The sequence below is a fragment of the Nonomuraea antimicrobica genome, assembly GCF_039536965.1.
In the GTDB taxonomy this organism is placed as follows: domain Bacteria; phylum Actinomycetota; class Actinomycetes; order Streptosporangiales; family Streptosporangiaceae; genus Nonomuraea; species Nonomuraea antimicrobica.
In genome coordinates, this window is record NZ_BAAAZP010000109.1 from 1 (window position 1) to 45,699 (window position 45,699).

34 protein-coding genes, 1 pseudogene and 1 riboswitch are annotated in these 45,699 nt (G+C 71.1%); of the genes and pseudogenes, 18 read left to right on the forward strand and 17 right to left on the reverse strand.

The features are described 5' to 3' along the window. The 6 genes from ABD844_RS31285 to ABD844_RS31310 form a co-directional block, all read right to left on the reverse strand. The coding region (locus ABD844_RS31285) for an RHS repeat domain-containing protein (RefSeq protein WP_344886247.1) at nucleotides 1-5,600 on the reverse strand (5,600 nt) is incomplete at its 3' end. 199 nt (nucleotides 5,601-5,799) lie between these two features. After that, a complete protein-coding gene (locus tag ABD844_RS31290) occupies nucleotides 5,800-7,050 on the reverse strand; it encodes an RNA polymerase sigma factor (protein ID WP_344886249.1) in 1,251 nt (416 codons plus the stop codon). Between the two features lie 178 nt (nucleotides 7,051-7,228). Beyond that, the gene (locus ABD844_RS31295) at nucleotides 7,229-7,669 is read right to left on the reverse strand and encodes a YciI family protein (protein ID WP_344886251.1); all 441 of its coding nucleotides are present in this window, start codon (nucleotides 7,667-7,669) and stop codon (nucleotides 7,229-7,231) included. 198 nt (nucleotides 7,670-7,867) lie between these two features. Continuing rightward, entirely contained in the window at nucleotides 7,868-8,581 is a 714-nt protein-coding gene (locus ABD844_RS31300) for a CHAP domain-containing protein (RefSeq protein WP_344886253.1), read from the reverse strand. A gap of 12 nt (nucleotides 8,582-8,593) precedes the next feature. Then, nucleotides 8,594-8,731, reverse strand: a riboswitch (cyclic di-AMP (ydaO/yuaA leader). 116 nt (nucleotides 8,732-8,847) lie between these two features. Continuing rightward, on the reverse strand, nucleotides 8,848-9,801 hold the full coding sequence (locus ABD844_RS31305; RefSeq protein ID WP_344886255.1) for a Gfo/Idh/MocA family protein: 954 nt from the start codon (nucleotides 9,799-9,801) through the stop codon (nucleotides 8,848-8,850). A gap of 94 nt (nucleotides 9,802-9,895) precedes the next feature. Further along, on the reverse strand, nucleotides 9,896-10,717 hold the full coding sequence (locus ABD844_RS31310) for an aldo/keto reductase (protein WP_344886257.1): 822 nt from the start codon (nucleotides 10,715-10,717) through the stop codon (nucleotides 9,896-9,898). Between the two features lie 97 nt (nucleotides 10,718-10,814). Between ABD844_RS31310 and ABD844_RS31315 the strand changes: the two genes are divergently transcribed. Together ABD844_RS31315 and ABD844_RS31320 are read left to right on the forward strand one after the other, a co-directional pair. Beyond that, nucleotides 10,815-11,759: a hypothetical protein gene (locus ABD844_RS31315; RefSeq protein WP_344886259.1), complete on the forward strand. Its 945-nt coding sequence runs from the start codon at nucleotides 10,815-10,817 to the stop codon at nucleotides 11,757-11,759. After that, nucleotides 11,756-12,934, forward strand: a complete 1,179-nt coding sequence (locus tag ABD844_RS31320) for a DUF6716 putative glycosyltransferase (protein ID WP_344886261.1) — start codon at nucleotides 11,756-11,758, stop codon at nucleotides 12,932-12,934. Before ABD844_RS31315 ends, ABD844_RS31320 begins: the two co-directional genes overlap by 4 nt. On the opposite strand, the gene ABD844_RS31325 is transcribed toward ABD844_RS31320, so the two are convergent. The 5 genes from ABD844_RS31325 to ABD844_RS31345 all read right to left on the reverse strand — a co-directional run bounded on the left by ABD844_RS31325 (nucleotide 12,918) and on the right by ABD844_RS31345 (nucleotide 19,449). Then, entirely contained in the window at nucleotides 12,918-14,159 is a 1,242-nt protein-coding gene (locus tag ABD844_RS31325; protein WP_344886263.1) for an alpha-2,8-polysialyltransferase family protein, read from the reverse strand. The genes ABD844_RS31320 and ABD844_RS31325 overlap by 17 nt on opposite strands. Next, the gene (locus ABD844_RS31330; protein WP_344886265.1) at nucleotides 14,159-15,139 is read right to left on the reverse strand and encodes a glycosyltransferase family 2 protein; all 981 of its coding nucleotides are present in this window, start codon (nucleotides 15,137-15,139) and stop codon (nucleotides 14,159-14,161) included. Before ABD844_RS31330 ends, ABD844_RS31325 begins: the two co-directional genes overlap by 1 nt. Nucleotides 15,140-15,174: 35 nt before the next feature. After that, nucleotides 15,175-17,211, reverse strand: coding sequence for an N-acetylneuraminate synthase family protein (locus ABD844_RS31335; protein ID WP_344886267.1), 2,037 nt, complete (start codon nucleotides 17,209-17,211; stop codon nucleotides 15,175-15,177). A gap of 73 nt (nucleotides 17,212-17,284) precedes the next feature. After that, nucleotides 17,285-17,959, reverse strand: a complete 675-nt coding sequence (locus ABD844_RS31340) for a response regulator (RefSeq protein WP_344886268.1) — start codon at nucleotides 17,957-17,959, stop codon at nucleotides 17,285-17,287. Next, nucleotides 17,956-19,449 (reverse strand): sensor histidine kinase, encoded by a 1,494-nt coding sequence (locus ABD844_RS31345; RefSeq protein WP_344886270.1) that lies wholly within the window; start codon nucleotides 19,447-19,449, stop codon nucleotides 17,956-17,958. The genes ABD844_RS31340 and ABD844_RS31345 overlap by 4 nt, the downstream gene beginning before the upstream one ends. Nucleotides 19,450-19,556: 107 nt before the next feature. On the opposite strand from ABD844_RS31345, the gene ABD844_RS31350 reads away from it, so the two are divergent. Further along, a complete protein-coding gene (locus ABD844_RS31350; protein ID WP_344886272.1) occupies nucleotides 19,557-20,900 on the forward strand; it encodes a cation:dicarboxylate symporter family transporter in 1,344 nt (447 codons plus the stop codon). Between the two features lie 204 nt (nucleotides 20,901-21,104). Here ABD844_RS31350 and ABD844_RS31355 read toward each other — a convergent pair whose 3' ends face one another. Next, nucleotides 21,105-22,523 (reverse strand): sensor histidine kinase, encoded by a 1,419-nt coding sequence (locus ABD844_RS31355; RefSeq protein ID WP_344886274.1) that lies wholly within the window; start codon nucleotides 22,521-22,523, stop codon nucleotides 21,105-21,107. Between the two features lie 98 nt (nucleotides 22,524-22,621). After that, a complete protein-coding gene (locus tag ABD844_RS31360) occupies nucleotides 22,622-24,115 on the reverse strand; it encodes a glycoside hydrolase family 13 protein (RefSeq protein WP_344886277.1) in 1,494 nt (497 codons plus the stop codon). 360 nt (nucleotides 24,116-24,475) lie between these two features. On the opposite strand from ABD844_RS31360, the gene ABD844_RS31365 reads away from it, so the two are divergent. From ABD844_RS31365 to ABD844_RS31375, 3 genes are all read left to right on the forward strand, one after another. Beyond that, nucleotides 24,476-25,726 (forward strand): right-handed parallel beta-helix repeat-containing protein, encoded by a 1,251-nt coding sequence (locus tag ABD844_RS31365; RefSeq protein ID WP_344886279.1) that lies wholly within the window; start codon nucleotides 24,476-24,478, stop codon nucleotides 25,724-25,726. Between the two features lie 68 nt (nucleotides 25,727-25,794). Then, complete coding sequence (locus ABD844_RS31370; protein WP_344886281.1) at nucleotides 25,795-26,091, forward strand: hypothetical protein; 297 nt, start codon at nucleotides 25,795-25,797, stop codon at nucleotides 26,089-26,091. Nucleotides 26,092-26,227: 136 nt separating this feature from the next. After that, nucleotides 26,228-26,623: a VOC family protein gene (locus ABD844_RS31375; RefSeq protein WP_344886283.1), complete on the forward strand. Its 396-nt coding sequence runs from the start codon at nucleotides 26,228-26,230 to the stop codon at nucleotides 26,621-26,623. Between the two features lie 78 nt (nucleotides 26,624-26,701). Here ABD844_RS31375 and ABD844_RS31380 read toward each other — a convergent pair whose 3' ends face one another. Further along, the gene (locus tag ABD844_RS31380; protein WP_344886284.1) at nucleotides 26,702-27,265 is read right to left on the reverse strand and encodes a TetR/AcrR family transcriptional regulator; all 564 of its coding nucleotides are present in this window, start codon (nucleotides 27,263-27,265) and stop codon (nucleotides 26,702-26,704) included. A 56-nt stretch (nucleotides 27,266-27,321) separates the two neighbouring features. Here ABD844_RS31380 and ABD844_RS31385 point away from each other — a divergent pair, with 56 nt between their 5' ends. The 3 genes from ABD844_RS31385 (at nucleotide 27,322) to ABD844_RS31395 (ending at nucleotide 32,656) form a co-directional block, all read left to right on the forward strand. Then, on the forward strand, nucleotides 27,322-30,432 hold the full coding sequence (locus ABD844_RS31385) for a bifunctional cytochrome P450/NADPH--P450 reductase (protein ID WP_344886286.1): 3,111 nt from the start codon (nucleotides 27,322-27,324) through the stop codon (nucleotides 30,430-30,432). Nucleotides 30,433-30,643: 211 nt separating this feature from the next. Beyond that, entirely contained in the window at nucleotides 30,644-31,303 is a 660-nt protein-coding gene (locus tag ABD844_RS31390) for an ACT domain-containing protein (protein ID WP_344886289.1), read from the forward strand. A 189-nt stretch (nucleotides 31,304-31,492) separates the two neighbouring features. After that, nucleotides 31,493-32,656 (forward strand): acyl-CoA dehydrogenase family protein, encoded by a 1,164-nt coding sequence (locus ABD844_RS31395; RefSeq protein ID WP_344886291.1) that lies wholly within the window; start codon nucleotides 31,493-31,495, stop codon nucleotides 32,654-32,656. Between the two features lie 4 nt (nucleotides 32,657-32,660). On the opposite strand, the gene ABD844_RS31400 is transcribed toward ABD844_RS31395, so the two are convergent. Further along, on the reverse strand, nucleotides 32,661-33,017 hold the full coding sequence (locus ABD844_RS31400) for an ArsR/SmtB family transcription factor (protein ID WP_344886293.1): 357 nt from the start codon (nucleotides 33,015-33,017) through the stop codon (nucleotides 32,661-32,663). 307 nt (nucleotides 33,018-33,324) lie between these two features. Between ABD844_RS31400 and ABD844_RS31405 the strand changes: the two genes are divergently transcribed. The 6 genes and pseudogenes from ABD844_RS31405 (at nucleotide 33,325) to ABD844_RS31430 (ending at nucleotide 40,353) form a co-directional block, all read left to right on the forward strand. Further along, entirely contained in the window at nucleotides 33,325-34,326 is a 1,002-nt protein-coding gene (locus ABD844_RS31405) for a cation diffusion facilitator family transporter (RefSeq protein WP_344886296.1), read from the forward strand. Nucleotides 34,327-34,542: 216 nt separating this feature from the next. Then, nucleotides 34,543-34,773, forward strand: a pseudogene (locus ABD844_RS31410) (IS5/IS1182 family transposase); the annotation flags it as partial. Between the two features lie 103 nt (nucleotides 34,774-34,876). Next, nucleotides 34,877-35,944, forward strand: coding sequence for a Gfo/Idh/MocA family protein (locus tag ABD844_RS31415; protein ID WP_344886298.1), 1,068 nt, complete (start codon nucleotides 34,877-34,879; stop codon nucleotides 35,942-35,944). 300 nt (nucleotides 35,945-36,244) lie between these two features. Further along, nucleotides 36,245-37,087, forward strand: a complete 843-nt coding sequence (locus tag ABD844_RS31420; protein ID WP_344886300.1) for an IS5 family transposase — start codon at nucleotides 36,245-36,247, stop codon at nucleotides 37,085-37,087. 330 nt (nucleotides 37,088-37,417) lie between these two features. Continuing rightward, nucleotides 37,418-38,731: an acyltransferase family protein gene (locus ABD844_RS31425; protein WP_344886302.1), complete on the forward strand. Its 1,314-nt coding sequence runs from the start codon at nucleotides 37,418-37,420 to the stop codon at nucleotides 38,729-38,731. Nucleotides 38,732-39,156: 425 nt separating this feature from the next. Next, nucleotides 39,157-40,353 (forward strand): CysS/YqeB C-terminal domain-containing protein, encoded by a 1,197-nt coding sequence (locus tag ABD844_RS31430; RefSeq protein WP_344886303.1) that lies wholly within the window; start codon nucleotides 39,157-39,159, stop codon nucleotides 40,351-40,353. 84 nt (nucleotides 40,354-40,437) lie between these two features. On the opposite strand, the gene ABD844_RS31435 is transcribed toward ABD844_RS31430, so the two are convergent. Next, nucleotides 40,438-41,727 (reverse strand): ABC transporter ATP-binding protein, encoded by a 1,290-nt coding sequence (locus tag ABD844_RS31435; RefSeq protein WP_344886304.1) that lies wholly within the window; start codon nucleotides 41,725-41,727, stop codon nucleotides 40,438-40,440. Nucleotides 41,728-42,138: 411 nt separating this feature from the next. Here ABD844_RS31435 and ABD844_RS31440 point away from each other — a divergent pair, with 411 nt between their 5' ends. After that, nucleotides 42,139-43,164, forward strand: a complete 1,026-nt coding sequence (locus ABD844_RS31440; protein WP_344886307.1) for a LacI family DNA-binding transcriptional regulator — start codon at nucleotides 42,139-42,141, stop codon at nucleotides 43,162-43,164. Then, nucleotides 43,161-44,060: a PfkB family carbohydrate kinase gene (locus tag ABD844_RS31445; protein ID WP_344886309.1), complete on the forward strand. Its 900-nt coding sequence runs from the start codon at nucleotides 43,161-43,163 to the stop codon at nucleotides 44,058-44,060. Before ABD844_RS31440 ends, ABD844_RS31445 begins: the two co-directional genes overlap by 4 nt. A 24-nt stretch (nucleotides 44,061-44,084) precedes the next feature. Here the strand turns inward: ABD844_RS31445 and ABD844_RS31450 are convergent, their stop codons facing one another. Then, nucleotides 44,085-45,296 carry an MFS transporter gene (locus ABD844_RS31450; RefSeq protein WP_344886311.1) on the reverse strand — a complete coding sequence of 404 codons (1,212 nt, stop codon included), beginning with the start codon at nucleotides 45,294-45,296 and terminating at the stop codon, nucleotides 44,085-44,087. Nucleotides 45,297-45,469: 173 nt separating this feature from the next. Between ABD844_RS31450 and ABD844_RS31455 the strand changes: the two genes are divergently transcribed. Next, a complete protein-coding gene (locus tag ABD844_RS31455; protein ID WP_344886313.1) occupies nucleotides 45,470-45,670 on the forward strand; it encodes a hypothetical protein in 201 nt (66 codons plus the stop codon). The last annotated feature ends 29 nt before the right edge of the window (nucleotides 45,671-45,699 follow it).

The following is a 45,699-nucleotide window of genomic DNA, read 5'->3' on the forward strand; positions in this document are numbered from 1 at the left end:
CACGTGGCCGCGTCGGCCGCCCGCCGGGCGGCGGCGTGGAAGGCACGCCTGGCGGCGATTTGCGCCGCCCGCCTGGCCGCGAGGCTGACCCCGACCCTGACCACGACCGCGGCCGCGAACCAGAAGAGTTGCCCGTCGGGGTCGCTCATGGTGACGGGGCTGTTGTTGGCGTAGGCGTAGGCGTTGAGCTGCTGCGGGTTCTCCGCGTCGATGATCGGGTCCACCGACAGGAAGCGGCCGAGCTTGGGGTCGTACTCGCGGGCGCCGAGGTGGACGAGCCCGGTGGTCGGATCCTCGGTGCCGCCGACGAACCCGCGTTGCCCCGGCCACCAGGGCGGTGGTGTCCCGCGATCCTCTCCGAACGGGGTCTGCCTGCGGATGGCCAGGTCCCCGGTGGCGGCGTTCACCGCGGCCTGCGCGGTGCCCTGGTGGTCGTTGGCCAGGAAGGAGACCTGGTTGTCGGGGGTGCGTACGGCGATGGCCTCGCCGCCGATGGTGTAGTAGCGGGTCTGCTCGACGACGTCCTTGGCGTGGTCGAGGCGCAGCTCCAGGTCGTCGATGTAGAGGGTGGTGTCGGCCGTGGTCTTGCGGATGAGGCGGTCGCCGTCGGCGTCGTAGACGAACGACGTGGTCTTGCCCGCTTCCGTCACCGACTCCAGGTTGCCTTCCGCGTCCCAGACGAGGCTCTGGTCGGAGGTGCCGACCTTGCGCCTGGTGGTGTTGCCGGCGGCGTCGTACTCGAAGAGGTCGGCCCCTACGGCCTGCAGCGCGTGGGGCTGCTTGCCGCCGGGGGCGGGGTAGGCGTAGTCGCGGACCTGCCCGCCCGCGCTGCCGAAGGCGTGCTTGGTCTCCTTGGTCCGGTTGCCGGTGGAGTCGTAGGCGTAGCTGACCGCGTACGGGGCCACGCCGCCGACCTTGCCCCCGGCCGGGCCGGAGGCGCAGTCGTCCGTGGCCGTCCAGGCCGAGGTCAGTCGGCGCAGGTGGTCATAGGTGAAGCACTGCGTGTCCTGGTTCGCCCGGTCGGTGATCTTGGTGATGTTGCCGACGGCGTCGTAGCCGTAGTTGAGGTCGAGGTCGGTCCTGGTCGTGCCCTCGCGGTCCAGCCGCATGCCGGTCAGCCTGCGGGTGGACTCGTCGTGGGTGTAGGTGAGCCAGGTCTTCCTGCCGCCTTCGCCCAGCTCGTACTGCAGGGTCTCGCCGAGCTTGGAGTAACGGGTGGCCGTCACGTAGGCGGACAGGCCGGTGACCTTGGTCGGCTGGCTCAGCTCGTCGTAGGTGTAGACGACCTGTTCCTCGGCCAGGCCGCCGGCGGCGGGGAAGCTGACCGACTGGACCTGGTCGTCGAGCGTGTAGCGGGTGTTGAGCTGGTAGGAGCCGGCCAGCTTGCCCTCCCGCTCGGGGACGGTGACCGTCTGGCGCAGGGCGCGGTAGTCGGCGTCGATCGCGTTGACCTCGGCCCGGTACGCCTGCCCGTCCACGTACCGGACGGTGGCGTTCATGTGGCCCCTGGCCAGGGCGTCGTACTTCCACTCGGCCAGCAGCGGCCCGGTCGCCGACCCCTCGCGCAACTCGGTCTTGCGGCCGAGCTGGTCGTAACCGTAGTACAACGTCTTACCGCGCGAGTCGGTCGTGGAGACCAGCTCGTCGGCGTCGTTGTACGTCATCGTGGTGACGCCCTTGTCCGGGTCCTCCGTCTTGATCTCCCGGCCGCGCAGGTCGTAGTGGTGCCGCCATACGTTCCCGACGTGGTCGGTCACCGTGGACAGGCGCCCGGCATGGTCGTAGGTGTACCTCGTGGACTCGTACGCGCCGGTCGGGGTGGCCCCCTTGTACTGGCGCAGCTCGATCAGCCGGTCCTCGGCGTCCCCGATCCGGGTGGTCGCGGTGCCGCCGGGCGGCGGCGTCACGTGCACCCGGTCACCCTCCTCCTTGACGGTGACCCGGTACTTCTCCACCCCCTTGGCCTTGAGGATCTCCGCGTTGACCTCGCCCGCGCCGTCGAACGCCGACACGACCTGAGCGGGCACGTCGGCGTCGGCCACCGCGAGCAACTGGGTGGCGGGCGCCCCGGTGGCGAAGTAGCCGGTGTTCTCCTTGTGCTTCTCACCCTGGGAGTTGTAGAAGGTGTCGGTGATCGTGCGGCCGTCACGCAGCGCGGGATCGGTCGTCTGATCGTCCTTGGGCGCGGGCTCCTGGGTCTGGCGCTCGCGCATCAGGCCGTCGTACAGCTCGTGGCTGCTGGTGTAGGTGCCGTCGGCGTTGAGCGTCTTGGTGGTGACGACGCTGGGGCCGTTCGTGCGCACCGTGTAGGAGTACTCCGTGTTCGGCGACTGGCCCGCCGCCTTGCTGCGGTCGGGCTGCCAGACCTTGGTCAGCCGCCCGAGCGCGTCGTACTCCAGGTCGACGCGCCGGTTGCCGGCGTCGATCTCGGCGATCGGCTCGCCCCAGGCCGGGTTGATCAGGGTGCGCTCGACGTGGCCGAGCTGGTTGGTCTCCGTGGTCTCCGTCGCGGGAGCGCCCGAGGACGGGCTGTAGACGGTGACGGACTTGGTACCGACCGGATCCGTCTCGCTCGTCTCCCGGCCGTACACGTCGTAGGTGTGGGCGCGATCGGTGATCGTGGTCCCGTCCGCCGAGACCAGCTCCTGCACCGAGGTCACGTCACCCTTGGTCGGGGCCTGTCCGAACGCCTTGCCGTCGTAGTGGACCTTCTCGTCCGAGATGATCTCGCCGGCGGCCAGCGTGGACAGGGCCGTGCCGCAGCCGGCCGCGACCTTCTGGACCCTGCTGGGGTAGTCGAGCATCCACGACGTGTCGTTGCGGGCGTAGGTGAACCGGGTGCACTGGTCGTCGTCCCCGTCGGCCAGGTCGCCCTGCTCGTCCACCTGGAGGAGGAGGCCCTTGGTGTCGTACGAGCGCTCCTCACCGGTACGCCGCCACCCGCCGCCCGCCACGGCGGTACGGGTGACCATGGACTTCGCCTCCACGATGTGCGCGGCCTTGGTGACGCCGCCCTGGGTGGACTCGGCCGTCTTCACCGACCACGGTTCCTCCAATGACGCGGTCAGCACCGACCCGCCGTCGCCGTCGAAGAGGATCTCCTCGCGCTCCAACCCGGCGTACTGGTCGAGGTCGTCGAGCTTGACGCCCTCGGAGTCCTCGACCTGCGCGCTGCGCTTGGAGCCGTCGGCCAGCTTGTCGCCGTGCAGGCCCCGGAAGTAGCGGAACTCCGTGAGGGTGCGCCTGGTGTCCTGCCCGTCGCCCTCGCGCACGCGTACCCTGCCGAATCCCCGGTAGTCCGACCACGTGCGGTGCTCGGGCTTGACCAGGATGTTCTCGGCGTAGCGCCAGCCGGCACCGTCGAGGTACTCGTAGTCGGTGACCATGTTGGGGGAGCCCGCGACCCGGTCGACCTCGACGGTCTGCGTGACCACGTACTTGTGGAACCAGTCGGTGACCTCGGCCTCGTCCGGCGGGGCCCAGCGCTGCGGGAAGCAGCGCCTGCTGTTCTTGTCCACCGCGGGAACGTCGCCCGGCTTGCAGTCGGCCGCCGAGTAGTTGATCCGCAGCTCGCCGCCCGACTCGTTGCCGATCGCCTGCACCCGCCACTTGACCAGCGGAGCGCGGCCCTCGTTGGCGTCCACCCGATTGGGAAGCTGGACGCCGATGAACGTGACCGGAGGCAGGGAGAGCGTGCCCCCGACGTGGCCGGTCTGCTGGATCGAGGCCAGCCACAGGGCCGGGCTCATGCCGTCACCCGAGGCGGGGAACTGGTGGGCCAGGGTCCAGGAGTCGACGGGGGTGTACTGGCCGGCTCCGTTGCCGATCTGGGTGGTGACCTTGGTCAGCCGCTTGCGGCTGAAGAACGTCGGCGCCAGCCTGTCCGTGCACTTCACCCCGGCGTCGCAGATCTGGTCGAACGGCACGTCCGGCCAGCGGCTCGCGGTCTCCTTCTTCAGCTCTCCTGGCGCGCACGTCACCGTGCCGCCCGGCAGGCACCGCTCGGCCACGTCGAACGCCACCCGGGCCGCGGGGGCCTTGGTGAACAGCTCGCCGTTCAGGTAGCCGTAGTCGATGCGCGTCAGGTAGGCGGCGCGCACGTACGAGGTGCCCAGCTCGGGCTTCATGTTGCGGCCGTAGTGGTTGGTCTCGCGCTCGTACCAGTAGGTGGTGGCGTTGCCGTGGGTGTCCACGGCCAGGTCCAGGTTCCACCGGTACGCCTGCTGGCACCAGGCGTTGGCCGGGGTGCTGTTGTAGCAGGGCTCCCCGCTGTTGTTGCCGAACACCGGCACCGTCTGCACCGACTTGGTCTCCGCCTTGCCGGTCGCCCAGCCGGGCAGCCGGTTCTGGCCGAAGGTGTACTGGCTGCCGTCGGGGGTGGTGACCCGCCAGTACTCGCCGTTGTTGTCGCCGTTCGTCGCGCCGGTCAGCGCCTCGATCCTGGTGCCGTCGTCGCGCTTGGGCCGCCACTGCTTGGTGGTGGCGTCCTTGACCAGCTCGACCGACGAACTGCCCAGCGACAGAACCGCGTTGTCCTGGTCCCAGCACAGATCGCCGGTCTTCTTCCCGTCGATCATGCACGACTTGTAGCGACGCTCGACGAAGCCGCCGGGACTGAGCTCGAAGCCCTCACCCGCCCAGGACGCCTGGTTGTTGGTGGAGGCGGTGCGCCCGTCCACGCTCTGCGCGGAGTAGCCGAGCGAGATCTGCGGCTCGTCCCCGCCCAGCGACGGCGGGGTACGCAGGTCGTAACCCCAGGTGAAGTCACCCGACTGGGTGCCCACGCTCCAGTCGGCGGAGGCGGCCAGCGAGGTGGCCGAGTGGTCGCCGGACTGGCCGGAGGCGGCGGCCGTCACGGCGTAGACCGCGCCGGTCTCGAACTCCGCGGTCAGCGTACCGGCCTGGGGATCGTTCCTGCCGGTGACCGGCTCGGGCTGCGGACAGGCCGCGGTGGCGGTGGCCGCCTTCAGGCCGCACTCGGCCAGCTTGACCAGCCGCAGCCGAGCCCCGTAGTCGCCGCCGAAGGCGTACCGGAAGCCGGAGTAATCGATCTCCAGCCGGGTCTGCCTGACGGCCTTGGCCGCGGCCACGCCCTGGCCGGGAGAGACGCGCAGCGCCAGGCCGAGCCGGTCGGTGTCGAGCAACTCCACCGTGACCGGCTCCACCTCGGCCGCAGCCGCGGTCTTGGCCTGTTGCGGGGCCAGCCGGACCGGGAAACCGGCCGTGAGGGTCTTGGCGGCGCTCCCGCCGAGTTCCGCCTTCTGCGGCTTCGGCCAGGTGACGCCCGGCGGTGTGCTCCATGCCTGCTTGGCAATCGGATTCTCGAGCGGCGCCTTGACGGGCACCTGCCCACCCGTGACCGGCGTCTCCTTCTGCACAGACGGGGCCGGACGGGGAGCCGCATAGGCGGGCACGGCGTACGCCATCTCCGCCAGCAGGACGACGGCGAGAATCGGAGCCAGCCTGCGCGGCCAGCGCGATTCACGCTTGACGCCTTCGAAACGATTCCAGGAGGCGTCCGGGTGAACGGGATCGGGAGGTGTCGGTTGAAGGCCGTTCCATCGGGATTCGGGCAGGTCTAACTCACTGGGCAGATCCATGAACCTTCTCCAGAGGGCTGCCGGTCGGGAGGAATGGAGGGCGGGGCCTCACCCGTTTCGAACAGGAGCTTGCGCGTGAGGCGATGAGCTCTCGAGTGTGTCCGCGATCACAGATTGGTGATCGGATCGTCGCGCTCGTCCGGCCGTCGGTCCAGACTTCTGCGCATTCTGCTTCCGCGCTTCTTGGCGGAGACGGCGCCTACGCGGTCGAGGGACGGCAGGCGGCGGCGCGGTCCTCGAGGAGGACGCGTTCGCGGGAGTTGCGGGTCAGGCCTGCCGCCCGCTCGAACTCCGCCCGCGCCTCCTCCGTACGGCCCAGCTTGACCAGCAGGTCCCCGCGTACGCTCGGCAGCAGGTGGTAGCCCTTGAGCGACGGCTCGTCCACGATCTGGTCGAGCAGCTCCAGCCCGGCCGCCGGCCCGTAGGCCATCGACAGCGCCACGGCCCGGTTGAGCTCCACCACGGGCGAGCGCGACAGGCGGGCCAGCGACTCGTACAGGCTCGCGATGCGCTCCCAGTCGGTGTCGTCCGGGTTGACGGCGCGGGCGTGGCAGGCGGCGATGGCGGCCTGCAGCGCGTACGGGCCGGGCGCGCCCGACAGCGACTCGGCGAGGTCGAGCGCGGCCAGGCCGCGGCCGATGAGGAGCCGGTCCCAGCGGGCGCGGTTCTGCTCCAGCAGCAGGATCGGCTCGCCCGACGGCCCCACGCGGGCGGCCGACCTGGACGCCTGGATCTCCATGAGCGCGACCAGGCCGTGCACCTCGGGCTCCTTGGGCATGAGACCGGCCAGCACGCGGCCGAGCCGCAGCGCGTCGTCACACAGCGCGGGACGCATCCAGTCGTCGCCGGCCGTGGCCGAGTAGCCCTCGTTGAAGATGAGGTAGATGACCTCCAGCACGGACGACAGGCGGCCCGCCAGCTCCGCCCCCTGGGGCACCTCGAACGGGATCCCCTTGTCGGCCAGCGTGCGCTTGGCGCGGACGACGCGCTGCGCCACGGTGGGCTCCGAGACCAGGAACGCCCGCGCGATCTCGTCGGTGGTCAGGCCGCCGAGCACGCGCAGGGTCAGCGCCACCCGCGCCTCCATCGACAGGGCGGGGTGGCAGGCCGTGAACACCAGCCGCAGCAGGTCGTCCTCGATCTCGTCGATCTCGGGAAGCTCGTCCTCCAGGTCGATGCGGTGGCCGAGCTCGACGAGGTTGCGCTGGAGGCGTTCGTTCCTGCGGATGAGGTCGATGGCGCGGCGCTTGGAGACCGTCATCAGCCAGGCGCCGGGGTTGCGCGGCACGCCGGACTCCGGCCACTGCTCCAGCGCGGCGACCAGGGCGTCCTGTGCCAGCTCCTCGGCGAGGCCGACGTCGCGCACCAGCCCGGCGAGCCCGGCGATGAGCCGGGCCGCCTCGATCCGCCAGACCGCCTCGATGGTGCGATGGGTGTCGGAAGCCGTCACCGGCCCATGAGACCAGCCCCGCCCCTCCCGCCGCAACCCGCTGCCGCGCGCCAGAGCCGGAGCGCCCGAGCCGGAGGCCGGTGCCGGAGGGACGGCGCCGAAGGGGTGGTGCCGGTGGGACGGCACTGAAGGGTGGTGCCGATGGGACGGCGCTGAAGGGCGGCGTCGGTGGGACGGGTCACGCGTCGGGGGTGTCCACGCGCAGGCGCTCGCGCAGCGCCTCCTCGCGCTCGCGCTCGTCCACGGGCATCGAGTCGTCCGGTACGTCCGAGGCGTCGAACACCTGCCACACGTCCAGCCCCACCCCCTCGTGCCCCGGCGGCACCGGCACGCGCAGGGCCCACTCGACGGCCTCCTCCCGCGACTTGACCTGGATCAGCCAGAACCCGGCGATCAGCTCCTTGGCCTCCGTGAACGGCCCGTCGATCACGCTGGCCCGGCCCTCGCTGTAGGCAATCTGGGCGCCGTGCGAGCTGGGGTAGAGGCCCTCGGCCGCGAGCAGCACCCCGGCCTTGGCCAGGGACTCGTTGTAGGCGTGCATGTTGTCCACGAGCTCCTGGCTGGGCAGCGTCCCGGCCTCCGTCTCGGCGTTGGCCTTGCCCACGATCATGAACTTCATCGGTGTCGTCTCCTTCGGGGCGAGTGGCGGCCCCGGTGGCCGTCCTCGTCGACGCGTCGAACGGCCGGGCCGCGGATCGACACTACGCCGTCAAGTCGTCGTGGGGTCGTGCGCGGGAACGCGACGAGCGCGCGGCCCGGGACGGGGCCGCGCGCTCGGCGGAGGGGGTAGCGGGGAGTGGAAGGCGCAGATGGTGCGTCAGGCGGCGTAGTCGGGGTAGCCGTAGCCGACGACCTGCGACTTCGGACGGACGCGCTCCTCCACCTTGCCGTTGCCGGTGTTGCCCTCGACGGTGGAGATGGTGCCGTCCTGGTTGTCCTTCAGCACGAAGCCGACGTGCTGGATGTCGTTCAGCGCCTTGCTGCCCCCCCAGGAGAAGAACACCACAGCGCCGGGCTTCGGGACGGTGCCGAAGCGGTTGTTGGCCGCGAACCACTTGGCGTGGGTCACGGTGTAGGCGTCCCAGCCGATCTGCCGGCGGGCGCCGGTCTGGTCGCCGACCCAGGAGACGAACATCGCGCACCAGGCGGCGTTCAGGTACGCGGTGCGGTTGCCGCCGTCACGGGCGATGGTCTCGGCGGCTCGCTGCGAGTCGGCGTACCACTGCTGGTACTTGGTGCCGCCGCCGTAGACGTTCTCGGAGGTGCCGATCTGGGACTTGGCCAGGGCCAGGACCTGCTCGGCGGTGACGTTGACCTTGTTCTCGCTCTCCGCGCCGTCCTTGTGGGCGGCGACGGCGGCGTCCGGGTGCCTGGCTCCGGTGGCCGTGGCGACGCCTATCGCGGAGTCGGCGCTGGCCGTGACGGCGTGGGAGCCGAGGGCCGTGGCGATGACGGTCGCGCCGACGAACGTGCTGACGAGGGCGCGGACCAGAGGGCTCTTCGAGGTATCGGTAATACGGTGCTTGGCCATCGAGGGGGTTACTCCTTGCTTCCATGCCGCTTACCGGGTTAGCTGACGGGTTCGGACGTGGAAGCTGCCCTACGGCACCGAAGTGCCGATTCACCCCAAGGAACGTGGGTCCCCGGTTCCGCCCGCAGGCGGATTCAGCGGTCACAGGACGATCCTGTGATCTGTCGTGCGATGGTCGACACAGCCGGACAAACCGGTCATATGCCTCAAGTAGTCATATAAGGTAATGCATGAGGCAAGGGGATGACAAACCCCTAAACGCGATGTCAGTCCAGTTGTCTCCGCGCGGCGGCCAGAAGCCCCATCATGGCAAGGGATTCGTCGAGGGGCATGATCGAGGATTCGGTCTTTCCCTCGGCCACCGCGGCGCGGACCTCGCGCAGCTCACCGGCGTATCCGTTGTCGGCGGGATCGAGCACCAGCTCCTCCGGCTCCATGCCGGGCCCGGTGAGCAGGATCCGCTGGGGCGCCCAGAACGGCGCCGCGATGTCCGCCCGCATCGATGTTCCGACAACGCCGGCCTGGTTCGGGTAATTCCCCAGCAGCGACGACGCCACGAGCGCGTGCCGTCCCCCGGGGTAGAGCAGGAGCCCGGCCACCTCCGCGTCCACCCCGGACGGGGCCAGCGAGCCGGTGACGCGCAGCTCGGAGGGCGCGCCCAGGAGCAACTGGGCCAGGCCGAACGGGTAGATCCCCAGGTCGAGCAGGGCGCCGCCGCCCAGCTCCGGCGCCCACAGCCGGTGCGCGGGGTCGTACGGCGCGGCGAAGCCGAACGTGGCCTGCACCGAACGGATCTCGCCGAAGCGCGGGTCGGCCGCGATCTGCTGGATGAGGGGGTTGAACCTCATCCACATCGCCTCCATCAGGAACACGCCCGCCTCGCGCGCCAGGCGTACCATCTTCGCCGCGTCGTCCACGGTCGCGGCCAGCGGCTTCTCGCACAGCACGGCCTTGCCCGCGGCGATGGCCGCCTCGGCCACCTCCAGGTGCTGCGCGTGCGGCGTGGCCACGTAGACGGCGTCCACGGCCGGGTCGGCGCACAGCTCTGCGTAGGAGCCGTAGGCCGACTCCGCGCCCAGCGTCGAGGCCAGGTCCTGCGCCCTGGTCAGGTCTCTGGATCCGACGGCGGCCACCCGCATACCGGGCTCCGCCACGATCGCCGCGCCCACCCTGCGGGCGATGGCTCCGGTCGCGGCTATTCCCCATGTGAAATCTCGCACGCGGGAGATCGTATATGGAAGGTAAAAAATCAGGTAAAAGAGGTGCTCGTTACTAAAAAATGCCCTCAAATGACACGTCAGTCACAGGGGTCACTCACATCATGTTGAACGTCTCGGGATCCGGCCCAAGTCGCAGCCCCTTGTTCAGCGCGCCGATGGCCACAATGTCCTCGGCGTCGAGAATGAAGTCGAAGACGTCGATGTTCTCGGCGATCCGCGTGGGCGTCACCGACTTCGGGATCACCACGTTGCCGAGCTGAAGGTGCCAGCGGAGCACGATCTGGGCCGGTGTCTTGCCGTACTTGTCCGACAGCACCCGCAGCGCCGGGTCGTCCAGCAGCCCTCTGCCCTGGCCCAGCGGGCTCCACGCCTCGGTGAGGATGCCGTTGGCCTCGTGGAAGGCCCGCAGCTCCCGCTGCTGCAGGTACGGGTGCAGCTCGATCTGGTTGATGGCCGGGGTGATGTCGGTCTCGTCCATGAGGCGGGTGAGCGTGGCGACCGTGAAGTTCGAGGTGCCGATGGCCCTGACCCGGCCGTCGCGGTAGAGCTGCTCCAGCGCCCGCCACGCCTGCACGTACTTGCCGTGCTGCGGCATCGGCCAGTGGATGAGGAACAGGTCCACGTAGTCGAGACCCAGCCGGGCCAGGCAGTCGTCGAAGGCCGCCGCCGCGCGGATGTGGTCGGCGTTGCCCAGCTTCGTGGTCACGAAGATCTTCGCGCGCGGCAGCCCGCTCCCGCGTACGGCCCGGCCCACGCCCTCCTCGTTGCCGTAGGCGGCGGCGGTGTCGACGTGCCGGTAACCGGTCTTGAACGCGGTGGCGACCGCCTGCTCGGCCTCTTCGGCCGGAACCTGCCAGACGCCGTATCCGAGCTGCGGAATTTGCACGCCGTCCGTGTTGAGCATGAGCGAGTTCATACCCTCCATTGTTCACGTCACGTTTCTGAGCGCTTAAGCCGGTGGGGCTACCTTGAAGCGGTCGTGACGGGCCAATACCCCGCTGGGAGGGCAACGAGTGGTCGAACAGGCGTCGGCCTGGGTGGAGTCCCCGCTCCAGATGCTGTGCGCCGTCGAGGCTCACCACGCCGGGCTCCTCGGCCCGGTGACCGCCGTCGTGCCGCGTGCCGGTCTGCGCCCGCTGAAGGCCACCCGGCGCGAGCTGCGCTCCCTCGGGCTGCCCGAAGGGCTTGAGCTGGCCGAGCCGCGCGAACGCATGCCCAGGCGCGTCCAGGCCGTCGGAGACGCCTTCTCCGGCCGGGTGCAACTGCGCTGGCTCATCTCCCGTCCCGGCCACATCGTCATCGTGGACGACGGGCTGGCCACGCTGCGGCTGCTGGAGCTGCTGGCGGCGGGCCCGTACCGGCCGCTGCTGCGCGCCCGCGCCGAGCCGACCCCGCTGCGCAGCGCCCTGGGCCTGGCCGCCGCGCTGCGGCTGCGCCTGGCGAAGGTGTCCGTCTTCACCGCGCTGACCGTGGACGACAAGCTCGAGGAGGCCGTCCGCGCCGCCGGGGTCGACCTCGTCCGCCACGACTTCGCCTGGCTGCGCGCGCAGCCGCCCAGCGCCGAGGGCCCCGCGGAGCGCACGGTCGTGCTCGGCACCTCGCTCGTGCGCAACGGCCTGGTCCACCGCGACCACTACCTGCGCTGGCTGACCGAGCTGGCCGCGCGCGAGCCCTTGGCCTACTACCCGCACCGCCGCGAGGACCCCGTGGACGTCGCGCTGATCCGGGAGCGCCCCGGCATCACCGTCCACGACGCCGGCGCCCCCGCTGAGCTGACGCTGCGCGGCCTGGACGCCGGCCACCGCGTGCTCAGCCTCCCCTCGACCGCGATCACCTCGCTGCGTGTGCTGCTCAGCCCCCGGGGCGTCGCCGTCGAGCCCGTGGACGTTCCCGATGACTGGTGGACCAGCAGGGCAGCCCCCGCCCTGCGATCACATTTGACTGGAGTGTCCGGGTGAGAGTGCTGGCGGTCGCCGACTCCGACTCCTATTTGAAGTGGGCGGCCTGCCTGCTCGGTGACCTGCCTTCGGGCTGCGTGACGGAGCTGGTCGTGGTGCGCACACCGATCGCGCCGTCGCCGGAGCAGATCGCCGCCGCCGTGGGCGGGCGCGAGGTGCCACCGGTGCTGTCGGCGCGGTCCGTACGCCGGCTGGCCGAGCGTACGCAGCCCGACGTGATCCTGCTGGCCTGCACCGGCCCCGTGGTCGACGTGCTGGTGGCCGACGTGCTCAACGAGCTGCGGCCGCGGCCGGTGTTCGTCAGCGGGCTGCCGGGCATCTCGGTGCCGGCCACGGAGAAGGCGTGGCTGTTCCGCAGCGGCTGCGACCTGTTCGTGGTGCACAGCGAGCGGGAGGTGGCCGAGTTCTCCGAGATCGCCGCCCGGCTCGGCGGGGGAGGGGCGGTGGGCCTGGCCCGGCTGCCGTTCCTGCGTACCCGCTCCGGCGGGCCGGCCGCCGTGCCCGGTGGGAACCGGGTGGTGTTCGCCACCCAGGCCAAGGTGCCGCGCGTGCGGGAGCAGCGCGAGCAGATCCTGCTGTCGCTGGCCGAGCTGGCCGAGCGCCGTCCCGAGCTGGACGTGGTGGTCAAGCTGCGCGCCCTGGAGGACGAGCGGCAGACGCACAACGAGCGCTTCCACTACCAGCGGCTGTGGCGGGAGATGGGCGAGCCTGGCCGGCTGACGTTCGCGGCCGGGTCGATGCAGGAGCAGCTCGAACTGTCGGCCGGGTTCGTGACGGTGAGCTCGACGGCGGCGCTGGAGGCCATCGCGATGGGCGTGCCGTCGCTGGTGCTGAACGACTTCGGCGTCAGCGCCGAGATGATCAACCTGGTGTTCGAGGGCAGCGACCTGCTCGGCTCGCTGGAGGAGCTGGCCGAGGGTGGGTTCCGTCTCGCCTCGCCGGCCTGGTGCGCGGCCAACTACTTCCAGCCGGCCGAGCGCAACGACTGGTCGGGCCTGCTGACCGGGCTCGTGATCGCCCGGCCGCGGACGCCCGCCAAGTCACTGCTCGACGGGCCCGAGCACGCCGCCGCGCGGCGCAGGGCCCGCCTCCGGGTGGAGGTGCCGCCCAAGATGCTGCGGGCGGGATACCGGGCCAAGCGCCGCATGCGCCGCTATCTCAAATCGCTGACCTGATCTTCCTACGGATCCTGGTGAACGCGCTGGGCTTGCCGGCGTCGGCGAAGCCCAGCGTCTCCAGGCGCTTGCGCTTGAAGTAGCGCGGATCGAACTCGATGTGCTCAGGACGCAGCTCGGGATAGGCGTCGGCCTGCATGCAGTAGCCCACCGCGCGCACCAGCTCCGGCAGGTCGACCGTCGGCGGCTGCTCGACGTGCCCTTCGGCCGACAGCCTCGGCAGCACGGCGTCCACGATCGTGGCCGGGATCCGGTTGCTGTTCTCGTACGGGGTCAACCGGCTCAGCACCAGATCGGTGCCGTACGAGGCCACCTGCAGCCCGAAGTAGCGCTGGGCGGTCACCAGCCCCGTGGAGAAGCAGCCCACCACCAGCTCGGGCCGCAGCGCCGCGAAGCAGACCTCGGCCGGCACGCTCTCCCCGGCCACCGACAGGCGCACCCCCAGCGGCCCGGCGGCCGAGCGCAGGAGCTGCGCGTGCCGGCGGCCGGCGGCCGGGTGCGGCTTGAAGACCACGTCGGTGCAGCCGCGCGCGGCCAGGGCCTTGAGCATGGTCTCGTGCAGGCCCGCCTCCTCCTCCGGCGTGACGATGTCGAGCGCCGACAGGTATTGGCCGAGGATGATCGCCTTTCCGGCCATCATGTCGGGGGCGGTGGCGGTGACCTCGTGCACGATCGCCAGGAAACGCTCGTCCGGCAGGATCTCGGGGGCGACGTCGTACTCGCTGAGCAGCAGCGGCGTTAGGCCGGGCACCAGGTCGAGGTGGATCAGGCGGCCGATGCGGCGGAAGATCTCGGCGGGCAGCGGGTCGCGGGTGGGGCCGTAGCTCATCAGCCCGTCGGAGTAGACCGTGATCGGGCAGTCGCGGACGAGGCCCGCGATCGTCCGCGCCGGCGGCACCGCGATCGACTCCAGCACCAGCTCCTCGACGCCCTCCAGCCCCCAGTAGGAGCGCAGGAGGCGCTCCATCATCGGCACCTCGATGACGCGCGCCCGCCAGTCGGACGGGTGCAGCGGCGCGATGAGGTCGTTCCAGGAGAACACCTCGTCGAAGCGCGAGCGCAGCGCGGCGAAGCCGGGCGTCCTGTCCAGCGGCGTCGACACCTCGGGGACGGACGCGTTGTTGGACACGATCAGCACCCGGCGGCCGTCGCCGAAGCGGCCGTCGTCGATGGCCGCCGCGAGTGACATCGCTCCGAACAGGGTCGAGGCGTAGAAGACCTTCACTAGGACTCCTCCCGGTCACGGCGGACCCGGACGTTCGGGCTTGAGGGCAGGTCGGGCACCAGGGCCCGCAGCGTCGCCTCGCGTTCGACGGACATCCGCGCCACCGACTCGGACACCAGCTCCGCCGGCAGCGCCCGCACCATCTGCGCGCCCCGCTCCTCGAAGCGGGCGCGCAGCGCCGGGGTGAGCCGCCCGCCGATCTCCAGATGGTGGGCCAGCAGCGCGCAGAAGTTGCGTACGGCCTTGGGTAGGAACCTCGGCTCCAGGTTCTTGAAGACCAGCTCGAACGCGTCGAAGAAGTGGAGCTGGCGCTCGTCGCCCACCTGGGTGAGCGACCCCGACACCATGCGCCGGTAGAACACCCCGGCCAGCGACACCACCGCGAACGTGGCGGCCTCGCGGTGCAGCCGCCAGATCCACGGCCGGTCCTCGGCCGTGTGCAGGGAGCCGGGGAAGTGCAGCAGGTCGCGCAGCGAGCGCCGGTAGACGCCCGCCCACGCGTAGGGATAGTCGACCATGGTCCGCACACTCGCGGGCAGGATGGCGTCGCGGGGGTCGTGCACCACGCCCCGCCGCGCCAGCGGAGCGCGGTGCACGACCCGTTTGCGGCCCTCCACCTGCACGTGGTCGGTGCGGACGAAGTCGCAGCCGAGCCCGTCGATCGCCTCGACGAGCTGTGCCAGGTAGCCGGGGGCGAGCCAGTCGTCGCCGTCCATGAACGTGACGTACCGGCCCGAGGCGGCCGACAGGCCCGTGTTGCGCGCGTCGGCTAACCCCACCGGGGCGGGGTTGCGCAGCACGGTCAGCCCGGGGAGATCACCGGCGAAGTCGTCGATGATGTCTCCCGTGGCGTCCACGGACCCGTCGTTCACGACGATGAACTCGAAATCGTGGCGCGCGTTGCGAGACAGCGAGGTGAGCGCGTCCGCGATGAAGCGCTCGCCGTCCCGCACAGGCACGACGACCGAGAGCGTGATCAATGTGCTGTTTCTCCTGGGGGGTGGAGGATGTTCGGTCAGACGGTCACGCGGCGCAGGCGGGCCTTGGGCGCCTCCTCGCCGGGGAAGACACGCTTGACGCCGTCGCCCAGGGCCTGCTCGATGATGCGGATGTCGCGGACGAGGTGCTCGAGCCCGGACGGCTCCAGCGAGGCCGCGTGGTCGGAGCCCCACATCGTGCGGTCGAGGGTGATGTGCCGCTCCACGCAGACCGCGCCCAGCGTGACCGCGGCCAGCGAGATCTGCAGGCCGCGCTCGTGCCCGGAGTAGCCGACGGGCACGCCGTAGCGCTCCTTGAGCGTGGTGATCGTACGCAGGTTCGCCTCTTCCGGCGGCAGGGGGTAGGTGGACGTCGCGTGCATCATGATGAGCTTATCGGTGCCGAGGATGTCGACCGCCGTGTCGATCTCCTGGAGCGTGGACATGCCGGTCGACAGGATGAGCGGCTTGCCGGTGGCGGCCAGGGCGCGCAGCAGCTCGTGGTCTGCCACGCTGGCCGAGGCCACCTTGTGCACCAGGACGTCCATCTCCTCCAGGAACTCCACCGACGGCACGTCCCACGGCGAGGCGAACCAGTGCAGCCCGCGTTCGTCGCAGTACTTCGCGATCTGCCGGTACTCGTCGCGGCCGAACTCGGTGCGCTCCTTGTACTCCAGGTACGTCATCTCGCCCCACGGCGTCTGCCGGATCTGGCCCTTCTGCTCCTCGGGCACGCAGATCGCGGGGGTGCGCTTCTGGAACTTGACCGCCTGGCAGCCGGCGTCGGCCGCCACGTCGATGAGCCGCCTGGCCAGGTCGAGGTCGCCGTTGTGGTTGATGCCGATCTCGCCGATGACGTACACCGGCTCGTTGTCGCCGACCAGCAGGTCACCGATCGCCACGGGGCCGAGGCGCGGCCGGGCGCGCAGCTCGGCGGCGGGCTGCGCGGGCCGGGCGGCCAAGACGCGGTCGCACAGCTCGCGCACCGCGCCGGAACCGCCGGGCGTGGTCAGCACCACGCGGGCGGCGGCGCGCGCCTGCGGATGGGCGTCGGGCGTGGCGACGGGCCAGCCGACCTCGGCCATCGGGCCCAGGTCGTTGACGTCGTTGCCGACGTAGGCGACGCGGGCGGGGTCGAGGCCCTCGTCGTTCAGCCAGTCGCGCAGCACCGAGCGCTTGTCGGCCAGCCCCTGCAGCACGGGCACGCCCAGCTTGTGGGCGCGGGCGGCCACCACCGGGTTCTGCTCGGTGGACAGGATCAGCACCTTGACGCCCGCCCGCCTGAGCAGCGACACGCCCATCCCGTCGGAGCGGCTGACCTGCACCGTCTCGCGGCCCTCGGAGTCGATGTAGGCGCGGTCGTCGGTGTGCACCCCGTCGAAGTCGGTGACGACGGCGTCGACGTCGATCGGCTCGGGCGAGTCGACGAACGGGGCGAGCGCGCGCACCAGCGCGAGGTCCTCAGGGTTGTCGATCTCGATCGCGTGCTGCGGCGGCACCGGCTGCACGGCGACCCGGCCGAAGAAGCGGTGACCGTGCTCGCGCAGCCCGGATGTGCGCATGACGTAGAAGGCGCCGTTCTCGCGGAACTGCTCGTCGCGGTCCTGGCGGCGCTGCCGGACGGCCGGGTCGTGGTTGATCCCGTCGCCCGTGGCCGTCCAGAGGAACTCGTGCGTGGGCAGCCCGGACACCACCGAGTCGGCCTCGCCGTCCAGCACCCTGCGCACCGCCGCCGACAGGTCCTCGGGGTCGATGAACGCGCTGGTGCACTGCACCAGCACGACGACCTCCGGGTCCTCGCCGAGAGCGTCGAGCGCGTGCAGCACCGCGGACTCGCTGGAGGCGGTGGCGCCGCTCAGCTCCTCCGGACGCTCCACCACGACCGCGCCCGCCTCCCTGGCGGTCTCGGCGATCCCGCCGTGGTCGGTGCTGACCACGACCTGGTCCACCAGCTCGGCGCGCACACAGGCCCGCACCGCCCGGGTGACCAGCGGGACGCCCCCGACCAGGGCGAGGTTCTTCAGGGGTACGCCCGCCGAACCTCCGCGGGCGGGAACAACGGCCAGGACTCGCAAGATGTGTCTCCTAAGTGCATCGGACTGCACCCAGAAGCTAGAGGGCCGGATTGAACAGCCAGCGTCACCGTCATTAACTTTCCATGGGGATCCGGTAGAGCAACTCTGGCCGGCCCACCCCTCCGTACTGCGGAATGCGGACCGCGACACCCAGCTCCACCAGGTATTCCAGGTAGCGGCGGGCCGTCACCCTCGACACTCCGACCCCGTCCGCCACGGCCTGCGCGCCCATGCCGCCGGGGTGCGCGCGCAGTCTGGCCGCGACCGTGTCCAGGGTGTCCCTCGCCATGCCTTTGGGCAGCTCCGAGGGGCCTCGGAGGGTGCCGAGGATCCGGTCCACGTCGCCCTGCCCGACCGCGCTGATGCCCACCCCGGCCTCCTCCTTGAACCGGGCGTAACGCAGCAGCTTCTCCGCGAGTGTCGCGTACGTGAACGGCTTGAGCAGGTATTGGGAGATTCCGAGCGACACCGCTGAACGCACCATGGCCAGATCGCGAGCGGAGGTGACCGCGATCACGTCGCACATGAGCCCGCTCGCGCGCACCGCCCGGCACACCTCCAGGCCGTGCATGTCAGGCAGGTAGAGGTCGAGCAGGACGAGGTCGACGGGCCGCCGGCGCAGGAACCGCAGCGCCTCCCCGCCCGACCTGACCACCCCGGCCACCTCGAAGCCCGACACCCGCTCCACGTAGATGCGGTTGGCCTCGGCGGTGATCTCCTCGTCCTCGACGACCAGTACGGAGATCATCGCACCCGCTCCGGCACCGGCAGCCGCACGGTGAACACCGAGCCGGTCACCTCGATCGTCCCGCCGAGGCGGCGTACCGACTGGCCCACCAGCGCCAGGCCCAGCCCGTGGCCGTCGCCCTTGGTGGTCCAGCCCTTCTCGAAGGCGGCCGGTTCGGTCAGCCCTGGGCCGTCGTCGGCCACCCTGATCACCACCCCGCTCTCGTCCGCGTTCAGGTGCACCTCCACGTGGGTGGCCGCGTCGATCGCGTTGTCGATCAGGTTGCCCACGATGGTGACCAGCTCGCGCGGGTCGAGGCCCGGGTCGTCCAGCTCGCTGTCCGGGCTGATCACCAGCTCCCCGCCGCGTTCTGCGGCCTCGGCGCTCTTGCCCAGCAGCAGCGCCGCCAGCACCGGCTCGCGTACCGCGCCCACCACCCGGTCGGTCAGCTCCTGCGCGGCCCGCAGCTCGGCCGTGCCCAGCGCCACCGCCTGCTCGGTACGGCCCAGCTCCACCAGCGTGATGACCGTGTGCAGCCGGTTGGCCGCCTCGTGCGCGGCCGAGCGCAGCGACTCGGCGAAGCCGCGTTCGGCGTCGAGCTGGCCGGTCAGCGTCTGCAGCTCCGTGTGGTCGCGTACGGTGATGACCGTGCCGAGCCTGCTGGAGGCGCTGTTGACGGCCAGCACCCGGTCACCGGCCAGGTGCACCCGCTCCTCCTGGTCGGACAGCATGCCCTCCAGGCCCAGCTCGGCCACGTGGCGTCCCTCGGCGTCGGCGGGCAGGCAGAGCAGCAGCCGGGCCGCGTCGTTGCACAGCGTCAGCGTGCCGTCCCTGCCGACCAGCAGCAGCCCCTCTCGTACGGCGTGCAGCACGGCGTCGTGGTGCTCGTGGATGCGGCCCAGCTCGACGGGGCCCAGACCGTGTGTCTGGCGCCGCAGCCGGGCCGTGACCAGCCACGTTCCCGCGGCTCCGAGTGACAGCGCGAGCGCGACGATGAGGCCGCCCCAGGCGAACTGGTCGCGCAGCCTGGCGCTGATCCGGTCGATCGTGATGCCGGCGGCGACCAGCGCCCGCACCTGGCCGTCGGCCACGACCGGCGTCACCGCGCGCTTGGAGGGGCCCAGCGTGCCGGTGTAGGTCTCGGTGAACGTCTCTCCCGCCAGCGCCCGATCCGTGTGGCCGAGGAAGTGGCCGCCGATCTGGCTGGGGTTGGGGTGGGTGTAACGGGTGCCGTCGGGCTTCATGATCGTGACGAAGTCGACGCCCGTCGCGGCGCGCACCCGCTCGGCGTACGGCTGCAGCCGCGTGCTCGGGTCGCGTTGGCCGAGGGCCGCCAGCACGTCGGGGGAGGCCGCCACGCTGACCGCCACGGCCCTGGCCGTGCCGCCCGCCTCCTCGGTGAGCAGCTCGTGGGCCTGCACCAGGGCGAGCACCGCACCGCCGGTCACCGTGACGGCGACCACGAGCAGGTGCAGGACCAGCATCTGCCCGGCCAGGCTCCAGCGCCGCATCCCGCTTCCCTTCTGTGAACGAAACTTACGCAATGGTGACCTACATCACTGTGAGCCGCATAGTCGCAGAACCAGACGTTCATTCCCAACCGCCGGAGACCCCCCCTATGCGCGATCGCACTCACTATCTCTACGTGGCCGTCATCGTGGCGGTCCTGCTCGGGATCCTGGTCGGCTTCGTCTGGCCGGACGTGGGCCAGGCGCTCAAACCGCTCGGCACCGCCTTCGTCGCGCTGATCAAGATGGTGATCGGTCCGATCATCTTCTGCACGATCGTGCTCGGCGTCGGTTCGGTGCGCCAGGCTGCCAAGGTCGGCAAGGTCGGAGGGCTCGCCCTCGGCTACTTCCTCGCGATGTCCACGATAGCGCTGGTCATCGGCCTGATGGTGGGCAACGTCATCGACCCGGGCTCGGGCCTGCACATCACCGACGGCGCGCGGCAGGCCGCCGAGGCGGAGGCGGCCAAGGGCGGTGAGGCCAGCACGGTCGACTTCCTGCTCGGCATCATCCCCGGGACGCTCGTCTCGTCGCTCACCGACGGCTCGGTGCTGCAGGCGCTGCTCGTGGCGCTGCTGGCCGGGTTCGCGCTGCAGGCCATGGGGTCCAAGGGGGCGCCGATCCTGCGCGGCGTGGAGCACCTGCAGCGGCTCGTGTTCCGCATCCTCGCCATGATCATGTGGGCGGCGCCGGTGGGCGCGTTCGGGGCGATCGCGGCCGTCGTGGGCGCCACCGGCATCGAGGCGCTCAAGAGCCTGGCCATCATCATGATCGCCTTCTACGTGACGTGCGCGCTCTTCGTCGGGGTGGTGCTGGGCACGATCCTCTGGGTGGTCGCCCGGATCAACCTGTGGTCGCTGCTGCGTTACCTCGGGCGGGAGTTCCTGCTGATCCTGTCCACCTCGTCCTCGGAGACCGCCCTGCCCCGGCTCATCGCCAAGATGGAGCACCTGGGCGCCAGCAAGACCGTGGCCGGCATCACGGTGCCGACCGGCTACTCCTTCAACCTCGACGGCACGGCCATCTACCTGACCATGGCCACGCTGTTCATCGCCACGGCCACCGGGTCGCCGCTGGAGTTCGGGGAGCAGGTGGCGCTGCTGCTGTTCATGATGATCGCGTCCAAGGGGGCGGCCGGGGTGACGGGCGCCGGGCTGGCCACCCTCGCGGGCGGTTTGCAGGCGCACCGGCCCGAGCTGGTGGACGGGGTGGGGCTCATCGTGGGCATCGACCGGTTCATGTCGGAGGCCCGCGCGCTGACGAACTTCGCCGGCAACGCGGTGGCGACCGTACTGGTGGGGACGTGGACGGGCGAGTTCGACCGCGACCGCGCCACCCAGGTCCTGTCCGGACGGGCGCCCTTCGACGAGGCCACCCTGCTCGACGACGAGGACGAGCGGCCGGGCGAGGAGGGGCCGCGCGAGGAGGCGTCGCGGCAGATGTCGCCCGCCTGACGCCCGCCCCCCAGGCTCGGCGGGGGCGCGTCCCCCCGCCCCCGCCGACCCGTCCCGGAGGCCCGCCGCGCGGTCGTGCGGCGGGCCTCCGGGTGTCCGGCGGGCCTGTGGGCGCGGCACCTACCGTTCTGAGCGGGGCCGTTCTGGGTGGGGCCGTTCTGGGTGGGGTCGCTCGGGGTCGGGGCCGCCTTCAGGGTGGGGGCGTCACACCGCGGGGAGGCGCAGGACGAAGCGGGCGCCGCCGGTGAAGTCCTCCACGCGGATCTGACCGCGGTGCGCCATCGCCACGTCGCGCGCGATGGCCAACCCCAGCCCGGTCCCGCCCGAGTCGCGGCTGCGGGCGGCGTCCAGGCGGGTGAAGCGCTCGAAGATGCGCTCCCGGTCCGCGCCGGCGATCTCCATGCCGTCGTTCTCGACCGCCAGCACCGCTATGCCGCGCGGCCCCTCCACGACCTCTCTCCCGACCCTGTCCTTGGGGCCGTCCCTGGAGTCGTGCCTGGAGTCCCTCCCGGGCGGCTCCCTGGAGAGCTCGACCCGCACCATGCGCTCGGCGTGCCGCTGGGCGTTGTCCAGCAGGTTCGTCAGCACCCTGGCGAGCTGCAGCCGGACGCCCTCGACCACCACCCCCTCCACCAGGTCCACCCGCACGGGCACCTTGTCGCAGCGTACGGCCAGCTCGTGGCGTACCAACGCGGCCAGGTCGACCGGTTCCCTGACCATGTCCACCTGCGACCCGATGCGGGCCAGCAGCAGCAGGTCGTTGATGATGGCCTCCAGCCGGTCGGTGTCGCGCAGCGCGCTGCCCACCACCGCCTCGACGTCGGTGTCCTCGGGGTAGAGCTGGGCGGTTTCGAGCTGGGCCCGCAGCCCCGCGACCGGGGTGCGCAGCTCGTGGGAGGCGTCGGAGGCGAACTGGCGCTGCTGCTCGGCGGAGCGTTCGAGCCGGGCCAGGGTGCCGTTGATGGAGCGCGCGAGCTGGGACACCTCGTCGTCGCCCGGCGGCTGGGTGACGCGCTTGCTCAGGTCGCCGGCGTACACGGCGTCCAGCTCCGCCCGCATGGTCGCCACCGGGTGCAGGGCGCGCCCGGTGACCAGCCACGTGGCCCATCCCGCCAGCGCGGTCAGCAGGGTGATCTCCGAGAACACGACCCCTTCCAGGGTCCGCGTCTGCAGCACGTCGGGGCTGCTGCGGCCGGCGTAGACGATGGGGGAGTCGGAGAACAAGGTCACTCGCACCGCCGACAGGTGCACGCACTCGGTCGGCAGGCAGGTCGTGGTGTTGACGACCCGGTCCCTGGCCGTGGGGCGTACGTCGCTCAGCGGCGGCAGGTTCCTGGCCGCGTCGCTCGTGGCCAGGATGTGCCCGTCGGGGCCGATGATCTGGATCAGGTCCACCGACGGGTTGGGCACCGGGATGGCGGCCCCCATCGGCAGGGCGCCGCCGCGCATCTCGAAGGCGATGCGCTCGGCGGTGTCCCTGGTGTCATTGAACACGGCGGCGGCCACCAGCGTCCTGGCCACGGCCATGCCGGCGACGCCCACGGGGATGAGCACGAGGGCTGCTACGGCCGTCGTGATGAGGGTGACGCGTCCGCGCAAGGACCTGGCCCACCGGGGTGCCACTCCCTGAGGCTACCGAGCGTGATTGCTGGGTATTGTCCGGTATTTACCGGGCAAAGGGAAAGATTCCCCCAACCGCTGTCCCGGAGCGCCTCCGGCCGTCAGCGCTGCAGCCAGACCGTGGTGCCCGGCGGGATCGAGCCGTCGCCTGGCAGCGGCCCGCTGGCCAGCAGCACCTGTCCGTCCACGTCGAGCCGGGCCGGCTCCTCGCCGGTGTTGAGCACCACGACCAGCCCGGGGTCGCGCTCGATGGCCAGCACGTCTTCGGGAGTGTCGAGCCAGGTCAGCGTGCCGCCGCCGAGCGCCGGGTGCCGCCTGCGCAGCCTGAGCGCGGCCCGGTAGAGGTTGAGCGTGGAGGCGGGGTCGTCCTGCTGGGCCTCGGCCGACAGCGCCGCCCACCCGGCCGGGATGGGCAGCCACGGGTTCCGCCAGCCGAGCCCTTCGGCGGAGGTCCACGGGAGCGGCACCCGGCAGCCGTCGCGGCTCTCGCCGCGCCGCAGGAAGGCCGGGTCCTGGCGCAGCTCGTCGGGCAGGTCGAGCACCTCGGGCAGGCCCAGCTCCTCGCCGTTGTAGAGGTAGGCCGAGCCGGGCAGGGCCAGCATGAGCAGGGTGGCCGCGCGGGCGCGGGCCAGACCGCCGTGCCGGGTGACGTGGCGCTGCACGTCATGGTTGGACAACACCCACGTGGTGGGCGCGCCGACCAGCTCAGCCTCCCTGAGCGAGCGCTCGATCACCGTACGGAACGACTTGGCGTGGAAGTCCGCCATCATGAACTCGAAGTTGAACGCCTGGTGCAACTCGTCGGGCCCGACGTAGCGGGCCAGCCGCTCGGGAGACGACACCCACGCCTCGGCCACCGCCATCCGCCCGCCCGGGTAGGAGTCGAGGATCGGCCGCCACTCGCGGTAGATCTCGTGCACGCCGTCCTGGTCGAAGTACGGCACCTGCTCGTCGCCCAGCATCTCGGCCTGCGGGCCGTCCTTGCGCCCGACGTCCGGCAGCCCTTCGGCCTTGATCATGCCGTGGGCCACGTCGACGCGGAAGCCGTCCACACCCCGGTCCAGCCAGAAGCGCAGGATGTCGCGGAACTCGGCGCGCACCTCCGGGTTCTCCCAGTTGAGGTCGGGCTGCTCGGGCGCGAACAGGTGCAGGTACCACTGCCCGTCCTCGACCTGCGTCCAGGCGGGGCCGCCGAAGATGGACTCCCAGTCGTTGGGGCGGTCGCGGAAGACGTACCGGTCGCGCAGCCCGGCCTGGAACCAGGGGTGCCGGTCGGAGGAGTGGTTCGGCACCAGGTCGACGATGACCCTGATGCCCTTGGCGTGGGCGTCGGCGATGAGCGCGTCGAAGTCGGCGAGCGTGCCGAACATGGGGTCCACGTCCCGGTAGTCGGCCACGTCGTAGCCGCCGTCGGCCATGGGCGAGGTGTAGAAGGGGCTCAGCCAGATGGCGTCCACGCCCAGCTCGCCCAGGTAGCCGAGGCGTGCGCGCACGCCCGCGAGGTCCCCGACGCCGTCGCCGTCGGCGTCGGCGAAGCTTCGGGGATACACCTGGTACACGACGGCGTCACGCCACCAGTCGTCGTTGCCGTGCATGGCTGTCCTTCCCCGGGTGGCCGAGATGTCGGGTGATGTACGGATAAACGATGTCGCGATGGCCCGCGTAGGGTCAAGTGAAAGTTTCGGAAAGTTGCGGTTTTCGTCAACCTTGTCGGCAAACAGTACGTACGAGGTCAAATGGGATGGTTTCGGCGCCAGATCCGGTGAGGCTCTTGCGCAAGTTCTTGCGCCCTCCGCGCGACATTACGGAGGGTGACAATTTGATACCGGGTGGCGGGAGCCGCGCCACGTCCATGGCGTCGGGCGCGGCGGTCACGCTACGGTTTCTCCTGCTGATTCCCCGTAACTCCAACGAGATAGCGGTGTGCTCGCATGAGGTTGCTGTCCGTAACAGTCATGGCCTCGCTCCTGCCTGCCGTACCGGCCGAGGTCGTCGCGCAGACTCGTGCCCAGGCGGTCGCCCGGGCCGGCACCACCTACTACGTCGACTCCCGCGCGGGCGACGACGCGGCCGCCGGCACCAGCGCGGGCACCGCGTGGAAGTCACTGGAGAAGGTCAACGCCGCCGAGCTGAAGCCGGGCGACACCGTCGCCGTCAAGCGCGGCAGCGGCTTCACCGGCCCGCTCACCCTGGCGGCCAGCGGCACCGCCGCCCGGCCCATCACGGTCAAGGCGTACGGCAGCGGCGCGCTCGCCAGGATCGGCGGCATCGGCGACGACTGCGTGGTCGTCAAGGGCAACCACTGGCGCATCGGCGGCCTGCGGGCCTCGGGCTGCCGCTGGGCCGGGTTCCAGATCGACGGCGACTCCAACGTGCTCGCCGGCGTGCAGGCCGACCGCAACATCGCCGGCGTCTTCGTCACGCCGTCGGGCGCGCGCAACACCATCCGCGACAGCGTCCTGACCGGCAACAACCGGATGAGCGTCAACGACCGTGGGCGCGACAACGACTCCGGCGCCTTCGGCGTCCTGCTCAACGGCGACGACAACGTCGTGACCGGCAACACCATCACCGGCAGCTACGCCACGAGCAGCGACTACGGCACCGACGGGGCCGCCGTCGAGATCTTCGACGGCGACCGCAACCGGGTCACCCACAACATCGCCAGGGACAACGAGACCTTCGCCGAACTGGGCGCCACGAAGGGCGGCACCGCGACGGGCAACCTGTTCGCCTTCAACGTCGTCACCTCCTCGCGCAGCCGCGGCTCGTTCCTCGTCACGCGCGGCCCCCGCCACGTCGTCGGCCCCGTCAAGGGCACCGTCGCCGTGCACAACTCGGTCTACCTGCCGGCCAAGGACACCGTCGGCTGGTCCTGCCACGACGGCTGCTCGTCGTCGATCCTGAAGCTGCGCAACAACGTGATCGCGGTCGGCGGCGAGGCGGGCTGGGAGGACGGCGCGGGCGCCGACGAGGACGGCAGCGTCTACCAGGGCCGCACGACCCGGTTCAAGCTGGGGCCGAAGTCGGTCGTCGCCGATCCGAGGTTCGTCTCCCGTACCGACCTGCGCCTGCGCCCCGGCTCCCCGGCGCTGGGCCGTGGCGTGCCCCTGACCTCCAAGTGGTACGGCGGCAGGGCGATCGGCGAGGACGCCGCGGGCAGGCGCGTGACCGGCGCGCCGGACGCCGGGGCCTACCAGCGCTGAGCGGTCCGAGACCGAGGGACGGCGGGCGCGTCCGGTGTCCCGGTGGTGGTTGGGGCTAGAGTGGCGCCGTGGTACCTGACGTCCGCCTGCCGCTGGTCCGGCAGCTCGCCGAGTCCGAGTCTCCCCGGCACTTCTGGCACCTGGGCGACGAGGACGGCCGGGCTTGGCTGTTCGAGAGCGTCGAGGGCGACGGCGAGCACTGGGCGGTCCGGCAGGTCGTGGTGGGCGCCGACCGGGGCGCGCGCCGCTACTGGTGGCGTCACCTGCAGGACGAGCACGGCTTCCTCACCGACCAGCCGCTGGACATCTGGGAGCTGGCCGAGATCACCCCGGAGGCGTTCGAGGCGGTCTGGGACGCCATCTGATTCCCGCGGAATTTTCGCGGAATTCCCTCGGAGCGACGGTCGATTCCCGGGCGTCCCGTTCGACGTGTTGGTGACGAAGACCGGCACGGTGGTCAGGATGAGGGCCCGCCGACAGGGCCAGGAAAGGAACGGACCGATGGACTGGAAGCTCGAGGTGGTGTCGATCCCGGTGGCCGACGTGGAGAGGGCGAAGCGGTTCTACAGCGAGCAGCTCGGGTTCGTGGTCGACCACGACACGCAGATCAGCCCCGGCGCACGGGTCGTGCAGCTCACCCCGCGCGGGTCGGCCTGCTCGGTCGTCATCGGCGCCCCGGCCGGAGGCGTCGCCAAGGGGCTGCAGCTCGTGGTGCCCGACATCGACGCGGCGCGGGCCGAGCTGGCCGGGCGCGGCGTCGAGGTCAGCGCCGTCCAGCACTACGAGCGGGACGGCACCCTGGCCGAGGGCAGGGGCGGCCGGTGGAACTCCTTCGTGTTCTTCAACGATCTCGACGGCAACGGGTGGGTCCTGCAGGAGCGTCCCGAGGGCGAGTGACGGGCCTGCCACAGGGTTGAGGACAGGACGGCGGGGAGGGCGGACCGGCCCTCCCCTAGAGGGGCCCCAGCCCGGGGGTCAGCCGGACAGGCCGGACAGGCCGTGCGTCATGAGGCGGATGGCGGTGTCGAAGTCGCGCTCGATCTCCCGCCCGTCACCCGGCAGGTGCCCCAGCGTCTCCGCCATCACGAACCCCGACACGAACGCGTGGAGCACGTCACCAGTGCGCCACAGCTCCGACTCCGGCACCCCCGCGAGCCGCAGGACGCGGTAGAGGGCCTGCCAGATCGGCATTTCCCGGTCCGCGATGGCCTCCGGATGGTTGTGCAGGTACGCCCACATCGCCGGATGCGCTTTCACGTGCCGATGGTAGGCCAGCGCCAGCTCCCTGAGCTGGTGCTCCCAGGGGGAGCCGTCGTCCGGCGGCAGGGCCATGCCCTCGGCCGCCCCGTGGCAGATCAGCCCGAGCAGCGCCTCCTTGCTCTCCACGTGGTGATAGAGCGACATCGGGTTGACGTCGAGCTCGGCAGCCAGTTTGCGCATGGACAGGCCCTCAATGCCGCCCTCGTCCACCAGGCGCAATGCCGTAGAGCCGATCTCTTCCAGAGTCAGGGGGGCACCCCTGCGCGCGCTCGCTGCCATACGCCGTATGGTAGCGTCCGCCATACGGTGTATGGCTACTCAGGAAGGGTGCACCCATGGCACGGATCCCCGCCCCGCAGGGCCTGCCCATCGTGGGCAACACGCTGCAGATTCCCTCTCACTCGCCGGTTCAGCACTTCGTCGAGGTGGCCTCCCAGTACGAGGAGGGCATCTTCCAGCTCGAGATCGCCGGTCGCCGGGTCGTGCTGGTCTACGACCCCGACCTGGTGGCCGAGGCGTGCGACGAGAGCCGGTTCATCAAGCGGATCAACCCGCCGCTGACGATCGTGCGCGACTTCGGCGGCGACGGCCTGTTCACGGCCGAGCCGCACGAGCCGGTGTGGGGCCACGCGCACCGCATCCTGATGCCGGCCTTCAGCCAGCGGTCGATGAAGGCGTACTTCCCGCAGTTCCTGGAGGTCGCCGAGCAGCTCGTCGAGTCGTGGGCGGGTCGCCAGGGGGAGGACCTGCCCGTCGCCGACGACATGACCCGGCTGACCCTCGACACGATCTCGCTCACCGGGTTCGGCTACCGGTTCAACTCCTTCGACTCGCCGGAGCTGCACCCGTTCCTCCAGGCCATGGGCGGCGCGCTGACCGAGGCCATGCTGCGCAACCAGCAGCTCCCGTTCGTCACCAAGCTCAAGAAGCGGCACGAGGAGACCTACCGGCGCGACATCGCCACGATGCAGGCGCTGGTCGACGAGGTGATCAAGCGGCGCCGCGCCGAGGGCGGCGGGGGCGCCAAGGACCTGCTGGGGCTCATGCTGGAGGCGTCCGACCCGCAGAGCGGCGCCCGGCTGTCGGACGAGAACATCCGCAACCAGGTCCTCACCTTCCTCATCGCCGGCCACGAGACCACCAGCGGCCTGCTCTCCTTCGCCCTCTACAACCTGCTGCGCGAGCCGCACACCCTGGCCCGCGCCTACGACGAGGTGGACCGGCTGCTCCCGGGCGACGAGCCGCCGACGTACGAGACGATCATGAAGCTCGACGTCATCCCGCGCATCCTGGAGGAGACGCTGCGGTTCTGGTCGCCGATCCCCATCTTCGGGGTGAACGCCATCGAGGACACCACGATCGGCGACTACCCCATCCAGAAGGGCCAGGGCCTGGCCTTACTGCTGCCGCCGCTGCACCGCAGCCCCAAGGCGTGGGAGCGGCCGGACGAGTTCGACATCGACCGCTGGCTGCCGGAGCACAGGAAGCACCACCACCCCGGCGGGTACAAGCCGTTCGGCAACGGCGAGCGGGCCTGCATCGGCCGCCAGTTCGCGCTGACCGAGGCCAGGCTCGCGCTGGCGATGATCCTGCGGCGCTTCGCCGTGTCCGACCCGAACGTCTACCGCATGAAGATCAAGCAGATGCTCACGCTCAAGCCCGACGGCTTCACCCTGCGGGTACGGGAGCGCCGCGCCCACGAGCGGGTCGTGGTGAGCGCGCAGCCGGAGGAGGAGAGCGAGCGGCAGGACCTCGCGGTGACCGGCGTGCCGCTCACCGTCGCGTACGGCTCCAACCTCGGCACCAGCGCCGACCTCGCCGAGCGCCTGGCCGAGCGGGCCGGCCGGGCCGGCTTCGCCACCACGCTGACCACGCTGGACGAGCTGACCCCGCCCGCGGAGGGCCTGCTCGTCGTCGTGGCCTCCTCCTACAACGGCAAGGCCCCCGACAACGCCCAGCGCTTCGACGCCCTGGAGTCGCTGCCCGACCTGTCCGGGGTGCGCCTGGCCGTGCTGGGCTGCGGGAACACGCAGTGGCCGACGTACCAGGACTTTCCGCGGCGGGCGTACGAGAAGCTGACGGCGGCGGGGGCCGTCCCGCTCGTCGAGCGGGGCGAGGCCGACACCGACGGCGACTTCGACGGCGACGTCTCCGCCTGGACGGCGCGGCTGTGGGCGGCGCTGGCCGAGGAGTACAGCGCCTCCGCCGGGGCCGCCGGGCCGCGTTACGAGATGGAGGTGCTCACGGAGGCCGAGGTCAGGCCCTCGGTCGTCTCCGAACGCGCCTTCCCGCTGACCCTCGTCGCCAACGAGGAGCTGACCGCCGACCCCACCGGGCTCTGGGACTTCTCCGTCGAGGCCCCGCGACCGGGTGTGCGCGCGATCACGGCGCGGCTGCCGGAGGGGGTGACGTACTCGGCGGGCGACCACGTGGCGGTCTTCGCCAAGAACGATCCCGAGCTGGTGGAGTGGGCCCTGCGCTGCCTGCGCGTGCCCCGCGACCAGGTCGTACGCCTGCGCGCCGCCGGCGCCACCCACCTGCCGGTGGACACGCCGGTCACGGCCGGGCTGCTGCTGACCGAGTTCGCCGAGCTGCAGGAGGTGGCCACCAGGTCCGACCTGGAGGCGCTGGCCGCGCACACCGCCTGCCCGTGGACGATGGGCCGCCTGGCCGAGCTGACCGCCAACTACGCCGACGAGATCCTCGCCAAGCGGGTCTCCCCGCTGGCGCTGCTGGAGCGGTTCCCGGCGATCGAGCTGCCGCTGCCGGTGTTCCTGGAGATGGCCGGGCCGATCAAGCCGCGCTACTACTCGGTCTCCTCCTCGCCGCTGGCCGAGCCCGGCCTGGTACAGCTCACCGTCGGCCTCGTCGAGGGCCCGGCCTGGTCGGGCACCGGCACGTACCAGGGCATGTGCTCGGCCTACCTCGCCGGGCTGAAGGAGGGCGAGGTCTTCTACGGCTACGTCCGGGTGCCCGCGCCGCCCTTCCGGCTGCCGGACGACCCGGCCACGCCGGTGATCCTCGTCGGCCCCGGCACCGGGTTCGCGCCGCTGCGCGGTTTCCTGGAGGAGCGGGCGCTGACCGGGGCGACCGGGCGCGCGGCGGTGTTCACCGGGTGCCGCCATCCCGAGCACGACCTGCTGTACGGGGACGAGCTGGCAGTCTGGGGCGCGGCCGAGGGGGTGACCGTGCACCGGGCGTACTCGGCTGTGGCGGGGCATCCGTACCGGTTCGTTCAGGACGCGGTGGCGGCGCACGCGGACGAGGTGTGGGAGCTGCTCGCGCAGGGCGCCCACGTCTATGTCTGCGGCGACGGCCTGCGGATGGCGCCGGCCGTGCGGCAGGCCCTGCTGGACGTCCACCGCGAACGGACCGGCGAGGACGGCGCCGCTTGGCTGGCCGACCTGGAGGCGGCCGGTCGCTACCAGCAGGACGTGTTCGCCTGACACTGTTGACGGAAATCTTCCGGTTTGCCCCGATCGGTGGAAGGCGGTGGTCGGGGCTTTGTCGGGCGGTGCGACTTAGTGAACTACACTTTAGCGGCAAATCAGACTTAATCCGGCATTTTTGGATATAACCGCATCAAGCGCGATATATCCGTGGAACATACGCGAAACCTTTCCACGGCACTGTGAGAGCCTCTGGGAAGGGGGCGCCATGCTGCTGCGACTGAGGGTGTCGTTGCCCGACCGGCCGGGTGGTCTCGGCCAGGTAGCCAAGGCGTTGGGTGCGCTGGGAGCGGACATCCTCCAGGTCACCGTGCTGGAGCGCGAGGCTGGGCGTGCCGTGGACGACTTCACCGTCACCTGGCCGGGCCTGGCGGACGCGACCGAGGCGCGCGAGCGGATGTCGGCCGTGCCCGGCGTACGCGTCGAGGGGGTCTGGGCGACCAGGGACGCGCCCGGCTCGGCGCCCGACTACGACCTGCTCATGCACGTCGCGGCCGAGCCCGCCCGTGGTTACGCGACCCTTGTGGACGCCCTTCCTGCGCTGTGCGGCGCGGAGTGGTCGGTGGCGGTGGCCGACGGCGCCGTCCGGCACGCCTCGCTGGCCGCGCCCGCCGAGTTCGACCTGCCCGAGCCGCCGCCCCGGGCCATCACCATGGACGCCGAGGAACTGCGGTTGATGCTCCTGCCCGTCGTCGCCGCCGGGCTGCACGTGGTGGTCGCCCGCGCGGAGGGCCCGGTGTTCCACCGCGCGGAGGTGGAGCGCGCCGCCCGCATCGTGGACGTGGTCTCCAGGATGGCGGCCCGCGTCCAGACCGGCTCCTCGCCTGCGGAGAACGGGCTCGGCGCTCGGGACGAGGCCCGACGCTGATCGACCGAGAGCGCTGCTTGACCAAGAGCGCTGCTTGACCGACGGCGGCGATTGACCGAACAATCATCTGGTCACTAACGTGGTCGATCTGATCGTGTTTCTTCTGGTCGTGTTCCGTCTGGGCGTATTCCGATCGCGCGAGCAGGGGCAGCCCGTGACCGTCCGGCCCGCTCCGGGGATTTGAGGCACATGGACTTCGAGCTGACCGGCGAGCAGAAGGCGTTCCGCGAGACCCTGCGCGCGTTCGTGGACAAGGAGATCGTGCCGGTGGCCACCGAGTGGGAGCGCTCGGGGCGCTATCCCACCGAGATCGTCGACAAGATGAAGCGGATGGGGCTGTTCGGCCTGTCCGTGCCCGAGGAGTACGGCGGCATGGGGGCCGACATGGTCTCGTTCGCGCTGGTCTTCGAGGAGATCGCGCGCGGCTGGATGGGTGTGGCGGGCACGATCGGGTCCCACTCGCTGGCCTGCTGGATGATCGCCAGGCACGGCACCGAGGAGCAGAAGCGGCGGCACCTGGCCGACCTGGCGACCGGCGCGCGCCGTACCGCGATCGCGCTGACCGAGCCCGGCGCGGGCACCGACCTCCAGGGCATCCAGACCCGCGCGGTACGCGACGGCGACCACTACGTCGTCACCGGCACCAAGACCTGGATCACCAACGCCCGCCACGCCGACCCGCTCCCCGTGCTGGTGAAGACCTCGATCGCAGACCCGGCGCACAAGGGCATGTCGGTGCTGCTCGTCGACCCGTCGTCGCCGGGCTTCAGCGTCAGCCGCGACTTGCCCAAACTGGGCTACAAAGGCACCGAGACGTGCGAGGTGGTGCTGGACGGGGTCCGCGTGCCGGTCTCCTGCCTGCTCGGCGGCGTCGAGGGGCGCGGCATGCAGCAGGTGCTCGGCGGGCTGGAGCTGGGGCGGATCAACATCGCCGCGCGCGCCGTGGGCGTCGCCCAGGCCGCCTACGACGCCGCGCTCAGCTACGCGCGCGAACGTACGGCCTTCGGGCAGCCGATCGCCGAGTTCCAGGCCATCCAGCTCAAGCTCGCCGACCTGGCCACGGAGATCCAGGCCGCCCGGCTGCTCACGTACTGGGCCGCCGCCCAGGCCGACGGGGGCAGGCGGGTCGACATGGAGGCGGGCATGGCCAAGTACTTCGCCTCGGAGGTGGCGCTGAAGGCGTCGCTGGAGTCGATGCGCATCCACGGCGGCTACGGCTACTCGCAGGAGTACGTGGTCGAGCGCCTCTACCGGGACGCGCCGCTGATGGCGATCGGCGAGGGCACCAACGACGTGCAGCGCCTGGTCATCGCCCGGGCGCTCATCTCGGGCAAGGGGAAGGTCGGCTGGTAGCCGCTCAGTCGTGCCGTGGCAGGCCGGACACCTCGTGGTCGGCGTGGAACAGGGCCTCCGCGATCACCGCGCGTACGTGGGAGTCCGTGGCCCGGTAGAGCACGCGGCGGCCGTCTCTGCGGGTGGTCACCAGCCCGGCCAGCCGCAGTTTGGCCAGGTGCTGCGATACCGACGGGCGGGCCACGCCGATGTCCTGGGCAAGTGAGTTCACGTCCCGCTCCCCGGACGACAGCAGCCACATCAGCCGCAGGCGTGTGCCGTCGCTCAGCATGCGGAAGGCGTCGACCGCCGCGTCCACCTGGGCCGGGGTGGGCTCTTGTTGCGACGGTATGGCACCTGAGACGTTGTCGCGTGCGTACATGACTACATATCCTGCTTAAAAGGGATGAATTGCGCAAGCGAGGGGTGCCATGTCCGACCAGCGAGACCCGTCCTCGGCCCCGCACGAGCCCGTGCCTGAGCACGAGCCCGTACCTGAGCACGGGCCCGCACCTGAGCACGAGCCCGCACCTGAGCACGGCCCCAGACATGGACACGGGCATGGACACGGGCACGGAGATGGGCCTGGGCACGAGCACGGAGATGAGCATGGGTCTGGGCATGGGCATGGGCACGGACATGGGTCTGGGCATGGGCACGGGCGTGGGCGGTGGTGGGGGATCGGGGTGGTGCTTGGGCGGATCGGGCACGCTCTCGCGCCCCACAGCCACGACAGCGCCGACAAGACGGACGCCGCCCTGGAGACCAGCAGCCGCGGGATGCGCGTGCTGGCCATCTCGTTCGCCGTCCTCATGGCGACCGCCGCCGTTCAGGCGGCCGTCGTCGTGGCCTCCGGCTCGGTCGCGCTGCTCGGCGACACGCTGCACAACCTGGCCGACGCGCTGACCGCCGTGCCGCTGGCGATCGCGTTCTCGCTCGGACGGCGGGCCGCCAACCGCCGCTACACCTACGGCTACGGCCGGGCCGAGGACCTGGCGGGCATCGTCATCGTCGCGCTCATCGCCGCCTCGGCCGCCCTGGCCGGATATGAGGCCGTCCGGCGGCTGCTGGAGCCCCAGGAGATCAGGAACGTGGGCTGGGTGGCGGTGGCGGCGCTGATCGGCTTCGCCGGGAACGAGTGGGTGGCCCGCTACCGCATCAAGGTCGGCAGGGAGATCGGCTCGGCCGCGTTGGTGGCCGACGGCCTGCACGCCAGGACGGACGGCTTCACCTCGCTGGCCGTGCTCCTGGGCGCGGGGGGAGCGGCGCTGGGCCTCCGGCTCGCGGACCCGGTCGTCGGGCTCCTGATCACGGTCGCGATCTGCTTCGTCCTGCGCGACGCGGCCCGCGAGATCTACCACCGGCTCATGGACGCCGTCGATCCCGCCCTGGTGGACGACGCCGAGCGCATCCTCGCCACGGTGGACGGGGTGCGCCGGGTGGAGTCCGTACGGCTGCGGTGGATCGGGCACGCCCTGCTCGCCGAGGTGGAGCTGCTCGTCGACCACGACGTGTCGGTGGTGGTGGCGCACCGGATCGCGGTGGAGGCCGAGCACCGGCTCATCCACGACCTGCCGCGCCTGCGGGCCGCCACGGTGCACACCGACCCCGATGGCCCGGACGGCGCCGACCACCACGCCTCACTGACCCCGCACCGGGTGAGCGGCCGCGATCCGTCCCGCCGAGGCTGACCTCCGCCCCCGGCCTGCGTTAGCGCCCGTGGCCTGCGTCAGCGTCCGCGGCTTGCGTAAGAGGGCGCGCAAATAGGGGCGCGAGGCAGGCCAGGAACGTACACAGGCACGGATCCTAAAGATCATCTAGTTGTCTACGCTACGTGATCGACAACGAGGACCGTCCGTGCCTGCCATCCCAGCTTGGCTCATCGAACCGTTGTGGGTCCAGTTCTCCGCCCTCTCATGGTCGATGGATACGGCATCCCGCTCGGCCGGGTGCTGGCCGGCGGCAATCGCCACGACTCACCGCTACTGGCACCCACCCTGGACAAGCCCGACGACCTCGGCCCACTCCCCAATGTGATCACTGTCCACCTCGACGCCGGGTATGACTCGCAGAACACCCGTAACGAGCTGACCAGCCGAAAGTTGAACGGGAAGATCGCCCACAAGGGCGCGGGAGGCGACGTGGCGCGCGACGGCCAGCAGCGTCCAGGCCCGCTCCTCTGGTCCGCATCGAGACGAAATCCAGTTGTCCGATGAAGCGGCCTGTCACAAGAATGCCGGGATGCGGATAGGAGTGGTTGGGCTGAAGATGGGTCTCTATCTGGCGACGTGGTGCCGCCGGGTCGGCATGGATGTGGTGGCGGCGTGCGACCACGACCCCCAGCGCCGTGCCGAGGCGCGGGAGCAACTGCCAGGCGCGACCCTGACCGGACGCTGGCAGGACCTGCTCGACCACCGCCTGGACGGCGTGGTGCTCGCCAATGACTTCGACGCGCACGCGCCGCTCGCGCACGCGTTCCTGGAGCGCGGCGTACACGTGTTGTCCGAGGCCGCGGCATGCGCGAACGAGCAGGAGGGGCTGCGGCTCGTCGAGGCGGCGGAACGTTCCTCCGCGACCTACTCCTTCGCCGAGAACTACGCGCTCCACCCCCACCTGCGCCTCATCCGCCAGGCGATCGACGCTGGCGAGGTGGGCCGGATCAGCCTGGTCGAGGCCGACTACCTGCACGGCATGTCCCCCGAGACGGTCACGGCGCTGATCGGTGACCCCGCCCACTGGCGGGGGCGGATCGCGCCGACCGCCTACTGTACGCACACCCTCTCGCCCGTCCTCGCACTCACGGGCGAATGGCCCGTGGAAGTCACGGCGTTCGAGGTGGACGAGACCGACGCCCGTGCTGCGGTCGTCATGGTGGTGCGGCTGTCCAGCGGCGCGTTGGCCGTTACTCGGCACGGCTTCCTCCAGGGCGAGCCCGACAGTCACTGGAGCTGGGTGTCGGTGCGCGGTGCCCGGGCCCTGGCAGAGTCCGTACGCGGGCCCGGCGAGCGGGCATGGTCGGTGCGGGTCAGGGCGGAGGGGTGGACGAGCCCGGACAACCGGACGCGCGATGAGGAACGTACCCCACCCGCCCTCTCACTCGCAGGCGAGACCGTGGAACGCGCCGCAGAGGGCACGGTCCTCCTGCTTCAAGGGTTCCGGGCCACCATCGAACGAGGAGAGCCGCCGTTGATCCCCGTACGGCCCGCCGTGGCCGCCTCTCTGGTCGGCGTCGCAGGAGCGGAGTCGCTGAAGAACGGCTCACGCCCCATACCGGTGCCCGACCTCTCCGGGGCAGCCGGCCGACGGTAGCGATCTCCGGTATCCCTCTACGCGAAGAGATCCGTGTCATCGGCTGAGCACGCAGGGCCGCCGCAGCGGCCGGTGCCCGGGCCAAGACACTGGGGCGTGCCCGCGATGGCCTGCAGCGGCTGGCCAGCTGTACCCGGCCATGAGGTTGGTACCACCACGTTCGGGCTTGTGAATGGGAGAACCTTCCGGGCTTAGAGGGCGCACAGATGGGGGCGCGTGGTAAGGGCGGAAACGCAGCACAGGCACGGAGCCTCAAGATCACTTAGTGTCTACCTACGTGATTGAAGACGAGGACCGTCCGTGCCTGCCATCCCAGCTCGGCTTATCGAGCCGTTGTGGGTCCAGTTCTCCGCGCTGCTTCCCGAGCGGCCGACTTTCGACCCTGGCCACCCGCTCGGCGTTCACCGGCGCCGTCTCGACGACCGGATCGTGTTCGACAAGCTGATCCAGGTGCTCCGGTTCGGCTGCTCCTACCAAGCCGTCGCCGACAGCACTTGCTCTGCGACAACGATCCGCAGCCGCCGCGACGAGTGGATCAAACTGGGGGTGTTCGCACAGCTCAGGCACATAGTCCTGGAATGCTACGACCGGATCGTCGGCCTGGCACTGGAAGAGATCTCCATCGATGGCTGCATCACCAAAGCCCCCGGTGGAGGAGAGGTTGCCGGGCGCTCTCCGGTCGATCGCGGTAAGCAGGGGATGAAACGCTCCCTCATGGTTGACGGGTACGGCATCCCGCTCGGCCGGGTGCTGGCCGGCGCCAACCGCCACGACTCGCCACTGCTGGCACCGACCCTGGACAAGCTCGACGACCTCGGCCCACTCCCTGATGTGATCACCGTGAACCTGGATGCCGGATACGACTCCCAGACCACTCGCGACGAGCTGACCAGCCGGAACCTGACGGGGCGCATCGCGCATAAGGGCGACAAGGCTCCGATCCAAGCCAGTCGGCGTTGGCACGTCGAACGCACCAACGCCTGGCACAGCGCCTTCAACCGACTCCAACGCTGCTACGAACGACGAGAAATCGTCATCGACACGTTCTTCGACCTTGCCGACGCGATCGTCGCTCTCCGTAGCCTGATCCGTCGAGCCTGGGCCGCTCACCGGTGGGAGACTCGGCCACGACGCCGCCCATAAGCCCCTGCCTATTCGCGCGAGCTCTAAGCCTCCCCGGCCCGTATGAGCTTCCCCGGCCTTCGCCCCCCGGCCCGCATAAGCCCCCCGTGAGGGGGTAGCTTTTCGCGAGTGTCCGCCGCCTCCGTGCCCCCGGATTCCACCGTGCCCGCCGGGCCGCCCACGCCTGCCGCGCCCCCGGCGTCCGCCCCGACCCCCACGGTTGCTGTGCCGTCCGCGTCCGCCGAGGCTTCCACGGCCGCTGTGTCTCCCGTGCCCGCCACGACTCCTACGGCCGCTGTGCCACCCGGGCCGCCAACGCCTGTCGTGCCTGCTGCGGTCGCTGTGCCGTCCGTGACCTCCGCGTCCGCCCTGCCCGTGGCCGACGCGGCCGTGCCCAGGCTGGCCTGGCTGGACGCGTTGCGTGGCATCGGTGCGCTCGCGGTGGTGATGGAGCACCTGCTGCCCTGGTTCGTCCCGGCGCTGCGGCCCTACTGGTTCAGCCTCGGCATCTACGGGATCCTGGTGTTCTTCCTGGTCAGCGGCTACATCATCCCGGCCTCGCTGGAGCGTCACGGCGACGTGCGGGCGTTCTGGATCAGCCGCTTCTTCCGCCTCTACCCGCTCTACCTCGCCGTCATCGCGCTCGTGCTGGCCCTGGCGTGGTGGGTGCCGGTGCGGGCGGAGGTGCCCCGCGACGGCAGCGCGGTGGCGGCGCACGCGACCATGCTGCTCGACGTCGTCAGCGTCGGCGGGGTGGCCGACACCATGTGGACGCTGTCGTACGAGATGGTGTTCTACCTGGTGGTCACGGCGCTGTTCCTGACCAGGGGGCACGAGCGCAGCGGGCTGCTGGCGATGGTGTTCGCGGGCGCGGCGGTCGTGGTCGGGCTGGTGGCGTCGGGGGCGGTGCTGCGGGGCGGGTGGCCGGCGTACGTGTCGTGCGCGGTGTTCGCCGTCGGGCTGGCGGGCGTGCTGCTGGGCCGCCTCCGTACGGTCGCCGCCTGCGCGCTCGGGCTGATGGCGGTGGCGTCGCTGCTGTTGACCAGCCGGATCCCGTGGCTGGGGATGGCGGTGCTGGGGGTGATGTTCGCGGGCACGGCCATCCACCGGTGGGAACGCGGCACCGGCGGGCTCTGGCCGGTGGCGGTCACCGCGGCGCTGGTCGCGATCGCGCCGGCGCCCCTGTGGGCCGTCGAGGGCGGCTGGTGGTGGGCGCAGGCCGATGTGTGGATCACCACGATGGTGCTGGCCGGGGCCACGTTCGCGGGCGGGATGGCGCTGCGCGGGCGGCGGCTGCCCCGGCTGCTGGTGTGGTTCGGGCTGATCAGCTACTCGCTCTACCTGGTGCACCACCCGCTGCTGAAGTATTTCGTGCAGCTCGGCGGCGACCTGCGGTTGGCCGCCCTGCCGTACCAGCTCGGCACGGCGGCGCTGGCCGTGGCCCTGGTCGTGGGCGTGAGCGCGCTCACCTACCGCTACGTCGAACGGCCCATGCAGGCGCTGGGCCGCCGGGTCTCACGCCGATGCCGTGACGGGGGCGAGCGCGGGGGCGATGCCCGGATGGCCGGCCAGGGCACGCGCGACGACCGGGTCCTCGGCCATGAGGAAGGCCAGATGCCTGATCGCGTGGGCGACCACGTTGGCCAGGGCGACGTGCTCAGGTGACGGCGTGGCGGGGGCCCGGCCCCTGGCGATCTCCAGCACGGGCACCTCGACGGCGGGCAGCCAGGGTGCCGGGTCGGGGCAGACCACGTAGGTCAGGACGACCCGGCCCTCGGGCTCGTAGCGCCAGCTCGTGGAGTGCACGACGACGCCCTGGTCACCGGCCGCGACGCCGCCGAGCCTGCAGGCCGTCTCGTCGGGGTGCTCCCCGGGCCGCGGCCGGGTGCGGGCCTGCCGGTAGGACCAGCGACTGTCGGTGCCCACCCGTAGCATGAGCGTCTCAACCGAGACCACGTGTCTTCCCGTCACCGGCAACAACTTACTGCTCATCTTATGCAGGTGCGTTCCATACGCATATTGACCACGCTCTTGAAACACCGTGGCGGGCCGGGTTGTAGTCGAGGCGTGGGGAAAGGAAGGCCGACGACATGCCCGGTGTGCTGGTGTTGATGGGGTCGGGCGAGACGAGCCCGACCATGGTCGAGGTCCACCGCGCCGTGGCGCGGACGTTGCGTACGGGTGCGCGGGCGGTGCTGCTCGACACCCCCTACGCCTTCCAGGAAAACCGGGCCGACATCTCCGCCCGCGCCTGCCGCTACTTCGCCCGCAGCGTCGGGCTCGACGTCGAGGTGGGCGCCGCGATCACGGGCGCCGACTGGGTGTTCTCGGGGCCAGGCAGCCCCACGTACGCGCTCGACCAGTGGGCCGACTCCGGCGTGGCCGGTGACCTGCGGGCCCGGGTGCGCGCCCGCGAGGGGGTGACCGTGTTGGCCTCGGCGGCGGCCTGCACGGCGGGCCTGGCCACGGTGCCGGTCTACGAGATCTACAAGGTGGGGGCCGAGCCGCACTGGCGCGAGGGCATCGACCTGCTGGAGCCGCTGGGGCTGCGGGCCGTGCTCATCCCGCACTTCGACAACGCCGAGGGCGGCACCCACGACACGCGCTACTGCTACCTCGGCGAGCGACGGCTCTCGCGGATGGAGCGCGAGCTGCCACCGGGCACGGCGGTTCTCGGGCTCGACGAGCACACGGCGCTGGTGATCGACCTGGGCGACGAGTCGGTGCGGGTGGCGGGGCGGGGCGGGCTGACCGTGCGGCGGTCGGGGTCGGTGACGGTTCTGCCCGCGGGCACCCGTACCGGTCTGGGGGAGTTGCGCCGCCTGGCCGAGGGCGGCGGCGGTGGCCCCGCCGTCGCGCCGCGGGTGGCGGGCGAGCCGTACGACGTTCCCGCCGAGGTGACGCTGGAGGAGTCTGTCCGGGCGTGCGAAGAGCTGTTCAAGGCCGCCGTCGCGCGCTCCGACCTGGTGGCGGCGGCGCAGGCCGTCCTCGACCTGGAGGCGGAGATCGTCAAGTGGGCGGCCGACACGGAGGAGGACTCCGGCGGGGTCGAGCAGGCCAGAGAGCTGATGCGGCTGCTGATCGCCCGGCTCGGCGAGTTGGCCGCCACGGCCGGTCACCGCTCGCGGAGCCTGCCCGCCCTGGTCGATCCGCTGCTGGCGCTGCGGGCGCAGCTACGCCGCGACGGCCGCTACGACGTGGCGGACACGCTGCGCACGGCGATGGCGCGGGGCGGCGTCACGATCGAGGACACCCCAGACGGCCCGCGCTGGACGACCGCGTCCTGAAGGGGAGGGCGGTCAGCGGCGTGGTGGGTCAAATGTCCATGCGGTCAGTGGAGCGGTGGGTTGATGTGGGTGCCGTGCATGCGGTCAGCGGCGTGGTGGGTCGATGCGGGCGCCGTCCATCGTGAAGATCATGATGCGGGAGAGGTCCACGCCCACCTTGGCGGCGTCCCCGGCGCGCCAGACGGGGCGGTTGCCCAGCCGGATGATCAGGTCGGAGCGGCGGTGGATGCCGCTGTTCGGGTTCGCGCCGACCTGCTCCTGCTCCTGGTGCTCCACCTCCTGTGAGAACAGCCGGCGCACCAGCCCGGAGACCCTGCCCGACCCGTTCCTGCCGCCGTTGTCGCGGCCCGCGCGACGGCGCGGGTCCGGCGGCTCGGGCACCGGTACGGCCGGCATCCCGCATTCCAGGTACGCCAGCCACTCGTGCCCGTGATACTCCAGCGTCCGCACGCGCCCGTAGAACGAGGGCCCTTCGTACGACTCCGGCACCGGGGCCAGCCCGTCCGGCCGCAGCCCCACCAGCACCTGCCCGCCCGTGTGCTGCGAGATGGCGTACGCCCTGGGATCGCTCCACGGCATCGTGAGCCGGTGCGGTCCGAAGTCGAGTTGCACGTACTGGTTCTGGGGGGTCCTGACCCCGGCGGCCAACAGGTTCAACTGCTGGGAGTTGAGGAAGGCCGCCACGAAGGCCGTCGCTGGATCGTTGTAAATCTGGGCCGGGGTGCCCACGTCCTGTAGCACTCCGCGATTCAGGATCGCGATCCGGTCGGCCAGGGTCAGGGCCTCCACCTGGTCGTGGGTGACGTAGATGGTGGTGACGCCGAGCGACCTGACCAGCGCGGAGATCTCCATGCGCAACTCGGTGCGCATGCCGGCGTCCAGGTTCGACAGCGGCTCGTCCATGAGGAACAGCTTGGGCTGGCGGACGATCGCCCGGCCCATCGCCACCCGCTGCCGCTGGCCGCCGGAGAGCGTGCCCGGCTTGCGGTCGAGCGTCTCGTCGATGTGCAGCGCCTTGGACAACTCGGTGACGCGCTCCTGGACGAGCGCCGGGTCGGACTTGGCGATCTCCAGCGGGAAGGCGATGTTCCCGCGTACGGTCCGGTGGGGGTAGAGCGCGCCGTTCTGGAACACCATCGCGACGTCGCGGTCGCGGGGCGGCAGGTGGTTGGCCATTTCGCCGTCCAGCCAGAGATCCCCTTCGGTGATCTCCTCCAGGCCCGCGATCATCCGCAGCAGCGTGGACTTGCCACACCCCGAGGGGCCGAGGAGGACGAGGAACTCGCCGTCGTCAGCGTGGAGGCTCAGCCGGTCGACAGCGAGGTAGTCGCCCGGATACACCTTGGTCACTTTGTCGAGAACGACCGAGCTCATGGGCCCACACCTTGCGCGCGTGTCACCTGTGACGGGGCTGATTGAAGAGGTAGTACATCGCGCCTTAACGCCACATGTCCACCCTTGACATAAAGAATCTCTCTCATAGGAACTTTCGTGGGGCGATTTGTGCATTAAACAGCCCTCAGTTCCGAATAGAGGGCGATGGAAGGTCTTGCGCAAATTTGCGGCAAGAGCTTTCATGGTCGGGACGTCAAGGGAGATCCGGAGGGCACGATTGGCCGCATGGTGCGAGAAACGCGAGCGCCGCGTCCCGCGCGGCCCGGCCGTGGCACCCGCGGCGCCCGCGAACGCCGTGGCGCCCACGGCACCCGGCGGAGCGCTCCAGACCGCCGCCCGCGCCCCTGGAGCAGCGGATTCGGCGGTCCGGCGGAAAGTAAAGTGTCAGCCATGAACGGTCACGCTCGCCTCGCCGACGTCGCCGCCCAGGCCGGGGTGAGCGAGGCCACCGTCAGCCGGGTGCTCAACGGCAAGCCCGGCGTCTCCGCCGCCACCCGCCAGGCGGTGATGACCGCGCTCGACCTCATGGGCTACGAGCGCCCGCCCCGCCTGCGGCAGCGCAGCAACGGGCTGGTCGGCCTGGTGACGCCCGAGCTGGACAACCCGATCTTCCCCGCCTTCGCGCAGGCCATCGAGAAGGCGCTGACCCAGCACGGCTACACACCCGTGCTGTGCACCCAGCTCCCCGGCGGCGCGCCGGAAGACGAGTTCACCGAGCTGCTCGTCGATCGCGGCGTGAGCGGCATCGTGTTCGTGTCCGGCCTGCACGCCGACACCACCGCCCGGATGGACCGCTACACCCGCCTGAGCGATCGCGGCCTGCCGATCGTGCTGGTCGACGGCTACAGCGAGCACATCGACGCGCCGTTCATCTCGCCCGACGACCGCCTGGCCGCCCGGCTGGCCGTGCAGCACCTGGTCGACCTCGGCCACGAGCGGATCGGCCTCGCGCTCGGGCCGCGCAGGTTCGTCCCGGTGATCAGGAAGATCGAGGGCTACCGGCAGGCCATGGCGCAGCTCCTCGGCGCGCGCGACGTCGACGAGCTGATCGCGCACTCGCTGTTCTCGGTCGAGGGCGGGCAGGCGGCGGCGGCGCAACTGCTCGCCCGCGGCTGCACCGGCATCGTGTGCGCGAGCGACCTCATGGCGCTGGGCGCGATCCGCGCCTGCCGGGAGAGGGGGCTGTCGGTGCCGGTCGAGGTGTCCGTGGTCGGCTTCGACGACTCGCCGCTGATCGCGTTCACCGACCCGCCGCTGACCACCGTGCGCAAGCCGATCGGGGCGATGGCCTCGGCGGCCGTGCAGACCCTGCTCGAAGAGGTCAACGGCGCGCCCGCCCGGCACGTCGAGCTGGTCTTCCAGCCCGAGCTGGTCGTGCGCGGCTCCACCGGCTCCGGACCGCTGGTCAACCGGTGAACCGCGACCTCCCCGACCTCCCCGACCCGCTCGACCTCCTCGTTCTCGGCGGCTCCGGGGTCGACACCACGGTCTACGTGCCCGGCCTGCCCCTGGCGTACCGCGACACCTACCACGTGCCGCCGGTCGTCGACCGGATCGGCAACACCGGAGCGGGCGTCGCGCTCGGCTGCCACGCGCTCGGGCTCGGCGTCGCCTTCGCCGACCTCATCGGCGACGACCCCCAGGGCGTGCTCATCCGCCACGCGCTGCGCGAGATCGACTGCCGCTTCGGCCCGGCTCGGGCGGGCACCCGGCGCAGCGTCCTGCTCGTCGGTCCCGACGGCCGCCGCACCTCGCTGCACGACGCCAGGGCCACACCCGGCGAGCGCCTGCCCCGCGACCTGTACGCCGGGCTGCGCCCCCGGCACGCCCACGTGTCGATCACCGACTTCTGCCGCCACGCCTACCCCGACCTCGACGGCCTGCCGATCTCCACCGACCTGCACGACTGGGACGGCGTCAACGAGTACCACGAAGACTTCGCCTACCGCTCCGACCTGGTCTTCATGTCGGCCGCCGCGCTGGCCGACCCGCTCGCCGTGATGCGCGGCGTCATCGAGCGCGGACGGGCCCACACCGTCGTGTGCACGCGCGGGGCCGACGGCTGCCTCGTGCTCACCCGCGACGCCGCCGTACGGGCCTTCCCCGCCGCCCCGCTGCCCGGCCCGGTGGCCGACAGCAACGGCGCGGGCGACGCGTTCGTCTCCGGCTTCCTGTACGGCACCCTGCGCGGCCGTCCGCTGGAGGAGTGCGTACGCCTCGGCGCGATCGCCGGGGCACACGCCTGCACGGCGCCCGGCACGCACGAGTCGCCGATCACCGAGTCGTTGCTGCTGGCCCGCGCCTCGGCGTAGGCCCCGGTCAGCCGCCGGGCCCGCTCAGACGCCGGCCGGATGCGGCTGGTCGAGCTCCCGCCACGAGCGGAAGACGAAGGGCGGCACGGAGATCACCAGGTAGACGCCGGTGAAGGCGAGGAGGGTGACATGTAGCCCGGCCAGGGCGCTGAGCGAGCCCGCCAGCAGGCCGCCGACGGGCATGCCCACGTACGCGGCGGCCGTCATGGTGCCGATCACCCTGGCCCGCAGCGGTACGGGGATGCGGTCGTACTGGAGGATGCCCAGGATCGGGTTGATGGCGCCCGCGGCGAACCCCGACAGCATGGTGACGGCCAGCGCCAGGGGGAAGGGCGCGCCCAGCGCCAGCACCAGCACCCGCGGCACCCCGGCCAGCAGGAAGCACAGCCCGTACGTCAGCCGCATCGGTAATCGCCCGCCGGCCGCCCCGTACACGATCGTCCCGGCCACCGCGCCCGCCCCGAGCACCCCGGTGAGCAGCCCGAACGCGCGGGGGTCGGCGGCCACGTCGCGCGCGTACAGGGCGAGCAGCACCTGCGTCACGCCCGTGTCGAGCAGGTTGACGATCACGATCATCCCGGTGGCGCTGAGCTGCAGCCGGTCGCGCCAGAGGAAGACCATCCCGGCTCTCAGGTCGTTCAGGTAGCCGTCCGACTCGCGCCCGCTCCGGGCGACGCGCGACACCCCGGTCCCGACGAGCAGCGCCGACAGCAGGAACGTGACCCCGTCCACGAACAGCAGCGTGCTCGGGCCGATCCACAGGATCAGCACCCCGGCCAGCGGCGCGCTCACCATCGTGGCCCCGCGGGACACGCCGTCGTAGGCCGCCGCCGCCCGCTCGATGCGTACGCCCGCGCCCTCGGCGAGGTCGGGCAGCATCGCCTTGCGCGCGGTCTCCCCGGGAGTGGTCGTCAGCCAGCGCAGGAAGAGCAGCACCAGCAGCAGGGGGTAGCTCAGGCCGGTGGTCAGGAAGAGCGCCGGCACCGCCAGCACGATGACACCGCTGATCAGGTCGGACCACACGCTGGCCGCGCGGAACCCGAGCCGGTCCACCAGCGAGCTGCCGAAGGCGGCGGAGATGATCGTGGGGAAGGTCGTGGCGAACGAGGCCAGCCCCGTCAGCACGGCACTGCCGGTGGTCTCCAGCACGAACCAGGGGACGGCGAGGAGCGAGACCATGTTCCCGGTGACGGAAAGGGCGTTGGCGGCCAGCAAGGTGATGTATGGACGCCTCACGCGCAATGCCCCCGGCAACGGTTGTCGATTCAGCGTTGCTCACGGGTGGCCTGTGGTCAAGTGAACCTGTTTGCCACTGGTTAGTGGCTCCTGAGCAGGTGCATCACGATAAAACGTCATTTGATAGTACGATTCCGCCTGAGCTTGCCAGGCGTGTGCGAGGAGTCCGGGGCGTGAGCGACGTCGTCAGACGGGGAGACATGTACCGCTGGGAGATCGTCCGGGCCGTCACCGAGCAGCGCGTGTTCGGGATCGTCAGGAGCGCGGGCCCGCAGGAGGCGCTGGCCGCCGCCGAGGCCGTGCTCGACGCCGGACTGCACGCCGTGGAGGTCGCGCTCACCACGCCCCGCGCGCTCACCGCCGCTGCTCGGTGAGCCGCGCGACGGCGGTGAGCGCGCCGGGT

Coding starts and splice junctions, on each gene's coding strand:
- ABD844_RS31295 (WP_344886251.1), bottom strand. CDS start 7,669: ATGAAGTTCATGATCGTGGGCAAGGCCAACGCCGAGACGGAGGCCGGG.
- ABD844_RS31300 (WP_344886253.1), bottom strand. CDS start 8,581: ATGGCCAAGCACCGTATTACCGATACCTCGAAGAGCCCTCTGGTCCGC.
- ABD844_RS31310 (WP_344886257.1), bottom strand. CDS start 10,717: ATGAACTCGCTCATGCTCAACACGGACGGCGTGCAAATTCCGCAGCTC.
- ABD844_RS31340 (WP_344886268.1), bottom strand. CDS start 17,959: ATGATCTCCGTACTGGTCGTCGAGGACGAGGAGATCACCGCCGAGGCC.
- ABD844_RS31345 (WP_344886270.1), bottom strand. CDS start 19,449: ATGCGGCGCTGGAGCCTGGCCGGGCAGATGCTGGTCCTGCACCTGCTC.
- ABD844_RS31350 (WP_344886272.1), top strand. CDS start 19,557: ATGCGCGATCGCACTCACTATCTCTACGTGGCCGTCATCGTGGCGGTC.
- ABD844_RS31360 (WP_344886277.1), bottom strand. CDS start 24,115: ATGCACGGCAACGACGACTGGTGGCGTGACGCCGTCGTGTACCAGGTG.
- ABD844_RS31365 (WP_344886279.1), top strand. CDS start 24,476: ATGGCCTCGCTCCTGCCTGCCGTACCGGCCGAGGTCGTCGCGCAGACT.
- ABD844_RS31375 (WP_344886283.1), top strand. CDS start 26,228: ATGGACTGGAAGCTCGAGGTGGTGTCGATCCCGGTGGCCGACGTGGAG.
- ABD844_RS31380 (WP_344886284.1), bottom strand. CDS start 27,265: ATGGCAGCGAGCGCGCGCAGGGGTGCCCCCCTGACTCTGGAAGAGATC.
- ABD844_RS31385 (WP_344886286.1), top strand. CDS start 27,322: ATGGCACGGATCCCCGCCCCGCAGGGCCTGCCCATCGTGGGCAACACG.
- ABD844_RS31390 (WP_344886289.1), top strand. CDS start 30,644: ATGCTGCTGCGACTGAGGGTGTCGTTGCCCGACCGGCCGGGTGGTCTC.
- ABD844_RS31395 (WP_344886291.1), top strand. CDS start 31,493: ATGGACTTCGAGCTGACCGGCGAGCAGAAGGCGTTCCGCGAGACCCTG.
- ABD844_RS31400 (WP_344886293.1), bottom strand. CDS start 33,017: ATGTACGCACGCGACAACGTCTCAGGTGCCATACCGTCGCAACAAGAG.
- ABD844_RS31415 (WP_344886298.1), top strand. CDS start 34,877: ATGCGGATAGGAGTGGTTGGGCTGAAGATGGGTCTCTATCTGGCGACG.
- ABD844_RS31430 (WP_344886303.1), top strand. CDS start 39,157: ATGCCCGGTGTGCTGGTGTTGATGGGGTCGGGCGAGACGAGCCCGACC.
- ABD844_RS31435 (WP_344886304.1), bottom strand. CDS start 41,727: ATGAGCTCGGTCGTTCTCGACAAAGTGACCAAGGTGTATCCGGGCGAC.
- ABD844_RS31440 (WP_344886307.1), top strand. CDS start 42,139: ATGAACGGTCACGCTCGCCTCGCCGACGTCGCCGCCCAGGCCGGGGTG.